The organism is Pseudomonas laurylsulfatiphila (genome assembly GCF_002934665.1).
In the GTDB taxonomy this organism is placed as follows: Bacteria; Pseudomonadota; Gammaproteobacteria; order Pseudomonadales; family Pseudomonadaceae; genus Aquipseudomonas; species Aquipseudomonas laurylsulfatiphila.
Genome location: NZ_NIRS01000009.1, coordinates 226,624 through 281,532 on the forward strand (window position 1 = coordinate 226,624; position 54,909 = coordinate 281,532).

58 protein-coding genes and 4 tRNA genes (2 of these 62 cut by a window edge) are annotated in these 54,909 nt (G+C 59.6%); 32 read left to right on the forward strand and 30 right to left on the reverse strand.

The window, feature by feature from the left end; translation table 11 throughout:
• Positions 1-1,090: the 5' portion of a hypothetical protein gene (locus tag CD175_RS29150; protein WP_104451394.1), read on the reverse strand. It extends 740 nt beyond the left edge of the window; 1,090 of the gene's 1,830 nt are visible here — the first part of the coding sequence; the start codon lies at positions 1,088-1,090; its stop codon lies off the left edge, out of view.
• Between the two features lie 170 nt (positions 1,091-1,260).
• On the opposite strand from CD175_RS29150, the gene CD175_RS29155 reads away from it, so the two are divergent.
• From CD175_RS29155 to CD175_RS29165, 3 genes are all read left to right on the forward strand, one after another.
• Complete coding sequence (locus CD175_RS29155) at positions 1,261-1,749, forward strand: TIGR00645 family protein (protein WP_007970904.1); 489 nt, start codon at positions 1,261-1,263, stop codon at positions 1,747-1,749.
• 215 nt (positions 1,750-1,964) lie between these two features.
• A complete protein-coding gene (locus tag CD175_RS29160) occupies positions 1,965-2,255 on the forward strand; it encodes a DUF6482 family protein (protein ID WP_104451395.1) in 291 nt (96 codons plus the stop codon).
• A 120-nt stretch (positions 2,256-2,375) separates the two neighbouring features.
• Positions 2,376-2,993 (forward strand): BamJ family beta-barrel-assembly machinery protein, encoded by a 618-nt coding sequence (locus CD175_RS29165; protein WP_104451396.1) that lies wholly within the window; start codon positions 2,376-2,378, stop codon positions 2,991-2,993.
• 127 nt (positions 2,994-3,120) lie between these two features.
• Here the strand turns inward: CD175_RS29165 and CD175_RS29175 are convergent, their stop codons facing one another.
• The 3 genes from CD175_RS29175 to CD175_RS29185 form a co-directional block, all read right to left on the reverse strand.
• Positions 3,121-3,378 (reverse strand): PA4570 family protein, encoded by a 258-nt coding sequence (locus CD175_RS29175; RefSeq protein WP_007970910.1) that lies wholly within the window; start codon positions 3,376-3,378, stop codon positions 3,121-3,123.
• Between the two features lie 201 nt (positions 3,379-3,579).
• Positions 3,580-3,921: a zinc ribbon domain-containing protein YjdM gene (locus CD175_RS29180; protein ID WP_104451398.1), complete on the reverse strand. Its 342-nt coding sequence runs from the start codon at positions 3,919-3,921 to the stop codon at positions 3,580-3,582.
• 161 nt (positions 3,922-4,082) lie between these two features.
• A complete protein-coding gene (locus tag CD175_RS29185; protein WP_007970914.1) occupies positions 4,083-5,051 on the reverse strand; it encodes a polyprenyl synthetase family protein in 969 nt (322 codons plus the stop codon).
• Between the two features lie 240 nt (positions 5,052-5,291).
• On the opposite strand from CD175_RS29185, the gene rplU reads away from it, so the two are divergent.
• The 5 genes from rplU (at position 5,292) to CD175_RS29210 (ending at position 9,047) form a co-directional block, all read left to right on the forward strand.
• The gene (rplU, locus tag CD175_RS29190) at positions 5,292-5,606 is read left to right on the forward strand and encodes a 50S ribosomal protein L21 (RefSeq protein WP_003176051.1); all 315 of its coding nucleotides are present in this window, start codon (positions 5,292-5,294) and stop codon (positions 5,604-5,606) included.
• A 35-nt stretch (positions 5,607-5,641) separates the two neighbouring features.
• Complete coding sequence (rpmA, locus tag CD175_RS29195; protein WP_003281574.1) at positions 5,642-5,899, forward strand: 50S ribosomal protein L27; 258 nt, start codon at positions 5,642-5,644, stop codon at positions 5,897-5,899.
• A 195-nt stretch (positions 5,900-6,094) separates the two neighbouring features.
• Positions 6,095-7,318, forward strand: coding sequence for an Obg family GTPase CgtA (cgtA, locus tag CD175_RS29200; RefSeq protein ID WP_008052064.1), 1,224 nt, complete (start codon positions 6,095-6,097; stop codon positions 7,316-7,318).
• 133 nt (positions 7,319-7,451) lie between these two features.
• Positions 7,452-8,570 (forward strand): glutamate 5-kinase, encoded by a 1,119-nt coding sequence (gene proB, locus CD175_RS29205; RefSeq protein WP_033047437.1) that lies wholly within the window; start codon positions 7,452-7,454, stop codon positions 8,568-8,570.
• Between the two features lie 12 nt (positions 8,571-8,582).
• Positions 8,583-9,047 carry a CreA family protein gene (locus CD175_RS29210; protein WP_007970921.1) on the forward strand — a complete coding sequence of 155 codons (465 nt, stop codon included), beginning with the start codon at positions 8,583-8,585 and terminating at the stop codon, positions 9,045-9,047.
• 184 nt (positions 9,048-9,231) lie between these two features.
• Here the strand turns inward: CD175_RS29210 and rpsT are convergent, their stop codons facing one another.
• Complete coding sequence (gene rpsT / locus CD175_RS29215) at positions 9,232-9,510, reverse strand: 30S ribosomal protein S20 (protein WP_007970922.1); 279 nt, start codon at positions 9,508-9,510, stop codon at positions 9,232-9,234.
• A 252-nt stretch (positions 9,511-9,762) separates the two neighbouring features.
• Here rpsT and murJ point away from each other — a divergent pair, with 252 nt between their 5' ends.
• From murJ to ispH, 6 genes are all read left to right on the forward strand, one after another.
• Positions 9,763-11,301 (forward strand): murein biosynthesis integral membrane protein MurJ, encoded by a 1,539-nt coding sequence (gene murJ, locus CD175_RS29225; RefSeq protein WP_104451399.1) that lies wholly within the window; start codon positions 9,763-9,765, stop codon positions 11,299-11,301.
• 129 nt (positions 11,302-11,430) lie between these two features.
• The gene (ribF, locus tag CD175_RS29230) at positions 11,431-12,369 is read left to right on the forward strand and encodes a bifunctional riboflavin kinase/FAD synthetase (protein WP_104451400.1); all 939 of its coding nucleotides are present in this window, start codon (positions 11,431-11,433) and stop codon (positions 12,367-12,369) included.
• A gap of 13 nt (positions 12,370-12,382) precedes the next feature.
• Positions 12,383-15,214, forward strand: coding sequence for an isoleucine--tRNA ligase (ileS, locus tag CD175_RS29235; RefSeq protein ID WP_104451401.1), 2,832 nt, complete (start codon positions 12,383-12,385; stop codon positions 15,212-15,214).
• Positions 15,207-15,719 (forward strand): signal peptidase II, encoded by a 513-nt coding sequence (lspA, locus tag CD175_RS29240; RefSeq protein ID WP_007970932.1) that lies wholly within the window; start codon positions 15,207-15,209, stop codon positions 15,717-15,719. The genes ileS and lspA overlap by 8 nt, the downstream gene beginning before the upstream one ends.
• A gap of 7 nt (positions 15,720-15,726) precedes the next feature.
• Positions 15,727-16,164 (forward strand): FKBP-type peptidyl-prolyl cis-trans isomerase, encoded by a 438-nt coding sequence (fkpB, locus tag CD175_RS29245; protein WP_172435717.1) that lies wholly within the window; start codon positions 15,727-15,729, stop codon positions 16,162-16,164.
• Positions 16,165-16,305: 141 nt separating this feature from the next.
• Positions 16,306-17,253 carry a 4-hydroxy-3-methylbut-2-enyl diphosphate reductase gene (ispH, locus tag CD175_RS29250; protein ID WP_015096888.1) on the forward strand — a complete coding sequence of 316 codons (948 nt, stop codon included), beginning with the start codon at positions 16,306-16,308 and terminating at the stop codon, positions 17,251-17,253.
• Here ispH and CD175_RS29255 read toward each other — a convergent pair.
• Positions 17,222-17,761 (reverse strand): GspH/FimT family pseudopilin, encoded by a 540-nt coding sequence (locus CD175_RS29255; protein WP_104451402.1) that lies wholly within the window; start codon positions 17,759-17,761, stop codon positions 17,222-17,224. The genes ispH and CD175_RS29255 overlap by 32 nt on opposite strands.
• Positions 17,762-17,885: 124 nt before the next feature.
• Between CD175_RS29255 and CD175_RS29260 the strand changes: the two genes are divergently transcribed.
• From CD175_RS29260 to thiO, 7 genes are read left to right on the forward strand one after another with little or no spacing between them, the layout of a single operon-like run.
• Positions 17,886-18,359, forward strand: coding sequence for a GspH/FimT family pseudopilin (locus tag CD175_RS29260; RefSeq protein WP_104451403.1), 474 nt, complete (start codon positions 17,886-17,888; stop codon positions 18,357-18,359).
• Positions 18,356-18,805, forward strand: a complete 450-nt coding sequence (gene pilV, locus CD175_RS29265) for a type IV pilus modification protein PilV (protein ID WP_104451404.1) — start codon at positions 18,356-18,358, stop codon at positions 18,803-18,805. The genes CD175_RS29260 and pilV overlap by 4 nt, the downstream gene beginning before the upstream one ends.
• Complete coding sequence (locus CD175_RS29270; RefSeq protein ID WP_104451405.1) at positions 18,802-19,509, forward strand: PilW family protein; 708 nt, start codon at positions 18,802-18,804, stop codon at positions 19,507-19,509. Before pilV ends, CD175_RS29270 begins: the two co-directional genes overlap by 4 nt.
• A 10-nt stretch (positions 19,510-19,519) precedes the next feature.
• On the forward strand, positions 19,520-19,999 hold the full coding sequence (locus CD175_RS29275; protein ID WP_104451446.1) for a pilus assembly PilX family protein: 480 nt from the start codon (positions 19,520-19,522) through the stop codon (positions 19,997-19,999).
• A gap of 58 nt (positions 20,000-20,057) precedes the next feature.
• A complete protein-coding gene (locus tag CD175_RS29280; protein ID WP_240629035.1) occupies positions 20,058-20,399 on the forward strand; it encodes a hypothetical protein in 342 nt (113 codons plus the stop codon).
• A 14-nt stretch (positions 20,400-20,413) separates the two neighbouring features.
• Entirely contained in the window at positions 20,414-20,815 is a 402-nt protein-coding gene (locus CD175_RS29285) for a type IV pilin protein (protein ID WP_104451407.1), read from the forward strand.
• A 56-nt stretch (positions 20,816-20,871) separates the two neighbouring features.
• A complete protein-coding gene (thiO, locus tag CD175_RS29290; RefSeq protein WP_104451408.1) occupies positions 20,872-21,972 on the forward strand; it encodes a glycine oxidase ThiO in 1,101 nt (366 codons plus the stop codon).
• A gap of 91 nt (positions 21,973-22,063) precedes the next feature.
• Here thiO and CD175_RS29295 read toward each other — a convergent pair whose 3' ends face one another.
• The 4 genes from CD175_RS29295 to CD175_RS29310 form a co-directional block, all read right to left on the reverse strand.
• Positions 22,064-23,401 (reverse strand): sigma-54-dependent transcriptional regulator, encoded by a 1,338-nt coding sequence (locus CD175_RS29295; RefSeq protein ID WP_104451409.1) that lies wholly within the window; start codon positions 23,399-23,401, stop codon positions 22,064-22,066.
• Complete coding sequence (locus tag CD175_RS29300) at positions 23,398-23,640, reverse strand: hypothetical protein (protein WP_104451410.1); 243 nt, start codon at positions 23,638-23,640, stop codon at positions 23,398-23,400. Before CD175_RS29300 ends, CD175_RS29295 begins: the two co-directional genes overlap by 4 nt.
• A 105-nt stretch (positions 23,641-23,745) precedes the next feature.
• Entirely contained in the window at positions 23,746-23,979 is a 234-nt protein-coding gene (locus tag CD175_RS29305; RefSeq protein ID WP_104451411.1) for a PP0621 family protein, read from the reverse strand.
• A 199-nt stretch (positions 23,980-24,178) separates the two neighbouring features.
• Positions 24,179-25,201: an outer membrane protein assembly factor BamD gene (locus CD175_RS29310; RefSeq protein ID WP_104451412.1), complete on the reverse strand. Its 1,023-nt coding sequence runs from the start codon at positions 25,199-25,201 to the stop codon at positions 24,179-24,181.
• A 151-nt stretch (positions 25,202-25,352) separates the two neighbouring features.
• Here CD175_RS29310 and rluD point away from each other — a divergent pair, with 151 nt between their 5' ends.
• The 7 genes from rluD (at position 25,353) to CD175_RS29345 (ending at position 30,447) form a co-directional block, all read left to right on the forward strand.
• Complete coding sequence (rluD, locus tag CD175_RS29315) at positions 25,353-26,315, forward strand: 23S rRNA pseudouridine(1911/1915/1917) synthase RluD (protein WP_007990414.1); 963 nt, start codon at positions 25,353-25,355, stop codon at positions 26,313-26,315.
• Entirely contained in the window at positions 26,312-27,037 is a 726-nt protein-coding gene (pgeF, locus tag CD175_RS29320) for a peptidoglycan editing factor PgeF (RefSeq protein WP_104451413.1), read from the forward strand. The genes rluD and pgeF overlap by 4 nt, the downstream gene beginning before the upstream one ends.
• A 130-nt stretch (positions 27,038-27,167) precedes the next feature.
• A complete protein-coding gene (clpB, locus tag CD175_RS29325) occupies positions 27,168-29,732 on the forward strand; it encodes an ATP-dependent chaperone ClpB (protein WP_104451414.1) in 2,565 nt (854 codons plus the stop codon).
• Between the two features lie 300 nt (positions 29,733-30,032).
• Positions 30,033-30,108: transfer RNA gene (locus CD175_RS29330), tRNA-Asn, on the forward strand.
• Positions 30,109-30,117: 9 nt separating this feature from the next.
• Positions 30,118-30,194 (forward strand) — tRNA-Pro (locus CD175_RS29335).
• A 5-nt stretch (positions 30,195-30,199) separates the two neighbouring features.
• A tRNA-Lys gene (locus tag CD175_RS29340) sits at positions 30,200-30,275 on the forward strand.
• A gap of 95 nt (positions 30,276-30,370) precedes the next feature.
• Positions 30,371-30,447 (forward strand) — tRNA-Pro (locus CD175_RS29345).
• Positions 30,448-30,620: 173 nt separating this feature from the next.
• On the opposite strand, the gene CD175_RS29355 is transcribed toward CD175_RS29345, so the two are convergent.
• The 4 genes from CD175_RS29355 to CD175_RS29370 are packed head-to-tail and all read right to left on the reverse strand — an operon-like array spanning position 30,621 to position 33,357.
• A complete protein-coding gene (locus tag CD175_RS29355) occupies positions 30,621-31,919 on the reverse strand; it encodes an NAD(P)/FAD-dependent oxidoreductase (RefSeq protein ID WP_007970529.1) in 1,299 nt (432 codons plus the stop codon).
• A 60-nt stretch (positions 31,920-31,979) separates the two neighbouring features.
• Positions 31,980-32,153 carry a DUF3094 domain-containing protein gene (locus CD175_RS29360; RefSeq protein ID WP_007970531.1) on the reverse strand — a complete coding sequence of 58 codons (174 nt, stop codon included), beginning with the start codon at positions 32,151-32,153 and terminating at the stop codon, positions 31,980-31,982.
• A 53-nt stretch (positions 32,154-32,206) separates the two neighbouring features.
• On the reverse strand, positions 32,207-32,734 hold the full coding sequence (locus tag CD175_RS29365; RefSeq protein ID WP_104451415.1) for an MOSC domain-containing protein: 528 nt from the start codon (positions 32,732-32,734) through the stop codon (positions 32,207-32,209).
• Positions 32,731-33,357 (reverse strand): DUF1780 domain-containing protein, encoded by a 627-nt coding sequence (locus tag CD175_RS29370; RefSeq protein ID WP_007970534.1) that lies wholly within the window; start codon positions 33,355-33,357, stop codon positions 32,731-32,733. The genes CD175_RS29365 and CD175_RS29370 overlap by 4 nt, the downstream gene beginning before the upstream one ends.
• Positions 33,358-33,487: 130 nt before the next feature.
• Between CD175_RS29370 and CD175_RS29375 the strand changes: the two genes are divergently transcribed.
• Positions 33,488-33,955 (forward strand): hypothetical protein, encoded by a 468-nt coding sequence (locus CD175_RS29375; protein ID WP_007970535.1) that lies wholly within the window; start codon positions 33,488-33,490, stop codon positions 33,953-33,955.
• The gene (locus CD175_RS29380; protein WP_104451416.1) at positions 33,952-34,641 is read left to right on the forward strand and encodes an energy-coupling factor ABC transporter permease; all 690 of its coding nucleotides are present in this window, start codon (positions 33,952-33,954) and stop codon (positions 34,639-34,641) included. Before CD175_RS29375 ends, CD175_RS29380 begins: the two co-directional genes overlap by 4 nt.
• Before the next feature lie 18 nt (positions 34,642-34,659).
• Here the strand turns inward: CD175_RS29380 and yacG are convergent, their stop codons facing one another.
• From yacG to CD175_RS29400, 4 genes are read right to left on the reverse strand one after another with little or no spacing between them, the layout of a single operon-like run.
• On the reverse strand, positions 34,660-34,860 hold the full coding sequence (gene yacG, locus CD175_RS29385; protein ID WP_007970539.1) for a DNA gyrase inhibitor YacG: 201 nt from the start codon (positions 34,858-34,860) through the stop codon (positions 34,660-34,662).
• Positions 34,857-35,480 (reverse strand): dephospho-CoA kinase, encoded by a 624-nt coding sequence (coaE, locus tag CD175_RS29390; RefSeq protein WP_104451417.1) that lies wholly within the window; start codon positions 35,478-35,480, stop codon positions 34,857-34,859. The genes yacG and coaE overlap by 4 nt, the downstream gene beginning before the upstream one ends.
• On the reverse strand, positions 35,477-36,349 hold the full coding sequence (locus CD175_RS29395) for a prepilin peptidase (protein ID WP_104451418.1): 873 nt from the start codon (positions 36,347-36,349) through the stop codon (positions 35,477-35,479). Before CD175_RS29395 ends, coaE begins: the two co-directional genes overlap by 4 nt.
• Position 36,350: 1 nt before the next feature.
• On the reverse strand, positions 36,351-37,568 hold the full coding sequence (locus CD175_RS29400; protein ID WP_104451419.1) for a type II secretion system F family protein: 1,218 nt from the start codon (positions 37,566-37,568) through the stop codon (positions 36,351-36,353).
• A gap of 227 nt (positions 37,569-37,795) precedes the next feature.
• Here CD175_RS29400 and CD175_RS29405 point away from each other — a divergent pair, with 227 nt between their 5' ends.
• Together CD175_RS29405 and CD175_RS29410 are read left to right on the forward strand one after the other, a co-directional pair.
• Positions 37,796-38,218, forward strand: coding sequence for a pilin (locus tag CD175_RS29405; RefSeq protein ID WP_104451420.1), 423 nt, complete (start codon positions 37,796-37,798; stop codon positions 38,216-38,218).
• Between the two features lie 301 nt (positions 38,219-38,519).
• On the forward strand, positions 38,520-38,876 hold the full coding sequence (locus tag CD175_RS29410) for a BON domain-containing protein (protein ID WP_104451421.1): 357 nt from the start codon (positions 38,520-38,522) through the stop codon (positions 38,874-38,876).
• Positions 38,877-39,162: 286 nt separating this feature from the next.
• Here the strand turns inward: CD175_RS29410 and CD175_RS29415 are convergent, their stop codons facing one another.
• The 12 genes from CD175_RS29415 to CD175_RS29480 all read right to left on the reverse strand — a co-directional run.
• Complete coding sequence (locus tag CD175_RS29415) at positions 39,163-39,456, reverse strand: DUF2845 domain-containing protein (RefSeq protein WP_104451422.1); 294 nt, start codon at positions 39,454-39,456, stop codon at positions 39,163-39,165.
• Entirely contained in the window at positions 39,456-42,413 is a 2,958-nt protein-coding gene (locus CD175_RS29420) for a DUF748 domain-containing protein (protein WP_104451423.1), read from the reverse strand. The genes CD175_RS29415 and CD175_RS29420 overlap by 1 nt, the downstream gene beginning before the upstream one ends.
• Before the next feature lie 93 nt (positions 42,414-42,506).
• Positions 42,507-43,523: a class I SAM-dependent rRNA methyltransferase gene (locus tag CD175_RS29425; RefSeq protein ID WP_104451424.1), complete on the reverse strand. Its 1,017-nt coding sequence runs from the start codon at positions 43,521-43,523 to the stop codon at positions 42,507-42,509.
• Positions 43,524-43,700: 177 nt separating this feature from the next.
• Entirely contained in the window at positions 43,701-44,573 is an 873-nt protein-coding gene (locus CD175_RS29435; RefSeq protein WP_104451426.1) for an oxygenase MpaB family protein, read from the reverse strand.
• A 108-nt stretch (positions 44,574-44,681) separates the two neighbouring features.
• A complete protein-coding gene (gene acs, locus CD175_RS29440; protein ID WP_104451427.1) occupies positions 44,682-46,619 on the reverse strand; it encodes an acetate--CoA ligase in 1,938 nt (645 codons plus the stop codon).
• A 169-nt stretch (positions 46,620-46,788) separates the two neighbouring features.
• Positions 46,789-48,453: a glucose-6-phosphate isomerase gene (gene pgi, locus CD175_RS29445; RefSeq protein WP_104451428.1), complete on the reverse strand. Its 1,665-nt coding sequence runs from the start codon at positions 48,451-48,453 to the stop codon at positions 46,789-46,791.
• A 229-nt stretch (positions 48,454-48,682) separates the two neighbouring features.
• A complete protein-coding gene (gene panD, locus CD175_RS29450) occupies positions 48,683-49,063 on the reverse strand; it encodes an aspartate 1-decarboxylase (protein ID WP_104451429.1) in 381 nt (126 codons plus the stop codon).
• Between the two features lie 185 nt (positions 49,064-49,248).
• Positions 49,249-50,109 (reverse strand): pantoate--beta-alanine ligase, encoded by an 861-nt coding sequence (gene panC, locus CD175_RS29455; protein WP_104451430.1) that lies wholly within the window; start codon positions 50,107-50,109, stop codon positions 49,249-49,251.
• Positions 50,106-50,906, reverse strand: coding sequence for a 3-methyl-2-oxobutanoate hydroxymethyltransferase (gene panB / locus CD175_RS29460; protein WP_095965623.1), 801 nt, complete (start codon positions 50,904-50,906; stop codon positions 50,106-50,108). Before panB ends, panC begins: the two co-directional genes overlap by 4 nt.
• A 387-nt stretch (positions 50,907-51,293) precedes the next feature.
• A complete protein-coding gene (gene folK, locus CD175_RS29465; protein ID WP_104451431.1) occupies positions 51,294-51,779 on the reverse strand; it encodes a 2-amino-4-hydroxy-6-hydroxymethyldihydropteridine diphosphokinase in 486 nt (161 codons plus the stop codon).
• A 3-nt stretch (positions 51,780-51,782) separates the two neighbouring features.
• Positions 51,783-53,183 carry a polynucleotide adenylyltransferase PcnB gene (locus CD175_RS29470; RefSeq protein ID WP_007971107.1) on the reverse strand — a complete coding sequence of 467 codons (1,401 nt, stop codon included), beginning with the start codon at positions 53,181-53,183 and terminating at the stop codon, positions 51,783-51,785.
• 867 nt (positions 53,184-54,050) lie between these two features.
• Positions 54,051-54,909, reverse strand: partial view of a sigma-54-dependent transcriptional regulator gene (locus tag CD175_RS29480; RefSeq protein WP_104451433.1) — the 3' portion only. Its footprint extends 581 nt past the window's final position; the window shows 859 of its 1,440 coding nt (coding positions 582-1,440); its start codon lies off the right edge, out of view — the gene reads right to left on this strand; its stop codon occupies positions 54,051-54,053.

Sequence of the window (54,909 nt, forward strand, 5' to 3'; positions counted from 1 at the left end):
CGAGGTCCTTGCGGGTGACCGTGGCGGCGGAAAAATCCAGCATGCTGACTTCGAGGGTTTCGATCGTCCCGTTGAAATACACCTTCGAATAGCGTCGGGCCTGCCGTTTCTCAAAGGTGCGTTGTTCTTCGTCGAGTTGCTTTTCCAGCGCCTCGCTCCAGCTCTTTTGTTGCTGCATCTTGGCCAGTTGCTGCCGATAGAAGGCAATTTGTGCCGCGGTTTCGTTGATCGAGCCTGCGCGCGTGATGTATTGCCCGGTGCTGTCCCTGGCCTGGACAATCAACGGGTTCAGTGGTGTTTCACTGACCTCAGGCGCCAGCGGCGCGCTGTTGTTGTATTCGATTTCCGCGTAGTTGTTCGTCAGTGTGAGCAGGGTGACGCTCAGGTTGTCATTGGTGCGGGTCTGGCCGATGTCCTTTTTCGTCAGGTCGAAACTGTAGAGCCGGCGGGGCGCGATGACTTCGACCTTACCCTGCAGGCTCACGGGCTGCGGCTGCTTTTTTTTGTCGATGTCGAGGCCTTCGATGAAGGGGTAGGCCACGGTCAGGTCGTCGGGGTTGGTCAGGTTGGAACTCGATGGGCTGAGTTGAATGCCGGGGTCGGTTTCCGACCATTCCGGCTGGAAAGCAATGACCCGTTTATTGCTCAGGGTGACGGACTGCCATTCAAGGCCGTGGGGAAACAAAAACGCGGCAGGCACGCTGAACGTGAAGGGAAATACCGGTTGCAGGTCGGTCAGGTAGTCGGAACTGGAGTCCTTTTGCAGCACGAACAACCCGTTGATGTAGGTGTCGACCAGGGCCTGCGGGGTCGGGTAGTGCTTGAGCATGGCAAGGGCGTCTTCGCCGTATTCGGTTTCCACCGGTTTGCTGTCGAGCTTGAGTTGCGCGCGCTCGAGCAGCAGCAGTGAACCGCCCAGCTCCGACACGGCGTCCTTGAGCTTCGGGTCCTGGATGGCGTCCAGCGACTTTTCGAACTGCGCGGTTTTTTCTTCGAGGCTGACCTGGCGTTTTTCATCGCTGGGTGAGCAGCCACTTAGCAGCAGTGCCAGGCAAATGCCGGCACTCGTCAAAGGCAATCGCACATCCATTTCCAGTCTTCCTGTCCAATATCACTGAGCGTTCAATGATTTGGACACTAGCAGAAAAACCTTGATACACAGGCGCAGGTGGCGGATTTTTCGACGTTTTCTGGCAGCTTCTGGATAGGGGCGGGCGACTGATATACTCGCCGCCATTTACAGTCCACATGTGAGATTCAATGGAACGCTTTATCGAAAATGCAATGTACGCCTCGCGCTGGCTGCTGGCGCCGATCTATTTCGGCTTGTCCCTCGGGCTGTTGGCGCTGGCACTGAAATTCTTCCAGGAAGTCTTCCACGTCATCCCGAACGTGTTCTCGATGGCCGAATCGGACTTGATCCTGGTGCTGCTGTCGTTGATCGACATGGCGCTGGTGGGCGGTTTGCTGGTGATGGTGATGATTTCCGGCTACGAGAACTTCGTCTCGCAACTGGACATCGACGACAGCAAGGAAAAGCTCAACTGGCTCGGCACCATGGACTCTTCGTCGCTGAAGATGAAGGTGGCCGCGTCGATCGTGGCGATCTCGTCCATTCACCTGCTGCGCATCTTCATGGACGCCAAGAACGTCGACCCCGAACATCTGCAGTGGTACGTGATCATCCACATGACCTTCGTGGTCTCGGCATTCGCCATGGGTTACCTGGATAAAGTCACCAAGCACTGATCCGGTCAGGCTCCCTTGTGGCGAGGGAGCTTGCTCCCGCTGGATTGCGAAGCGATCCCGCTTTTTTTAGGCTGCTGCGCTGCCCGGCGCGAGCAAGCTCGCTCGCCACAACCTCTCGCGATAACAGACAAACGGTCCGGCCGGTGGCTTGTGCTTTGATGCGCCGAAGCCTATCCCTGTAAGTATGTTGGCTCGCCATTGCGTGAGGTGCGTTCATGAACCTGCAAGAGTTGAATGCCTATGCCGTCGCCGGGAAGGTCGATGAGCTGAACCTGATCTCCATGGAGGGCGGCATCTATCTGCTTGAGGCGCGGATGCATGGCGCGGCGTATCCCTTGAGCGATACGCACGGGCACATGATGAGCCTGCGTTCGGTGGAGCATGCCCGTGATGTGCTGCGCTCCTTTCCCAAGCTGCACTTCAACCTTGTGCACACCGTCGTGCATGACGAGATGTGCGGGCTGGTTGCCGATGTGGAGGAAAACCTGAAGGTGCCGATCGCCTGACGTCCCTCATCAATGGCATGACATCTGTGCTAGTCTGCTGACCCTTTTGGTTCCGGGCGCTCCGGGACGCGCTGTGCACGCACGGCAAGTTCCAGGCCGTCCGCATAGCGGAGCAGTGTCATGTCCGAAGTAAATCTGTCCACCGACGAAACCCGCGTCAGCTACGGTATTGGCCGTCAGCTGGGCGATCAGCTGCGTGACAACCCGCCACCGGGTGTCAGCCTGGACGCGATCCTGGCGGGTCTGACCGACGCATTCGCCGGCAAGCCAAGCCGTGTGGGTCAGGAAGAAATGTCCGCCAGCTTCAAGGTCATCCGTGAAATCATGCAGGCCGAAGCTGCAGCCAAGGCTGAAGCGGCCGCTGGCGAAGGCCTGGCTTTCCTGGCTGAAAACGCCAAGCGTGAAGGCATCACCACTCTGGCTTCCGGCCTGCAGTTCGAAGTTCTGACTGCTGGCGAGGGCGCCAAGCCATCCCGTGAAGACACCGTGCGTACTCACTACCACGGCACCTTGATCGACGGCACTGTGTTCGACAGCTCCTACGAGCGCGGCGAGCCTGCAGAATTCCCGGTTGGCGGCGTGATCGCCGGCTGGACCGAAGCCCTGCAACTGATGAACGCCGGCAGCAAATGGCGCCTGTACGTGCCGAGCGAGCTGGCTTACGGCGCTCAAGGCGTTGGCGGCATCCCGCCGCACAGCGTACTGGTGTTCGACGTCGAGCTGCTTGACGTTCTGTAAGACCGATTACCTGTAGGAGCGAGCCTGCTCGCGATGGGCGTCAACGATTACGCGGGCATTCTGAATAAACGCGTGTCTTTGAGTTTTTCGCGAGCAAGCTCGCTCCTACAGAGTCTTGCGACGTTTCTCATAGTTCGATCTTGTGGTGCAGTTCACTGTGCGGGCGCAACGCCCGGGCATAGCAGAACAGAAACAGATTGCGCACCAGTTCCTTGAGCACCACCGGCTCGCTTGAGCTCAGGCCGCTGACGTCCAGGTCGCCCTGGTCCTGCAGCTCGTTCAAGGCTTCCTCTTCCAGCACGGCACAGACCTCCCCGGTTTCCCGATGCAGGATCCTGAGGTATGGGTGTGGGCGGTCCAGCCAGGCATCGATCAAATAAGTCATGGTTCTCATCTCCACTTAAGGTTTGATGAGAATAATTCTTATTCATCAAATAGCAAGGGCCTATTGGCGGTTTGCGCTTTTTTCCGGGTAAAGATTGCGTCAGGTCAAAAGGACTGGCGTCTGGCTATTACGTGGATTTACCGGGTGAAGCGGGGGAGGGGGTTCCATCCCGCGCGGGGCGTGGGATGGAGGACAGCAGGATCAGACTTTTCTGACGAACTCGGACTTGAGTTTCATCGGGCCGATGCCGTCAATCTTGCAGTCGATGTCGTGATCGCCATCGCACAGGCGGATGTTCTTGACCTTCGTACCGACCTTGACCACCAGGGAGGTACCCTTGACCTTGAGGTCCTTGATCACGGTGATGGTGTCGCCGTCCTGCAGGACATTGCCGACCGAATCCTTTTTCACTGAGTCATCGGACGCCGCTTCGGCTTCACCGCTGGCGGACCATTCGTGGGCGCACTCGGGGCAGATCAGTTGGGTGCCGTCTTCGTAGGTGTATTCGGAATTGCATTTTGGGCAGGGTGGCAGCGTGCTCACTAAGGCTCCTTGGATTCAGGATCGCTAAAAAGCGCACATTATATAGGGTTTTAGAGCCGGAAGGTGGGACTGTAGGAGCCGGCTTGCTGGCGATGCATGCAACCCGGTGTGTCAGGAACACCGTGGTGATGCAATCGCCAGCAAGCCGGCTCCTACGGGGGTCAGTGCGTGCGGGCTACCGCGAACTCACTCAGTTCAACCAGCGCATCGCGGTATTCGCTGGCGGGCAGCGCTTCGAGGCACTTGATCGCGCGGGCCACATAATCGCGGGCCAGTTGTGCGGTGTACTCCAGCGAACCCGAAGCTTCCACGGCTTCGCGGATGCTTTCCAGATCTTCGATTCCGCCTTTTTGGATCGCCTTGCGCACAAGGGCGGCCTGTTCCGGCGTACCTTCGCGCATGGTGTAGATCAGCGGCAGAGTCGGCTTGCCTTCGGCCAGATCGTCACCGACGTTCTTGCCCAGGGTCTCGGCGTCGCCTTTGTAGTCAAGCAGGTCGTCGACCAACTGGAAGGCCACCCCCAGGTGATCACCGAATGTACGCAGGGCTTCGGCCTGTTCCGGCGTGGCTTCGCACAGGGCGGCGGCACTGTGGGTCGAGGCTTCGAAGAGCATCGCGGTCTTGCCGCGGATGACTTCCATGTAGGTTTCTTCGGTGGTGCTGGCGTCACGCACCTTCGACAGCTGCAACACTTCGCCTTCGGCGATGATGCGCGTGGCTTGCGAAAGGATCTTCATCACTGGCATGGAACCCAGCTCGACCATCATTTCGAAGGAGCGCGAATACAGGAAATCACCGACCAGCACGCTTGGCGCGTTGCCCCACATGGCGTTGGCGGTCGAGCGGCCACGGCGCATGCCGGACATGTCGACCACGTCGTCATGCAGCAGGGTGGCGGTGTGCAGGAACTCGATGGTGGCGGCCAGCAGGCGCAGTTCGTCGCCTTCACGGCCCAGGGCCTTGCCACATAGCAGCACTAATAAGGGACGCAGGCGTTTACCGCCGGCCGAGGTGATGTAATCGCCGATTTTCGATACAAGCGGCACCCGCGAAGTCAGCTGCTTCTTGATGATGCCGTCGACGGCGCTAAAATCGTCCGCCACCGCGCGGTAGAAAGCTTGGGGTTGCATCAGCGACAGTCGCTCCAGAAGGGTTGCGCGGCATGCTAGGACCCACGCCAGCAGGTGTCAAGGCGCGATGGACGGCCCCTTGCAAGGCTGGCGTGGCTTGCGTACAATCGCGCACCCTGAACTTCCTGGGCAGCACCTGCCTTACGCAATTGCAAGCGGGCCTTCCAGCCCCATGCAGCCATGCCAGCCAATACCTCTTCTTATAAAGAGCTGGGTGAGCAGGATTATCGGAGAAATACCATGTCTTATGCAGTAATCGTTACTGGCGGCAAGCAGTACAAAGTCGCCCCAGGTGAATACCTGAAGATCGAAAAACTGGAAATCGCTACCGGCGAATCCGTTACCTTTGATCGCGTTCTGTTGGTTGCCAACGGTGACGACGTGAATATCGGCGCTCCAGTTGTTGCTGGCGCTACCGTTGTGGCTGAAGTGATCTCCCAAGGTCGTCACGATAAAGTCCGCATCATCAAGTTCCGTCGCCGTAAGCACCACATGAAGCGTATGGGCCACCGCCAGTGGTACACCGAGATCAAAATCACCGGTATTCAGGCTTAATTTCAGCCTAATTCCTCACTAGGAGAATTGAACTCATGGCACACAAAAAAGCTGGTGGTAGTACCCGTAACGGTCGCGACTCAGAAGCCAAACGCCTTGGCGTGAAGATGTATGGCGGCCAGGCTATCAAAGCAGGCAACATCATCGTGCGTCAGCGCGGTACCCAATTCCACGCTGGCTACGGCGTTGGCATGGGTAAAGATCACACCCTCTTCGCTAAAGTCGAAGGCGTGATCAAGTTCGAAGTAAAAGGCGCCTTCGGTCGTCGTTACGTGAGCGTAGTCGCAGCTTAATTGCGCGATCGCTGGAAAAGCCCTGTCTCGCGACGGGGCTTTTTCGTTTGTGGGGTGAGTCTCTTGCAAAGCTGTTTGTATGGGCTGTCGGCGTACGATGTAGGTGTCGTGGTTTGGGGTCGCTGCGCTCATTTTTGCAAGAGTCTTATGTCTTGATTGTTTTTCGGCTCGTCCGTATGGCGAGAGGCGTTTGTTATGAAGTTTGTTGATGAAGTATCGATTCGAGTAAAGGCTGGTGATGGCGGCAATGGCGCCATGAGTTTCCGTCGGGAAAAATTCATCGAAAACGGTGGTCCGAACGGTGGTGATGGTGGTGATGGCGGTTCCATCTACATGATGGCCGACGAAAACCTCAATACCCTGGTGGACTACCGTTACACTCGGCACTTCGATGCCGAGCGTGGCTCCAACGGCGGCAGCACCGACTGCACCGGCAAGAAGGGTGAAGACCTGATCCTGCGCGTTCCGGTCGGCACCACGGTGATCGACTCCGCAACTCAGGAAGTCATTGGCGACCTGACCAAGGCCGGTCAGAAATTGATGGTGGTGCAGGGCGGCTGGCACGGTCTGGGCAACACCCGTTTCAAGTCCAGTACCAACCGTGCGCCGCGCCAGACCACTCCGGGCAAGCCGGGTGAGCAGCGCGACCTGAAGCTGGAAATGAAAGTACTGGCTGATGTCGGTCTGCTGGGTTTGCCGAACGCCGGTAAAAGTACCTTTATCCGCTCGGTTTCGGCTGCCAAGCCGAAAGTTGCCGACTACCCGTTCACCACGCTGGTGCCGAACCTGGGTGTGGTCAGCGTCGATCGCTGGAAGAGCTTCGTCATTGCCGATATTCCGGGTTTGATCGAAGGCGCTTCCGAAGGTGCTGGTCTGGGCATTCGCTTCCTCAAGCACTTGGCGCGTACGCGTCTGTTGCTGCACCTCGTGGACATGGCGCCGCTGGATGATGCCAGCGCACCGGATGCGGCTGAAGTGATCGTCAACGAGCTGATCAAGTTCAGCCCGTCCCTGGCGGAGCGTGATCGCTGGCTGGTCCTGAACAAGTGTGACCAGATCCTTGATGAAGAGCACGATGCTCGTGTCAAGGAAATCGTTGATCGCCTTGAGTGGACTGGTCCGGTTTACGTGATCTCGGCCATCTCCAAGCTCGGTACCGAGCGTCTGTGCCACGACATCATGCGTTACATGGAAGATCGTGCTGATCGCCTGGCCAATGACCCGGCCTACAAGGAAGAGCTGGCCGATCTCGATCAGCGCATCGAAGACGAGGCCCGCGCGCAACTGCAGGCGCTGGATGACAAGCGTGCGCTGCGTCGCAGTGGCGTGAAGTCGGTCCACGACATTGGCGACGATGATTGGGACGAAGAAGATGTGGATGACGAAGACGGTCCGGAAATCATTTACGTGCGTGACTGATTCGTTGCGATAAACTTAAGCGCCGCTCAATCGAGCGGCGTTTTAGTATCTGTAAATCGTTGGTCGCGAATAGCCACGAATAACGTCACGGGCAGTGCCAGGTCGCGCTGTCCTCAAGCTAAGGTTGAAGATGATGCGGAGCAAGGTGACAGGTGCGCAGCGTTGGGTCGTGAAGATCGGCAGCGCTTTGCTGACGGCGGACGGCAAGGGCCTGGATCGCGCGGCAATGGGTGTCTGGGTTGAGCAGATGGTGGCCTTGCATGAGGCGGGTGTCGAGCTGGTGCTGGTGTCCTCCGGGGCGGTGGCGGCCGGTATGAGCCGCTTGGGCTGGACTTCGCGACCCAGTGCGATGCACGAGCTTCAGGCCGCTGCTGCAATCGGCCAGATGGGGCTGGTGCAGGCCTGGGAATCGAGCTTTGCCGAGCACGGCCGGCATACCGCGCAGATTCTCCTGACCCACGACGACCTGTCCGACCGCAAGCGCTACCTGAACGCCCGCAGTACCTTGCGCGCATTGGTCGAGCTCAAGGTCATTCCGGTCATCAACGAGAATGACACCGTGGTCACCGACGAAATCCGTTTCGGCGACAACGACACCCTGGCGGCGCTGGTGGCGAACCTGGTCGAGGCGGACTTGCTGGTGATCCTGACGGATCGTGATGGCATGTTCGACGCCGATCCGCGCAACAATCCGGATGCCCAGCTGATTTACGAGGCGCGTGCCGATGATCCGGCGCTCGATGCGGTGGCAGGTGGTACGGGCGGAGCGCTGGGACGTGGCGGCATGCAGACCAAGCTGCGCGCTGCGCGTCTGGCGGCCCGTTCCGGTGCTCACACCATCATCGTCGGTGGGCGGCTTGAGCGTGTGCTGGATCGTCTCAAGGCGGGTGAGCGCATCGGCACCCTGCTGTCGCCGGAGCGCGGCATGCTGGCGGCACGCAAGCAGTGGCTGGCCGGTCATCTGCAAACCCGTGGCACCCTGGTGCTGGATGCCGGCGCGGTGACCGCGTTGTCCCAGGGCAACAAGAGCTTGCTGCCGGTCGGGGTCAAATTGGTCCAGGGTAGCTTTCGTCGCGGCGAGATGGTGGTCTGCGTGGCGCCGGACGGTCGTGAGATCGCTCGCGGCCTGGCCAACTACAGTGCGCTGGAAGCGCAAAAAATCATCGGTCAGTCGTCCGAGGCGATTGTCGGTCTGCTGGGTTACATGGCGGAGCCGGAACTGGTTCACCGCGATAACCTGATCCTGGTCTGAAGGAATACCTGAATGCGCGTGGCAAAAGGATTGTTGGGATTGCTGTTGGCGATGCCGCTGCTGGTTTCGGCCGAGGAAATCGGTCAGGTGTCGACAGTGTTCAAGTTCGTCGGGCCAAATGATCGGATCGTGGTCGAGGCTTTTGATGATCCCAAGGTCGAGGGTGTGACCTGCTACCTGTCGCGCGCCAAGACGGGCGGGGTCAAGGGTGGTCTTGGATTGGCCGAGGATCGTGCCGAGGCGTCCATCGCTTGCCGGCAGGTCGGGCCGATCAGCTTCAAGGGTGAGCTCAAGGATGGCGACGAGGTATTCAAGGAGCGCACGTCCCTGGTGTTCAAGACCATGCAGGTGGTGCGCTTCCTCGACAAGAAGCGCAATACGCTGGTGTACCTGGTGTACAGCGATCGCTTGATCGAGGGCAGTCCGCAGAATGCGGTGACGGCGATTCCGATCTTGCCGTGGGCGCACGCCCAATAATCAGGCGCAAATCCAGGTGTGGGAGCGAGCCTGCTCGCGAAGGCGGTGTGACAGTCGGTGATGATGCTGAATGTGATGGCCTCTTCGCGAGCGGGCTCGCTCCCACAGTTTTTTGTGGTGGGTGCATCAAATCGCAGGCAATAAAAAACCGACCCTGAGGTCGGTTTTTTAATGAGCGTGTCGCTTAGGCAGCAGCGGCAACGTTCAGGGCCTTCACGTGGCCATTCAGGCGGCTCTTATGACGAGCGGCCTTGTTCTTGTGGATGATGCCTTTATCGGCCATGCGGTCGATAACTGGCACAGCCAGAACGTAAGCGGCTTGAGCTTTGGCAGCGTCTTTTGCGTCGATGGCCTTAACTACATTCTTGATGTAGGTACGAACCATGGAACGCAGGCTGGCGTTGTGGCTGCGACGCTTCTCAGCCTGTTTTGCACGTTTTTTGGCGGAAGGTGAGTTGGCCACCGTCGAGCTCCTCGAAAGACTTTTTAGGAAATAGCAAACAAAATAGGCCGCGAATCATGCCGATGAGTTGAAGTCTTGTCAAGGGCGCTTGAAACGTTCCGCTAAGTGGTAGGCGTGGTGCGACGGGATATTTCTTTCCGGCGTGTGACCTGTAAACTCGCGAGCTTTGGCTCTGTGCTGTTGCGGCGCGGAGTATCGCACAAGTAGGCGCGTAGTTCGCCTGCTGTTTATCGACAGGCACAAACTCTTTCCATGAATCTGCTCAAATCGTTGGCCGCCGTCAGCTCTATCACGATGCTTTCCCGGATTCTGGGATTTGTCCGAGACACCCTCATCGCGCGCGCATTTGGCGCAGGAATGGCGACTGACGCCTTCTTTATCGCCTTCAAATTGCCCAATCTGCTGCGGCGAATCTTTGCCGAAGGGGCGTTTTCCCAAGCGTTCGTGCCGATTCTTGCCGAATATAAAAGCCAGCAGGGTGAAGAGGCGACGCGTACCTTCATCGCCTACGTCTCGGGCCTGCTGACGCTGGTACTGGCGCTGGTCACGGCGTTGGGCATGATCGCCGCGCCGTGGGTCATCTGGGTCACCGCGCCGGGTTTCACCGACACGCCGGAAAAATTCGAACTGACCTCCAGCCTTTTGCGGGTGACCTTTCCCTACATCCTGCTGATTTCCCTGTCGTCGTTGGCTGGCGCGATCCTCAATACCTGGAACCGCTTTTCGGTGCCGGCCTTCGTGCCGACCCTGCTGAACGTCAGCATGATCATCTTTTCGGTGTTTTTGACGCCGTACTTCGATCCGCCCGTCATGGCGCTCGGCTGGGCGGTACTGGTCGGCGGGCTGGCGCAGTTGCTCTATCAGCTACCGCACCTGAAAAAGATCGGCATGCTCGTACTGCCGCGCCTGAACCTGCGTGACAGCGGTGTGTGGCGCGTCATGAAGCAAATGCTGCCGGCCATTCTCGGTGTCTCGGTGAGCCAGATTTCGTTGATCATCAACACGATCTTCGCGTCTTTCCTGGTGGCCGGTTCCGTGTCGTGGATGTATTACGCCGACCGTTTGATGGAGCTGCCGTCCGGGGTGTTGGGCGTGGCGCTGGGGACAATCCTGCTGCCGACCCTGGCCAAGACTTACGCCAGCAAGGATCGCCACGAATACTCGCGCATCCTCGATTGGGGCCTGCGTCTATGTTTCGTGCTGGTATTGCCTTGCGCCCTGGCGCTGGGGATTCTGGCCGAACCGCTGACGGTTTCCTTGTTCCAGTATGGTCAGTTCGATGCCCATGATGCGGCCATGACTCAGCGTGCTTTGATCGCCTATTCCGTCGGGTTGCTCGGGATTATCGTGATTAAAGTGCTGGCCCCGGGCTTTTATGCGCAACAAAACATCCGAACACCGGTGAAGATCGCAATTTTCACGCTGATCGTCACTCAGTTGTTTAACCTGTTGCTGATTGGTCCTCTGGCTCACGCGGGCCTGGCGCTCGCCATCAGCGCCGGCGCCTGCCTCAATGCGGGGCTGCTCTTCTATCAGCTGCGTAAACAGCAGATGTACCAGCCGCAACCGGGCTGGGCAAAGTTCGGCTTCAAGCTGGTGATTGCGGTGGCGGTGATGTCTGGCGTGTTGCTGGCAGGGATGCATTTCATGCCGGCCTGGGGTGAGGGGCAGATGCTTGAGCGTTTCCTGCGTCTGGGTGCTTTGGTAGTTGCCGGTGTGGTGGCCTATTTCGGCATGTTAGTGTTGATGGGCTTCCGTTTGCGCGACTTCAATCGCAAGACGCTTGGCTGAGGTTCCGGCCTCGATAAACACGGGCGAGCCGGCGGTTTTGTCGGCTCGATCACTTTGGGTTACGGTGTTGCCTGTCGTCGGCCGCCGGGTGTGGTTATAATCGACCACTTTATGAGCAAGAAGCGCGTTATGCAGCTGGTTCGAGGCCTCCACAATCTGCGCCCCCAGCATCGGGGCTGTGTCGCCACTATTGGCAACTTTGACGGTGTACACCGTGGCCACCAGGCTATCCTGGCGCGGCTGCGTGAGCGTGCGCTCGAGTTGGGCGTGCCCAGTTGCGTGGTGATTTTCGAGCCGCAACCGCGCGAGTTCTTCGCTCCGGAGACCGCACCGGCCCGTCTGGCCCGTCTGCGGGACAAGCTGCAATTGTTGGCCGCCGAAGGCGTCGACCGCGTTCTGTGCCTGGCTTTCAACCAACGCCTGAGCAAACTCAGCGCCAGCGAGTTCGTCGATACCATTCTGGTCGATGGCCTGGGTGTCCAGCACCTGGAGGTCGGTGATGACTTCCGTTTCGGTTGTGACCGCGCGGGAGATTTCGATTTCCTGCAACAGGCCGGAATCCTCCAGGGGTTTACCGTCGAAGCGGCGCAAACCGTCGAGCTGGATGGCATCCGGGTCAGCAGCACGCAGGTCCGCAATGCCCTGGCCGCCGCGGATTTCGCCCTGGCCGAACGCCTCCTCGGGCGGCCGTACCGGATCGCCGGTCGCGTATTGCATGGCCAGAAGCTTGCTCGGCAGTTGGGTACGCCCACGGCCAACATACAACTCAAGCGCCGTCGCGTACCGTTCACCGGGGTTTACCTGGTGGACGTCGAGATCGATGGCAAGACCTGGCCCGGCGTCGCCAATATCGGCGTGCGGCCCACGGTTCAAGGTGATGGCAAAGCCCACCTGGAAGTGCATCTTTTAGATTTTGCCGGCGATCTGTATGACCGGCGTTTAACGGTGGTTTTCCACCACAAGCTGCGTGAAGAGCAGCGTTTCGCCTCTCTGGAGGCACTGAAAACGGCGATCAGCGCGGATGTCGCCGCCGCCCGTGCACTAGCCGCACCTAGCGCCCATCGCTAATGAAGAGCCTTAAATGACCGACTATAAAGCCACGCTAAACCTTCCGGACACCGCCTTCCCAATGAAGGCCGGCCTGCCACAGCGCGAACCGCAGATCCTGCAGCGCTGGGACAGTATTGGCCTGTACGGAAAGTTGCGCGAGATTGGCAAGGATCGTCCGAAGTTCGTATTGCACGACGGCCCTCCGTACGCCAACGGCACGATTCACATCGGTCATGCGCTGAACAAGATTCTCAAGGACATGATCATCCGCTCGAAGACCCTGTCGGGCTTCGACGCGCCTTATGTCCCGGGCTGGGACTGCCACGGCCTGCCGATCGAGCATAAGGTCGAGGTGACCCACGGCAAGAACCTGGGCGCGGACAAGACCCGCGAACTGTGCCGAGCCTATGCCACCGAGCAGATCGAAGGGCAGAAATCCGAGTTCATCCGTCTGGGCGTGCTGGGCGACTTCGCCAACCCGTACAAGACCATGGACTTCAAGAACGAGGCCGGGGAAATCCGTGCCCTGGCTGAAATCGTCAAGGGCGGTTTCGTGTTCAAGGGCTTGAAGCCCGTGAACTGGTGCTTCGACTGCGGTTCGGCCCTGGCTGAAGCGGAAGTCGAGTACGAGAACAAAAAGTCCTCGACCATCGACGTGGCCTTCCCGATTGCTGACGAAGCCAAGCTGGCTGCCGCCTTCGGTCTGCCTGCCCTGGGCAAGCCAGCCTCGATCGTGATCTGGACCACCACCCCGTGGACCATCCCGGCCAACCAGGCGTTGAACGTCCACCCGGAATTCAACTATGCCCTGGTCGACGTCGGCGACAAGCTGCTGGTGCTGGCTGAAGAGTTGGTCGAGTCGTGCCTGGCGCGCTACTCGCTGGAAGGTTCGGTGATCGCTACCGTCGCTGGTTCGGCGCTGGAACTGATCAACTTCCGTCACCCGTTCTACGACCGCCTGTCGCCGGTGTACCTGGCCGACTACGTCGAGCTGGGCGCCGGTACTGGCGTGGTTCACTCCGCTCCGGCCTATGGCGTGGACGACTTCGTGACCTGCAAGAAGTACGGCATGGTCAACGACGACATTCTCAACCCGGTACAAAGCAACGGCGTGTACGTGCCTTCGCTGGAGTTCTTCGGCGGCCAGTTCATCTGGAAGGCCAACCCGGCCATCGTCGACAAATTGACCGAAGTCGGTGCGCTGCTGCACACCACCGTCATCGAACACAGCTACATGCACTGCTGGCGCCACAAGACCCCGCTGATCTACCGCGCCACCGCGCAGTGGTTCATCGGCATGGACAAGCAGCCGACCACCGGCGACACCCTGCGTCAGCGCTCGCTCAAAGCCATCGAAGACACCAGGTTCGTCCCGGCCTGGGGCCAGGCGCGCCTGCACTCGATGATCGCCAACCGTCCGGACTGGTGCATATCGCGTCAGCGTAACTGGGGCGTGCCGATCCCGTTCTTCCTGAACAAGGAAAGCGGCGAACTGCACCCACGCACCGTCGAGCTGATGGAAGAAGTTGCCAAGCGCGTCGAAGTCGAAGGCATCGAAGCCTGGTTCAAGCTGGACGCCGCCGAGCTGCTGGGCGCCGAAGCGCCGCAGTACGACAAGATCAGCGATACCCTGGACGTCTGGTTCGATTCGGGCACCACGCACTGGCACGTCCTGCGCGGTTCGCACCCGATGGGCCATGAAACCGGCCCGCGCGCCGACCTGTACCTGGAAGGATCGGACCAACACCGTGGCTGGTTCCACTCGTCGCTGCTGACCGGTTGCGCCATCGACAACCACGCGCCGTACCGCGAACTGCTGACCCACGGTTTCACTGTCGACGAGTCCGGCCGCAAGATGTCCAAGTCCCTGGGCAACGTGATCGCGCCGCAGAAAGTCAACGACACCCTGGGCGCCGACATCATGCGTCTGTGGGTAGCCTCGACCGATTACTCGGGTGAAATGGCGGTTTCCGAGCAGATCCTGCAGCGCAGTGCGGACGCCTACCGGCGTATCCGTAACACCGCGCGCTTCCTGCTGTCGAACCTGACCGGCTTCAACCCGGCCACCGACCTGCTGCCGGCCGAAGAAATGCTGGCGCTGGACCGTTGGGCCGTGGATCGCACCCTGCTGCTGCAACGCGAGCTGCAAGAGCACTACAGTGAATACCGCTTCTGGAACGTGTACTCGAAGATCCACAACTTCTGCGTGCAGGAGCTGGGTGGCTTCTATCTCGACATCATCAAGGATCGCCAGTACACCACTGGCGCCGACAGCAAGGCCCGCCGTTCGTGCCAGACCGCGCTGTTCCACATCTCCGAAGCGCTGGTGCGCTGGATCGCGCCGATCCTGGCGTTCACCGCCGACGAACTGTGGCAGTACCTGCCGGGCGAGCGTAACGAGTCCGTCATGCTCAACACCTGGTACGAAGGCCTGAGCGAACTGCCGGAAGGCTTCGAGCTGGGTCGCGCCTATTGGGATCGCATCATGGAAGTGAAGGTCGCGGTCAACAAAGAGATGGAAATCCAGCGTGCAGCCAAGGCTGTCGGTGGCAACCTGCAAGCCGAAGTGACGCTGTTCGCCGAAGACGCGCTGACTGCCGACCTGGTCAAGCTGAGCAACGAACTGCGTTTCGTGCTGATCACCTCAACTGCCAGCGTTGCACCGTTTGTGAAGGCACCAGAGGACGCGGTCGTTACTGAAGTCAGCGGCCTGAAGCTGAAGATCGTCAAGTCAGCCCACGCCAAATGCGCCCGTTGCTGGCACTGCCGCGAAGACGTCGGCGTGAATCCGGAGCATCCGGAAATCTGCGGTCGTTGCGTGGATAACATCAGCGGCGCTGGCGAGGTCCGTCACTATGCCTAATGCCGTTGGCCGTTTCGGACGGCTGAGCTGGCTCTGGTTGAGTTTGCTGGTACTGGTCATCGACCAGGCCAGCAAGTTCTACTTCGAAGGCAAGCTCCAGATGTACCAGCAGATCGTGATCATCCCCGATTACTTCAGCTGGACCCTGGCCTACAACACTGGCGCGGCGTTCAGCTTCCTGGCTGACAGCTCCGGCTGGCAGCGCTGGCTGTTCGCCTTGATCGCAGTCGTGGTCAGTGCGGTGCTGGTGGTGTGGCTCAAGCGTCTGGGGCGCAACGAGACCTGGCTGGCGGTTGCGTTGGCACTGGTGCTCGGCGGCGCGCTGGGCAATCTGTATGACCGCATTGCCCTGGGCCATGTGATCGATTTCATTCTGGTGCATTGGCAGAACCGCTGGTATTTCCCGGCGTTCAACTTTGCCGACAGTGCAATCACGGTAGGTGCTGTCATGTTGGCACTGGATATGTTCAAAAGTAAAAAGACCGGAGAAACCGTTCATGACTGAACAGGTATTGGCAGAGCAACGCATCGGCCAGAACACGGAAGTCACCTTGCATTTCGCATTGCGCCTGGAGAATGGCGACACGGTGGACAGCACCTTCGACAAGGCCCCTGCGACCTTCAAGGTCGGTGACGGCAACCTGTTGCCAGGTTTCGAAGCAGCTCTGTTCGGTTTCAAGGCCGGTGACAAGCGTACACTGAGCATCGAGCCGGAAAACGCGTTCGGCCAGCCGAACCCGCAAAACGTGCAGATCATTCCGCGCTCGCAGTTTGCAGACATGGAGCTGTCGCCGGGTTTGCTGGTGATCTTCAACGATGCGGCCAATACTGAACTGCCGGGCGTGGTGAAAGAGTTCGACGACGCGCAAGTGACCATCGACTTCAACCACCCGCTGGCGGGCAAGACGCTGACCTTTGACGTGGAAATCATTTCCGTCAAAGCGTTGTAATCGCTTTTCTGTAGGAGCCGGCTTGCCGGCGATGAGGCCTCGGAGCCTTGTGGTGAACCCAGTGGCCCCATCGCTGGCAAGCCAGCTCCTACAGTAAGTTGCAATGATCCAATTTCCTGCGCGCAAGACACGAGGCACAGCATGCAAATCAAACTCGCCAACCCCCGTGGCTTCTGCGCCGGTGTGGACCGGGCGATCGAAATCGTCAACCGCGCCCTGGAAGTCTTCGGGCCGCCGATCTATGTTCGCCACGAAGTGGTCCACAACAAATTTGTCGTCGAAGACCTGCGCTCCCGTGGTGCGATCTTCGTCGAAGAGCTGGATCAGGTGCCGGACGACGTCATTGTGATCTTCAGTGCGCACGGCGTTTCCCAGGCCGTGCGCAGCGAAGCGGCTGGCCGCGGGCTGAAAGTGTTCGATGCCACGTGCCCGCTGGTGACCAAAGTCCACATCGAAGTGGCGCGTTATAGCCGTGACGGCCGAGAGTGCATCCTCATCGGCCACGCCGGTCACCCGGAAGTCGAAGGCACCATGGGCCAGTACGATGCCAGCAACGGTGGCGCGATCTACCTGGTCGAAGACGAGAAAGATGTCGCGGCGTTGCAGGTGAACAACCCAGAAAAGCTCGCCTTCGTGACCCAGACCACCTTGTCGATGGACGATACCAGTCGCGTTATCGACGCTCTGCGTTCGCGCTTCCCGGCCATCGGCGGACCGCGCAAGGACGACATTTGCTACGCCACGCAAAACCGTCAGGACGCGGTCAAGCAACTGGCCGACGAGTGCGATGTGGTGCTGGTGGTCGGCAGCCCGAACAGTTCCAACTCCAATCGCTTGCGCGAACTGGCAGAGCGCATGTCCACTCCGGCCTACCTGATCGACGGTGCCGAAGACCTGCAAAAGAGCTGGTTCGACGGCGTCGAGCGTATCGGCATCACCGCTGGCGCATCCGCCCCGGAAGTCCTGGTGCGCGGCGTGATCCAGCAGTTGCAGGCCTGGGGTGCCACTGGTGCCGATGAACTGGCCGGTCGCGAGGAGAACATCACGTTCTCGATGCCTAAAGAACTGCGCGTTCGCTCGTTGCTCTGAATCTAGTCCTTTTTTCGCATAACGCCTCCTCAGCCTTGTCGTTGCGCAGGCTGACGCGACCGGTCCGTGCCAACACCACTTGGTGTTGGCTTACCGGCTCGCGAACGGCGCAAATGTGTAACGTTCCTCCAATCAGTGCTTCGCCCTGACCTCTGAATCGGATTGAGCTTTCGACCGAACCGTTCCCCGCAATCGACACGCGTGCGCTGCTCTGGCGTTCGGCCAACAATGGATTGTCGCTGTCCATCTCCCCCTTGCCGCTGATATCCAGGATCATCCGCCAGCCTTGGCTCCAGTCGCCATTGATGCCGTGAATCACCACGGCCTGGTTGCGGACGATGGCTTCGCTCCGAGCGGTGCGAATACCACTGAAAAGAGCCTGCGCCGCTTGCTGTCTTTGGTTCGACTCGACCAGCGTTGCGAACGCCGGAGTAACCAGAAGCAGAACAATTCCTGTAATTGCCAGTCCCATGAACAGTTCGATCAGGCTGAAGCCGTGTTGCCGCATGATATTTCCCTCCGTGGCGTGCTGTGGCTCGCGCAATCCGTGCGCGAGAAATGGCGACGCACAGCATCGTTCGAACGTTGTGCTGCGCAACAGCAGGTATAGCCGAAGGAAACAGAAGGGCCCGATGGAGCATCGTACAAAAGGTTTCACGCTGATCGAGTTGCTGATCGCGCTCGCGATTCTTCTGATCCTGCTGACTATGGCCGTCCCGGCGTTTACCCGCTCGACTCAAACAACCAGGGCTGATACCGAAATCGCGGACCTGCGGCGAGCGTTGAATGTTGCCCGGCTCGAGGCCATCGATCGGGGCAATACCACGCGGGTGCGGCCGACAGCCGGCGGGGATGCCTGGAGTGGGGAGCTGGCGATTTACGACGGTACTGGCGCTTTGGCCAATGTATTGCGGTTTGTTCCGGCGATGAGCAACGGCGCAACTCTGGCGCTAACCTCTGGCGTCACTGCCATCGATTTCAACAGTCTGGGCGGATTGTCATCGCCGTCCTCGGAGGTGGTGATCAGCTATGGGCGGGGAGCACAAAGCAGGACGCTGACAGTGTGTTTGAACGGACGAATTCTATTGGGTGGACGTTGCGGATGAAGGCAGGGATGCAAAGCTCGCAGGAGGGCATGACGCTGGTCGAAGTCCTGGTGGCGTTAGTCATTCTGGGAGTGGGGTTGCTGGGCGCAGCGGCGTTTCAGCTCAATGCGCTGAAGTACACGGACAGCGCGCGCATGACCAGTCAGGCCAGTTTTATCGCCTACGACATGCTGGACCGCATTCGTGCCAATGCCGTTGCGGACTACACCATTGCGCCTCCGGCTTCGGGCAATCCGGACGTTGCCCGGGATCAGGACCTCTTTGACTTCAACGCCAACATTGTCAGCTCACTCGGCGCCACCGCGACCGGCAGTGTCACCGTCAACCAGCAGGTGTACACCATCACGATCAACTGGGACGACTCACGGGCCGCGAATACCGCCGACTCGCGGCGCAGCTTCGTCCTGACCAGCCGCACAGCCGTCGATCCGGGGGCGACCCCATGACTCGTTGCAGCAAAGGCTTCGGCCTGGTCGAGTTGCTGATCGCCCTGGCATTGAGCCTGATCGTGGTGCTCGGCGTGGTGCAGGTTTTCATCGCGGCCAAGAACACCTATCTCAGCCAGAATGCGGCAGCGAACATGCAGGAGGATGCACGTTTCGTACTGAGCAAAATGATTAAGGAAATCCGCATGGTCGGGATGTTCGGTTGTCTGGAAACGATCATTGACTCAAGTCGACAACGTGATTTCCATGCCAGTCAGCAAACGCCGATCCTTTGGGACAACGGCGGCCGCCAGTTGACGCTGGTGATGTCGGATGTCGGCAGCAATGGCGACAAGCCGGACTGGACCGTGCTTTCTGATTGTAGAGCCCATTCGACGGCCTACAGTGAAGGTCGGACGCCAGCGGCAGGGCAGCAGGCATTTCCCATCCGGCGGCTGACTTACAGGTTCAGCAACAACCAGTTGCTCATGAAGGGCGGGGCCGCAGCACCCCAGGTACTGGTGGACAACGTCGGCGCTTTCGACGTGAGCTTCGGCTTGGCCAGTACGGCCACTGATCTGGCTGCATCCCGCTACAGCAGCAACCCGCCGGACCCCGCACTGATTCGTAGTGTTCGCCTGAGCCTGACCCTTATCGATCCGAGCCGCCGGGTGAGTGATCAAACCTTCAACGTGGTTGCCGCACTGCGCAACCGCTTGCCATGAGGGAATGCCATTGAATCGTTCTCCCATGACGTATTACACCCAGCGCGGCATGGCGCTGTTGGTCAGTCTGGTGTTCTTGCTCTTGCTGACGCTGATCGGTCTCTCCTCGATGCAGAACGCGACCCTGCAGGAAAAAATGGCCGGTAGCGTCGCCATGCGCAACCAGTCATTTCAGACTGCCGAAGCCGCATTACGGGTGGGCGAGAGTGGAGTGCAACGGGACAGTTATGCGTCACCTGTTTGCAGCGGCATCGTTCAATGTGCACCACCGTCCGAGTCCTCGACTATTACTGCAGCCGGTTTCAACGCCACTTCCGGAGTGACCTGGATTGCATCGGGCAAGGGCTTTTATGGCGTGCAAAACATCGGTGTCAGCAAGAATGCGGTGAATGTGCCAATCAATACCCAGGCGACCTTGTATCGGGTAACGGCAGTCGGCATCGCGGGGCATTCGCGCAGTGTGGTGGAGAGTATCTATGCGAAGTACTGAGCGACCTGCCAGGTTATGGTCACACCTGCTCGGCGTCGTTGTCGCGCTTGACCTGTCGATGTCGGCGCATGCAGCCACGCCAGCGGATTCGCCAGCGCTGAACCGGCCAACCTGTCTGGCGAATGGCAACTGGTACGGTTTCTATCATGGCAATCAGGGCTTGAAAGCCGTCTGCCTGAAGCTGCCCGAAGCGATCAGCGTTAAGATGCTCGACAGCAACGCCGATGGCGTGGTCGACAACCTCGACACGCTGTCCGATGGTGTGATCTTTGTCGGAGAGCATTCGACCCAGGATACCGGCAACAATGGCGGGATCGTAAACGATTCCACTGGCGACGATGCGCCGGGGATGGAAAAATCCGGCGGCAGCCGTCGCATCATGTGGCGACAAATACAGTAAGTGAGAGTTGAGGCATGCGTAGTTCCAACCGCGGTTTTACCCTGATCGAAATCATGATCGTGATTGCGATCATCGGGATTGTCATGACCATTGCCGCCCCGAGTTTCACCGAGTACCTGAACAAGGGCCGTCGCGCGGAAGTGGCTGGTCTGCTTTCGGAGCAGGCGCAGCTCCTGGAGCGTTTCTACTCGCAGAAAAATGTCTACACCGATGCGACAGGCCTCAGCGCCGGCAATGACTACTACAGCATCACTCCAGCCCTGACCGACCAGACCTTTCTGCTGACGGCGGTACGCAAGGCTGACTCAAGCATGGCCACTGACAAATGCGGTGATCTGACCATCACCAACACCGGTGTGCTCGGTATGGTCAATGCGAAGTCCGGCCTGACCAGCAAAGACTGCTGGGGGCGCTGAGTTTCCTTTTCGGGTGCCTTTTGCACCCTCTGTCTATTTAACGATTGGATCAGAACATGACCAGGCAACAGCAAGTGGTGATTGTCGGCGGTGGGGTGATTGGCTTGCTGACGGCCTTCAATCTCGCCTCCGAAGTGCAAAGCGTTGTGCTGCTGGATCGCTCGAACGTCGGTCAGGAATCGTCCTGGGCCGGTGGCGGCATCGTTTCGCCACTTTACCCGTGGCGCTACAGCCCGGCGGTCACTGCGTTGGCTCACTGGTCCCAGGACTTTTATCCACAACTGGGCGAGCGCTTGTTCGCCGCCACCGGTGTTGATCCTGAAGTGCATACCACCGGTCTGTATTGGCTGGATCTGGATGACGAGGCTGAAGCACTGGCCTGGGCTGCCCGGGAACATCGTCCGTTGAGTGCCGTTGATATCTCGGCGGCACACGACGCGGTGCCAGTGCTGGGCAGCGGTTTTTCCCGGGCGATCTATATGGCCGACGTCGCCAATGTGCGTAACCCGCGTCTGGTGAAGTCGCTCAAGGCTGCGTTGCTGGCGCTGCCGAACGTGACAATCCATGAGCAGTGCGAAGTCAGCGGGTTTGTTCGTGACGGCAGCAAAGTGGTTGGCGTGCAGACCGCCACCGGTGTTGTTCTCGGCGATCAAGTCGTTCTGACGGCGGGAGCCTGGAGCGGTGAATTGCTCAAGTGTCTTGATCTGACGCTGCCGGTCGAGCCGGTGAAAGGGCAGATGATTCTCTACAAGTGCGCGGCGGATTTCCTGCCAAGCATGGTCCTGGCCAAGGGCCGTTATGCGATTCCCCGGCGCGACGGACACATACTGATCGGCAGTACGCTGGAGCATGAAGGTTTTGACAAGACGCCGACCGGGGCGGCACTGGAAAGCCTGAAGGCGTCGGCGGTGGAATTGATCCCGGCACTGGCCGATGCCGAAGTGGTGGGGCACTGGGCTGGATTGCGCCCGGGATCACCCGAGGGCATTCCCTATATCGGCCCGGTGCCGGGGTTTGAGGGGCTCTGGCTCAACTGTGGGCATTACCGTAACGGACTGGTGTTGGCGCCGGCGTCATGTCAGTTGTTTGCCGATGTGATGCTGGGTCGTACGCCGATTATCGATCCGACGCCTTATGCGCCTGCTGGAAGACTTTGAACAAAACACAAAAGATCGCAGCCTGCGGCAGCTCCTACAGGAGGTACGCTCCCAGGTAGCCGCTGCCGCAGGCTGCGATCTTTTTAAAGCCTCAATCCAGCCCTAACTTCTTGAGCCTGTAACGCATCGACCTGAATGACAGATTCAACCGCTGCGCCGCCGCCGTGCGGTTCCAGCGGGTTTCCTCCAGGGCCTGGAGCAGCAGTTGGCGTTCGACGTTTTCCAGATAGGTGTCCAGATTGTCTATCCGGGTCAGGTCCGGCATTCCACCTTCAGCTGCGCAATTGCCTTCAGCCAGGCGCAGGTCACCGGCTTCGATCTGATTGTCCTCGCACAAGGTGTGAGCCCGTTCGAGCATATTTTCCAGCTCCCGCACATTGCCCGGGAAGCGATAGCTTTTCAGCGCATCGAGGGCTTGGGAGTGGAGTCTGGCTGCCTGTTGAGCCGTATCGGCGGCCAGGCGCTTGAGTATGTGGCTGGCCAGCATCTCGATGTCATCACGACGTTCGCGCAGGGGCGGCACCCGGAGTTCGATCACATTCAAACGGTAGTAAAGATCATGCCGAAATCGCCCAGCGGCGACTTCGGCGCCAAGGTCTTTGTGTGTGGCACAGAGAATGCGCACATCCACCGCCACTTCCTGTTGCCCACCGACGCTGCGTATGGCTTTCTCCTGAATGGCGCGTAGCAGTTTGACCTGCATTGCCAGCGGCAGGTCGGCCACTTCGTCGAGGAGCAGGGTGCCGCCGTGAGCGGTCTGGAACAGACCGGGTTTGTCTTCGATAGCGCCGCTGAAGCTGCCTTTGCGATGGCCGAAAAACTCGCTCTCCAACAGTTCCGAGGGAATTGCCGCACAGTTGATCGCAATGAACGGCTGCTTGGCGCGGGGGCTTTGATCATGGATCAGGCGCGCGACCAATTCCTTGCCACTGCCGGATTCTCCGCTGATGTATACCGTCGCATGACTGTTGGCCAGTTTGGTGATGTGTTTACGCAGGTTGCGCATGGGTAATGAGTCGCCCAGCAAGCGGCGATCGATGTCGACCCCGCGGGCAGGAAGCAGCAGGGCGCTGGTGACCAGTTCACGCAGGCGCGTAAGGTCCACCGGTTTGGTGAGGAAGTCGAATGCTCCGGCCTTGAGCACATTGATAGCGGTTTCGAGACTGGCATAGGCGGTGATCATCGCCACCTGGACGTGAGGGTGACGTTGCTGGATGTGCTGTACCAATTCCAGGCCGGTGCCATCCGGCAATTGCATGTCGGTCAGGCAGAGATCGAATGTTTCGCTTTTCAGCAGCGATTGCGCTTCGCCGACATTACGGGCGTTGAACGTCTCCAGTTTCATCCTTCCCAGGGTGATTTCCAGGAGTTCGCGTATGTCTGGTTCGTCATCGACGATCAAGACTTTTTGTCGTGGTCTCGTGTTCAAACTAGGTTCCGTCCGTGAGCAAAGGTCATGCAAAAGCAGCCGCTTTCCTGGCGTGCCTTGAAGTCTAGGCGGGACGGAATGCTTTCGCCCGGCTGGCCGGACAGATAAAGCCCCGGGCCCTTGATATACGGGGCGGGGTCTTCGTGATGGAGTATTTCCAGTGATTTCAGGTCAAGCCACGGCGGCGACATCGGCGCGCGGCGATGCAGGTGCAGGACGTTTTCGATTACCCGGTTCATTCGCAGAGAGTGGTCTTGAATAGTCTGCGTCAGACGTCACTCGATGCCTTTCAGTTCCTTGGGGGGCAGCGATAGTCCTCGATCGGCCGCCAATTCGGGAGCGTGTCAGCGGCCGCTGGAGTCCTTGTCCTGCTCGAGATGAGCCTGACTGCAATACCACCGTTGGTCGAGACTCAGCGCGTGGTCACGGGGCAGGTGAACGCCGCAATGGGCGCAGCGGACCATGGGCGCCGCTTCCCGTTCGGCAGGGGACCTGGGGGTGGAAGCCTGACCTTTGAATTTGCGCCAGAACCATACGGCAGCGGCAATCAGGGCAATCCAGAACAATAAACGAAGCATGGTGAGCTGCTTTTTGACTAGTGATTAGCTAGTTTAGCCAAGGACATGGCCAGCGCACAGCCTAATAGCTTATGTAGGAGCGAGCTTGCTCGCGATGGTCTAAGGACGACGCGTTTATTCAGACAAAGCGCGTTAACGTTGACGTCCATCGCGAGCAAGCTCGCTCCTACAAGTCTCCCTTTTTGCACAGCCCGAGGTGTCAGTCGAACACGCCGAAGGTCATGTAGCTGAACCACGAGCGGTCGCTGTTGTTGCCTTCCGCTTCGTGATTTTCTTCTTCGATCGCTTCGCCATTGCCATCTTTAGGCTTGAGTTCGGACGGAATCGCATCCTTGGCGTCCTGGAACTGCTTCTGTACGTCCTGGTTGGCTCGGGTTTCGCCCGGTGGCAGCGGCGGACGGGATTCGATCAGGCCCAGGGTCGCCTTGCTCAGCCACGAACGGTTGTCGGCTTCGGCCACGGTCGGCACGAACTGGCCGTCTACCAGCGTCGGGTGGTTCGGGTAGTTGAGCTTCAGGGTTTCCAGGCTGGTGGCAGCCAGTTCGTCCAGGTGCAGGCGCTGATAGGCCTCGGTCATCACCGCCAGGCCGTCGCCGACCGAAGGGGTTTCCTGGAAGTTTTCCACCACGTAACGACCGCGGTTTGCCGCTGCGACATAGGCCTGACGGGTCAGGTAGTAGTCGGCCACGTGAATTTCGTAGGCCGCCAGCAGGTTGCGCAGGTAAATCATGCGCTGCTTGGCATCCGGCGCGTAACGGCTGTTCGGGAAGCGGCTGGTCAGTTGGGCGAACTCGTTATAGGAGTCGCGGGCGGCGCCCGGGTCACGCTTGGTCATGTCCAGCGGCAGGAAACGCGCCAGCAGGCCAACGTCCTGGTCGAAAGAAGTCAGGCCCTTGAGGTAGTAGGCATAATCGACGTTCGGATGCTGTGGGTGCAGACGAATGAAGCGCTCAGCCGCGGACTTGGCCGCTTCTGGCTCGGTGTTCTTGTAGTTGGCGTAGATGAGTTCGAGTTGCGCCTGGTCGGCATAGCGACCGAACGGATAACGCGACTCCAGAGCCTTCAGCTTGGCGATGGCCGAGGTGTAGCTACTGTTGTCCAGGTCATTTTGAGCCTGTTGGTACAGCTCGACTTCACTGAGGTTTTCGTCTACGACTTCCTTCGATGAGCAAGCAGCGGTCAATGCGAGGATGGCGATCAGCAGCAGGTGTTTCACTTGCATGGCGGCTTGCGTCCCTATGACGGCCGCTGTCTTGGGCGTGGCCGTCCTGTTATGATGAGCGCCCCGTTGAAAAGCCTCGGGGCAAAAGACGCCGTATTTAACCACAAGCGCGCAGCCGAAACCAAAGGCTGTGCCGACGCCTAGTCTGAGCATGTCCGATAAAATTGAACTTCGCGCAGAGGTGCCGTCCGAATTGGGTGGCCAACGCCTCGATCAAGTCGCCGCACAATTATTCGCTGAGCACTCGCGCTCGCGCCTTTCCGCCTGGATCAAAGACGGCCGCCTGACTGTGGATGGGGCGGTTATCCGCCCGCGAGACATCGTCCATGGCGGCGCCATCCTTGAATTGACTGCCGAGCAGGAAGCTCAGGGCGAATGGGTCGCTCAAGACATAGCCCTGGACATCGTCTACGAAGACGACGACATCCTGGTGATCAACAAGCCTGCGGGCCTGGTGGTGCACCCGGCTGCCGGTCATGCCGACGGCACCTTGCTCAACGCCTTGCTGCACCACGTGCCGGACATCATCAATGTGCCCCGCGCCGGTATCGTGCATCGCCTGGACAAGGACACCACCGGTCTGATGGTGGTGGCCAAGACCATTCAGGCGCAGACGCAGTTGGTGACGCAGTTGCAGAGCCGCAGCGTCAGCCGGATCTACGAGTGCATCGTGATCGGTGTGGTGACAGCCGGTGGCAAGATCAACGCGCCGATCGGTCGTCACGGCCAGCAACGCCAGCGCATGGCCGTGATGGAAGGTGGCAAGCAAGCCGTCAGCCATTACCGCGTGCTCGAGCGCTTCCGCTCCCACACTCACGTGCGGGTGAAGCTGGAAACCGGTCGTACGCACCAGATTCGCGTGCACATGGCGCACATCAACTACCCGTTGGTCGGAGATCCCGCCTATGGCGGTCGTTTCCGTATTCCGCCGGCCGCCAACCCGACCATGGTCGAGTCGCTGAAGAACTTCCCGCGTCAGGCGCTGCATGCGCGTTTCCTGGAACTGGATCATCCGACCACCGGTAAGCGCATGAGCTGGGAATCACCGTTGCCGGAAGACTTCGTCTGGCTGCTGACGCTGCTCAAGCAAGACCGCGAGGCGTTCATCGGATGAGTGACTGGCTGATTCCTGACTGGCCTGCGCCGGCCGGGGTCAAAGCCTGTGTGACCACCCGTGCGGGCGGCGTCAGTGTGGCGCCGTTCGACAGCCTCAACCTCGGCGATCACGTCGACGACAACCCTGAAGCGGTTGCCGAGAATCGCCGTCGTCTCACCGAACATTTCTCCATTCAACCGGCCTGGCTGCAGCAGGTCCACGGCATTGTCGTGGCTCATGCCGATCCGGGCCGGGTGGACACGGCTGATGCCAGCTGGACATCAACGCCGGGTGTCGCCTGCGCAGCGATGACTGCGGACTGCCTGCCCGCGCTGTTTTGCGACCGCGCTGGCACCCGCGTCGCGGCAGCCCATGCCGGTTGGCGCGGGTTGGCGGCGGGTGTGCTGGAAGCCACGCTCGACAGCCTGGCGGTACCGCCTGCCGAGGTCTTGGTCTGGCTCGGTCCGGCCATCGGCCCGCAGGCCTTTGAGGTCGGCCCGGAAGTGCGCGAAACCTTCGTTCAGCAGTTGCCGCAAGCGGCAGAGGCCTTTGTACCGAGCCAAAACCCCGGCAAGTTCATGGCCGACATCTATATGCTGGCACGTCTGCGTCTCGCGGCTCGCGGTGTCACGGCTGTCTATGGGGGCGGTTTCTGCACCGTGACCGACTCACGCTTCTTTTCTTACCGCCGTGCGCCTCGCACTGGTCGGTTTGCCTCCCTAGTTTGGCTCGAACGCTAGACTTGTCTGATCTGCATCAACGTCACGACGCTTGAAACTCCCAGAATCGACCGCATCTATTGTGGTATCTGGCAGGTTTCTTCATTCAGGATGTTTTATAGGTCCGGCCTGCTCAAAAGGAAGGTGACCCATGCGTATAGACCGTTTAACCAGCAAATTGCAGTTAGCGTTGTCCGATGCCCAATCCCTGGCTGTCGGCCACGATCATCCGGCCATTGAACCGGCGCACTTGATGCAAGCCTTGCTCGAGCAGCAGGGCGGCTCGATCAAGCCGCTGTTGATGCAGGTGGGCTTCGACGTCAACAGCCTGCGTAAAGAGCTGACCAAAGAGCTCGACCAGCTACCGAAAATCCAGAACCCGACCGGCGATGTGAATATGTCGCAGGATCTGGCGCGCCTGCTCAACCAGGCCGATCGTCTGGCGCAGCAGAAGGGCGACCAGTTCATCTCCAGCGAGCTGGTGCTGCTCGCCGCCATGGACGAGAACAGCAAGCTCGGCAAGCTGTTGCTCGGCCAGGGTGTGAGCAAGAAAGCCCTGGAAAACGCGATCAACAACCTGCGTGGTGGCGAGGCCGTCAACGACCCGAACCACGAGGAAGCACGCCAGGCCCTGGACAAGTACACCGTCGACCTGACCAAGCGCGCAGAAGATGGCAAGCTCGATCCGGTGATCGGCCGTGACGATGAAATTCGCCGGACCATTCAGGTTCTGCAACGTCGTACCAAGAACAACCCAGTGCTGATCGGTGAGCCTGGCGTGGGTAAAACCGCCATCGCCGAAGGCCTGGCCCAGCGCATCATCAACGGTGAAGTGCCGGATGGCCTCAAGGGCAAACGTCTGTTGTCCCTGGACATGGGGGCGCTGATTGCCGGTGCCAAGTATCGTGGTGAGTTCGAAGAACGCCTGAAATCCCTGCTCAATGAACTGTCGAAGCAGGAAGGGCAGATCATCCTGTTCATCGACGAACTGCACACCATGGTCGGCGCCGGTAAAGGCGAAGGCTCGATGGATGCGGGCAACATGCTCAAGCCGGCCCTGGCCCGCGGTGAGCTGCACTGCGTGGGCGCCACCACGCTGAACGAATACCGCCAATACATAGAGAAGGACGCCGCTCTCGAGCGACGTTTCCAGAAAGTGCTGGTGGACGAGCCAAGTGAAGAAGACACCATCGCCATCCTGCGTGGCCTCAAAGAGCGTTATGAGGTTCACCACAAGGTGGCCATCACTGACGGCGCGATCATTGCGGCGGCCAAGCTCAGCCATCGCTACATCACTGACCGGCAGTTGCCGGACAAGGCCATCGACCTGATCGACGAAGCCGCCAGCCGCATCCGCATGGAGATCGACTCCAAGCCTGAAGTGCTGGACCGTCTGGAGCGTCGCCTGATTCAGCTGAAGGTGGAATCCCAGGCGCTGAAGAAAGAAAGCGACGACGCGGCGAAGAAGCGTCTGGAAAAATTGCAGGAGGAAATCGCTCGTCACGAGCGTGAGTACTCGGATCTCGAAGAAATCTGGAACTCGGAGAAAGCCGAAGTCCAGGGTTCTGCGCAGATCCAGCAGAAAATCGAGCAGTCCCGTCAGGAACTGGAAGCGGCCCGCCGCAAAGGCGACCTGAACCGCATGGCCGAGTTGCAGTACGGGGTGATCCCGGATCTGGAGCGCAGCCTGCAAATGGTCGACCAGCATGGCAAAAGCGAGAACCAGTTGCTGCGCAGCAAGGTGACTGAAGAAGAGATCGCCGAAGTCGTGTCGAAGTGGACCGGTATTCCGGTGTCGAAAATGCTCGAAGGCGAGCGCGACAAGCTGATGAAGATGGAAAGCCTGTTGCACCAGCGTGTGATCGGCCAGGATGAAGCGGTGGTGGCCGTTTCCAACGCGGTGCGGCGTTCCCGTGCCGGGTTGTCCGACCCGAATCGCCCGAGCGGCTCGTTCATGTTCCTCGGCCCGACCGGTGTCGGTAAAACCGAGCTGTGCAAGGCGCTGGCCGAATTCCTTTTCGATACCGAAGAGGCGATGGTGCGGATCGATATGTCCGAGTTCATGGAGAAACATTCCGTGGCTCGCCTGATCGGTGCGCCACCGGGCTACGTGGGGTATGAAGAGGGCGGTTACCTGACCGAGGCCGTACGTCGCAAGCCGTATTCGGTGATCCTCATGGACGAAGTCGAGAAGGCGCACCCGGATGTGTTCAACATCTTGCTGCAAGTGCTCGAAGACGGCCGTCTGACCGACAGCCATGGCCGCACGGTGGATTTCAAGAACACTGTGATTGTCATGACCTCCAACCTGGGGTCGGTGCAGATCCAGGAACTGGTCGGTGACCGTGAGGCGCAGCGTGCAGCGGTGATGGATGCGATTTCCAGCCACTTCCGGCCGGAGTTCATCAACCGGGTCGACGAAGTGGTGATCTTCGAGCCGTTGGCGCGGGATCAGATCGCCGGCATTACCGAGATCCAGTTGGGTCGTCTGCGTAGCCGCCTGACCGAGCGCGAGCTGAAGCTTGAACTCAGCCCCGAGGCCATGGACAAGCTGATCGCGGTCGGTTACGACCCGGTGTACGGCGCACGGCCGCTCAAGCGTGCTATCCAGCGCTGGATCGAGAACCCGCTGGCGCAGCTGATTCTGTCCGGTCGATTCATGCCGGGCGATACCGCTCACGGTGTGGTGGAAAACGACGAAATCGTCTTTGTCTGATCCATAACGGCAACAAAATCGAAAAGGCCTCGCATAACGAGGCCTTTTTTTCGTTAGGCTGTTGAACTCAAAGGAAAAGGCTTGTAAAGTGCGCCCCGCAGTCAGTCACCCGCCAGGGTTTCCGCTCCCCAAGCAGGAATCCAAAATAAGTTGCAAATCATTAACTTGAAAGCAATTTAGGGGGTTGACAGAGGTGCTGAAGATTGTAGAATAGCGCGCCTCAGACACACGAACGCAGCGATGCGAACGGGTCGAAGAGAACGCAGTAAAGTTTCAAAGTTGTAAATTGAAATGTGTAGTTCCGTGATAGCTCAGTCGGTAGAGCAAATGACTGTTAATCATTGGGTCCCAGGTTCGAGTCCTGGTCACGGAGCCAATTTCAAACCGGGGTATAGCGCAGTCCGGTAGCGCGCCTGCTTTGGGAGCAGGATGTCAGGAGTTCGAATCCCCTTACCCCGACCATATTTGGGTCGTTAGCTCAGTTGGTAGAGCAGTTGGCTTTTAACCAATTGGTCGTAGGTTCGAATCCCACACGACCCACCATTTTTGAAACCAGTTAGCGCTGGAATCGAATCTTAAGATCAGACGCCAAAAGCTCTGTTCGCAGAAGGCGCCTTTCGAAGGTGCCTTTTTTTTACCGGGGTATAGCGCAGTCCGGTAGCGCGCCTGCTTTGGGAGCAGGATGTCAGGAGTTCGAATCCCCTTACCCCGACCATACTAAAAATCCTCGTATCGAAAGATACGGGGATTTTTTTTGTCTGCGAGAAACCCGTAACACCGCAAAACCAATGTGGGAGCGAGCCTGCTCGCGAAAGCGGTGTGCCAGTCAACATTGATGCTGACTGACTCGACCTCTTCGCGAGCAGGCTCGCTCCCACAGGTTTTATATCAGTGAAGCTTCAGGCGTGGCTCGGTGCCGCGCCCGATCTTGCTGCCCAACATCAGCATCGCCGTGCGGAACGGGCCGTACAGCGCCATCTGGTGCATGCGGTACAGCGACACGTAGAACATCCGCGCCAGCCAGCCTTCGAGCATTACGCTGCCGGTGAGGTTGCCCATCAGGTTACCCACAGCCGAAAAACGCGACAGTGAGATCAGCGAGCCGTAGTCGGTGTACTTGTACTCCGGCAGGGGCTTGCCTTCGATGCGCAGTTTCAGCGATTTGGCCAGCAACGAAGCCTGTTGGTGAGCGGCCTGGGCGCGTGGTGGCACATTGCGGTCGCTGCCCGGTTGCGGGCAGGCGGCGCAGTCGCCGAAGGCGAAGATGTTCTCGTCGCGGGTGGTTTGCAGGGTCGGCAGCACCTGCAGCTGATTGATGCGGTTGGTTTCCAGGCCATCGATGTCCTTGAGGAAACCCGGCGCGCGAATCCCCGCGGCCCAGACTTTCAGGCTGGCCTTGATTTCGTTGCCGTCGGCGGTGATCAGGCTGTCGGCCGTCACTTCGCTGACCGCGGCATTGGTCATGACGTTGACCCCGAGTTTCTCCAGGGTTTTATGCACAGGTCCGCCAATCCGCTCCGGCAGCGCCGGCAGCACCCGTGGACCGGCTTCGATCAGGGTGATGTGCATGTTTTCCGGTTTGATCCGGTCCAGGCCATAGGCCGCGAGCTCATGGGCGGCGTTGTGCAGTTCGGCGGCCAGCTCGACCCCGGTGGCACCGGCGCCGACGATGGCCACGCTGATTTGTTCGACCGCGTCGGTCTGACCCGCGTGTGCGCGCAAATAGTGATTGAGCAGTTGCTGGTGGAAACGCTCGGCCTGTTTGCGGGTGTCGAGGAACAGGCAGTGTTGCGCTGCGCCCTGGGTGCCGAAATCGTTGGTGGTGCTGCCGACGGAGATCACCAGCGAGTCGTAAGGCACTTCGCGGGCCGGCACCAGTTCCAGGCCGGCTTCGTCATAGGTGGCGGCCAGCTGGATTTTTTTATTCGCGCGATCGAGCCCGCTCATGCGCCCCAGCTGGAACTCGAAGTGGTTCCATTTGGCCTGGGCGACATAGTTGAGTTCGTCTTCGGAAGAGTTCAGGGACCCGGCCGCCACTTCGTGCAACAAGGGTTTCCAGATGTGGGTCAGGTTCGCGTCGACCAGCATCACGCTGGCCGTACCGCGCTTGCCCAGAGTCTTACCCAGACGGGTAGCCAACTCCAGACCGCCGGCGCCGCCGCCGACAATGACAATACGATGGGACATGGGGATAACTCGCAAGGCTAAAAGAAATCGGTACGGTCAACCGCGCGAGCGCAAGGCAGCTCATAGCGTCAGGTAACTGATAAGTCGGCTCAACAGGCCCAGACCAATGGTCACTGCCAATACCAGTACAAGGAGCATCCACGGCCGGAAAGGCCGGCGCTCGACTTGGTGCTGGGACAACTGCAGGTACTCTTCGACATGCTTTTGGTCGTCGGGGTTCAGGCGGCTGGTCATATCGGGCCTCGTCAAAGGTAGACGTTGCTGAATGTGTAGAAGCTACAGTGTTTTTACCCTGGGTTGAACGCAGCATAGCCGCTGTCTGGTACGGGTTCGACGCTGACGATATCGTCCAGGCGAATGATTCCACTTTGTAACACCCGGGCAGTGATTCCGCCATGTCCGCGCACGGCCTGAAAGGTGCCGATGCCCAGGTTGCTTTCAAGGCGCGCGCAGGGTTGGCACCAGCCGGTGGTTTCGAACGTTGCCTGGCCAATCCGGAAGCGGCGGCCCTTGAGGCTGAATAGATTGATGCCACTGATAACGAGATTACGCCGCAGATCTTCAGGCCGGACCGGATGATCCTGTGCACGCCCCATCAGCGAACTGATCACCGCCAGATGTTCCCACTGAATCAGCGTGACCTGCCGCGCATTGCGCACGCCGGGGCGGGCGTGGTCGCCAGTCAGGCCGGCCTCCAGGCGCGCTTCCACGGCATCGAGTTCAAGCATCGTCGAGCGTGATTGCGGGCGCACGCCGATCCAGCGTACACGACCTTGTTGCGGCACCTCGGCGATCAGCGCCTGCAGCGGGCTCACAGGCTGATCCCGACGTCAAAGACAATGCTGCGCCCCAGGTTACTGCGCAAGAAGTCCGGTGCATCCGGGTGGGCGAACAGCACGCGGGCGAATGTCGGCCCAACCAAGGACAGCGAACGCCAGCCCTGGCGCAGGTACTCGGTCGGCGGTGGGAAATGGCTGTTGAGGTCCAGTACTTCGCGTTTGAGGCTGGCGAAGGCAATGATGTCCAGTTCACCCAGATCCATGCCGCGCTCTTTGTAGTTGTGTGCTTTTTTGCGCAAGGTCGGCGCCAATCGCAGCAAGAACTCGTTGGCGGGGATGCGTCGTGGCTTGGCCTCGCGGCGTACGAGCTGGCTCAGGGAAAACGCGCTGCGTCGGCGCTGCAGTTCGTCGCGCCATTCATCGTTGAGGCGTCGGCCCTCGTCGAGCACGAAGAACACCTCGAAACTGGCATCGCGAAACAAGACGTCCGGCGGCTCCCCGGCGGGGGCAAATTCGTCGGCGCGATAGGGAATGTTCAATCCTTGCAACAGGCGCTGGCACACCCAACGCTCACGCTCCCATTTGCGGGCATTGGACAGAAATGCGTTGGCTTGCTCGGCCGCGATGGTCAGCAGGCGTAAATAATCTGAGTCATCCATAGGCCCAAGCTTAGCGTTCAATTGCGACAAGCAGAAAGCGTTAAGCATCAATCAGCATCGCTGGGCACACGGAACGGGCGGTGTAGACTGATAGCCATTACGCGCCTGCGATAGAACAAGGGGGGGCAAGGTGAAATATTGGTCGCTATTAGTACTCAGTCTGCTGCCGCTGTGGGCCAATGCGCTGGAGGTCGGCGAGCGGCTGGCACCATGGACATTGCTTGACCAGTTCGATCAGGCCTTCACCCTCGACAGTCGCACTCAGACGCTGCTGGTGGCGCGCAGCATGGAGGCGGCGAAACTGGTCGATGCGGCGCTGCAAGGTCAGCCCAAAGGCTATCTGGAGGCCCGGCACGCGGTCTTTCTCGCGGACATCCAGCGAATGCCACGCCTGATCGCGAAAATGTTCGCAGTGCCGGCCATGCGCGATTACTCCTATCGGGTGATGCTGGATCGTGAAGGTCGTGTCGCACCGCGTTACCCCGGCGCTGTGGATAAAGTGTTGTGGTTACAGCTCAAGGATGGTCGATTGATGGACCAGCACGAATACGCCACGGCTGCGCAATTGCGTGAAGCGCTGGAGACGTCTGGTCCATGATAGGCGCTGAGCTGCTGTCACCGCAGAGCCTGACAGTCGGCTGGATGATCTATGTGCTGGTGCTGCTTTGGGCGATGTGGCGTGCGCCCTGGGTTGAACTGTTCACCGACAGCCGTCGCCAGCATTTATTGTTCGGCACGGTGTTCGCGTTGTTCATGCTGTGGCTGGTGCGGCGGGATTTCGATACCGGCGTGTCGTACCACTTCATTGGAATGACGGCGGTGACATTGCTGCTGGACTGGCCGCTGGCGATCGTTGGCGGGCTGGTCGCGCAGTTGGGGCTGGTGTTGCTCGGGCGTCAGGATCTGGTTGCGGTCGGGGTCAACGGTGCGTTGTTGATTGCACTGCCGGTGCTGGTCACCGAGTGCTGCGCGATCCTGGTGGAGCGGGCGCAGCCACGGAATCCCTTTGTGTATATCTTCGTTTCCGGATTCTTTGCCGCCGCGCTGTCGGCGTTGCTGTGTCTGCTGCTGGCGCTTTGGTTGCTATGGTTCGACGAGCGTTTTGCCATGCCGTACTGGCTGGAAGATTTTGTCGGATATCTATGGCTGATCATTTTTCCCGAAGCGTTTATCAACGGCATGATCGTCAGTGCGCTGGTCGTGTTTTGTCCGGAGTGGCTTGAGACGTTCAACCGCACCCGCTACCTCTCGGCCCCCTGGAAGGACGACGATCCCAAGCCCTGAAATCGTCGACCCGGTGGATCAGTGGCGCGGGTCGAAGTCACCGCTGAACATCTCGTCCTCGGCATCGGGAGCCACTGGAATCTTGTGTTCTTCGGACGCCCAGGCGCCCAGGTCGATCAGTTTGCAGCGATCGGAGCAGAATGGCCGGAATTTGCTCTCGGCGGTCCATTCCACGGGGGCGCCACAGGTTGGGCATTCGACGGTTGTTGGTTGGCTCATGACTGGCCTCCACGCAAAGTAAGATAAAAGTGATGCAGGCGTTCGACCTCGCTATGTAGCCAGGCAAGGTCGCGGTCGTTGACCACGACGTCGTCGGCATGGCTCACGCGATCCTGGCGGCTGGACTGGGCCTTGAGGATCGCCTGGACTTGCTGCTCGCTGGTCTGGTCACGTTGCAGGGTGCGTTCGATCTGCAATTGTTCCGGGGCATCGATCACCAGCACCCGTTGGGTCATGGCGTACTGGCCGGACTCGATCAGCAGCGGCGATACCAGAATCGCATAAGGTGATTTTGCCAGCGCCAGGTGATGAGCGATTTCCTCGCCGATCAGTGGATGCAGGAGGGCCTCCAGCCAGCGGCGCTCTTCAGGCACTTCGAAGATCAATTTGCGTAGCGCAGCGCGGTCCAGTTGTCCGTCGGTATGCAACACGCCGGGGCCGAAGTGTTCGGCGATTTGTGCCAGTGCCGGGCGTCCGGGTTCAACGACCCAGCGAGCGGCATGATCGGCGTCGACCACATGCACGCCCAGATCGATAAAGTGTTGGGCGGCCGCGCTTTTACCGCTGCCGATGCCGCCGGTCAGGCCGAGAATCCAGGGTTTTTCCACAGGGGTATTCATTTCAAACCGACATACTGCCAATAGAGATCGGTTATTTGACCACCCCAGAGCAAGGCAATCCAGCCGGCAATGGCCAGATAGGGACCGAAAGGGATAGGCGTCGAGGTTTTTGCATGGCGCAAGCGCAGGGTGATCAGCCCGATGATTGCTCCCACCAGCGAGGACAGGAGGACGGTCAGCGGCAAAATCTGCCAGCCACCCCAGGCGCCCAGCATCGCCAGCAGTTTGAAATCACCGTGACCCATGCCGTCCTTGCCGGTGATCAGTTTGAACAGCCAGAACACCGACCACAGCAGGCCGTAGCCGGCTATTGCCCCCCACAGTGCCTCGTGCAGCGACACGAACAGGCCGAAACTGTTAACGACCAACCCCAGCCACATCAATGGCAGCACCAGCACGTCCGGCAATATCTGATGCTCGGCGTCGATCAGGCTCATCGCCAGCAATCCCCAGCTCAGGACCAGTACCAGGCCGGCCGGCCAACCGAAGCCGAAGTGCCAGGCAACAAACGCCGATAACAACCCGCAGGCCAATTCGGTCAATGGATAGCGCGGGCTGATCGCCGCCGCACAGGCTGAACAGCGGCCGCGCAAAAACACATAACTGAGCAGCGGGATGTTTTCCCAGGCACGGATTCGGTGATGGCAATGCGGGCACTGGGAGTGGGGCAGCAACAGGTTGTAGGTCGGCAGCGGCGTTTCGCCAGGCAGCCCGAGAATGTCATGGGCCTGCTCACGCCAGTCCCGTTCGAGCATTTTCGGCAGGCGCCAGATCACGACATTGAGGAAGCTGCCGACCAGCAGGCCGGTGATGCCTGCGAGAAGGACAAAGGCCAGCGGAGAGTGAATCAGGATTTCATTCAAGGGCATGTCAGATCGCTGAGCCAAGTTGGAAGATGGGCAGGTACATGGCAACTACCAGTCCACCGACGATAACACCCAGCACCACCATGATGAACGGCTCCATCAGGCTGGTGAGGTTATCGACCATGTTATCGACGCTGTCTTCGTAGAATCCCGCGACTTTGTCGAGCATGGCGTCCAGGGTGCCTGACTCTTCGCCGATGGCCGTCATCTGTATCGCCATGTTCGGAAAGACGCCGGAGGTACGCATGGCGAAATTCAATTGCATGCCGGTCGAAACGTCTTGCCGGATGCGCAACACGGCGCGCTTAAACACGCTATTGCCGGTCGCGCCGGCCACTGATTGCAGGGCCTCCATCAGCGGCACGCCGGCAGCGAAAGTGGTCGACAGCGTGCGGGCGAACCGGGCCACGGCGGACTTGTGCATCAGGGTGCCCACCAGCGGCAGTTTCAGCAGCCAGGTGTCCATCCGGTCACGCAAGGCCGGGGACTTCCCGAGGGCGTGGCGCACGCCGAAGGCCATCGTGAACAGCGCGCCAAGGACCACCCACCACCAGGCCTGCATGAATTGCGACAGGCCTATGACCATCACGGTGAAGGCCGGCAGTTCGGCGCCGAAGCCTTTGAACACCGACTCGAACTGCGGCACGACATTGACCAGCAGAATCCCGGTGACAATCGCCGCGACAAACACCACCACCAGCGGGTAGGTCATGGCTTTTCGGATCCTGGCCTTGAGGGATTCGCTTTTTTCCTTGTAGGTCGCGACCCGCTCCAGAAGGGTGTCGAGGGCACCGGCCTGCTCGCCGGCATCCACCAGGTTGCAATACAGTTCATCGAAATACCGGGGCTTCTTGCGCAGGGCGGCGGCGAAGCTGCTGCCTGCCGCAACTTCCTGTTTCAGTTCGTCCACCAGCGTGCGCATGGCCGGATTGTCGAAGCCCTCGCCGATGATGTCGAAGGACTGCAACAACGGCACGCCGGCCTTCATCATCGTCGCCATTTGCCGGGTGAACAAGGCAATGTCCTGGGCCTTGATACGTTTGCCCATGCTGAAAACCGCTGGTTTTTTTTTGCGAACCTTGCCCGGACTGATGCCTTGCTTGCGCAGTTTCGCCTTGATCAGCGCCGGGTTTTGAGCGCTGAGTTCGCCGGTCACTTTTGTGCCTTTGCGGTCGATGCCTTCCCATGCATACACGCTGATTTTCGCTGCCTTGACCGCCATGTTCAGTCCTGGGTATTCCGATTGAGTTGCTCTTATAGCCTAGTCAAAGGATGGGGCCAAACCCGCCAGGGTGAGGTGACAAAAAGCGTCAGATAGTGCTGATCCTGGCGATGCGTAAGGGCCTTGCGACTACCACACCCCCTGCCAACAGGGGCTTCCGGCCTTGGCACAGGCTGTGCTGCCATGGGGCAGGTCATGAGCCTTCGACTCATGCATGGAGCTTGTACATGAACAATCAGAAAGGTTTTACCCTGATCGAGTTGCTCGTCGTGGTGGCGATCATCGGGATCCTGGCAACACTGGGCCTGCCGATGTATTCCAAGTACCAGGCCCGGGCCAAGGTCACGGCGGCGCTGGCCGAGCTGACTGCGATGAAAGTGCCGTTCGAGGATGTGGTCAATCAGGGGGAAACTCCGACAATTGCCAACGTGGCGCCCGCCGGTGCGGCATCGACCACCCATTGCACCCTGTCTGTGACGGCTACAACGCCGGAGGGAGCGGGATCAATCGTTTGTACGTTGCACAATGCCCCGGGGGTGGTCCAGGGCAAAACCGTCACCCTGACACGGGACGAAACCAAAGGCTGGTCGTGTGAAAGCAGCGTCTCTAAGGACTACCTGCCTAAAGGGTGTTCCGGTTCTGCGGCATGAGTTGTTGAATCAATTCCCCGCTTTTGCGGGGTTTTTCCTGTTTGTCGACTGGTCGTCAAAAGCCGCTCATAAAGCTCAGAAATTTCAGCATCTTAGGAACTTTCCATAAACCCGCAACTTGCATGCAGTGTTTGTGCATCTCGTGCATTTTGCATGATTCCGAAAATTGGCTGATTTTATAACTTATTGATTTATAAAGTTTTATTCTCTGTTTCAAAGTTGGCACAGCGTTCGCAATATCCCTGGTAACCCTGCCGACAAGACACCCGGCAGACTTTTCAGAAAAACAGGAGTTACTCGTATGAAGAAGTTCGCTATCGCTGCCGCTACTGCTACCGCGCTGACCCTTACCATGGCAAACGCGGCATTCGCCCAGACCACTCAAGCCACCCAGGCTCCAATGACCCTGGCGGCGGGTGAAATGACCAAGGCTACAGAAGCTACTTCCGATACCTGGATCACCACCAAAGTCAAAGCTGACCTGATGACCGAAAAAGGCATTCCAGGTAGCGACATCAAGGTTGAAACCAACAAAGGCGTGGTATCGCTGTCGTCGACCACCGCCGTGACCGATTCGCAAAAAGAAATGGCTGTGGCCATCACCAAGAAAATCAAAGGCGTCAAGGCGGTCTCCGCTGACGGCCTGAAAGCCGATTAAGGCAAGACTTCTCGCCTGGACCGGGAGAGGGCGCGACAGACGAGCCGAGTCATACATCTGTTGCAACCTGAGTGTTCATGCGAAGGGCCAAACGGATGTTGGCCACCACAGGCCCCGCGCACTTTTGCCGGGGCCTGTTTTATGTGTAGTGCTGGAAATTAATTTGTAGGAGCGAGCCTGCTCGCGATGACGGTCTTTCAGGCGACATCGATGTCGACTGTTTTGCCGCCATCGCGAGCAGGCTCGCTCCCACTTTGAAGAGTGTTCACATGAATTGGGGGTGGCTTCAGTTTCCGCGTTTGCTGGTGATCTGCTTCAGCCGATTGCCTTCGAACCGCAAGTATTGATACATGCCGCCATTCGGTCCGTAGGTCCATTCCTCGACCTGAAACTCCTCGCGTCGGTCTGCACTGCGCTTGTAACCCAGCAGGTCGCGACTCACCGGTTCACCGCATTTCTGCAAGACCTCACTCGAGCGATCACCGACGCTGATCAATTGGCTGCCACAGCGCAGGGTATCGGCCGCCCAGGCCTGGCTGGCGGATAGCGCCAGGACCAGGCCTGCCAGCCGCCGCATCATCACTCGGCATCCAGATGCATCGGTGTCACCACGCGGCCGTCACTTTCCGCTTCGCCCAGATTGGCGTCGATGAAGTACACCCGCTCATCTTCCAGTTTGGCCTTGTCGACCAGGTAATCCTTGATGCTGCTGGCGCGCTCCTGGCCCAGTTGACGCAGCAGTACGTCACTGGAGCTCCAGAACTTGATCACCTCGGCGCGCATTTTCGCGGTGCGCTCTTCCTTGCCCAGGTCCTTCCATTCGGCAGGGGGCTGGGTTTTAAGGCGGGTGCGGTAGATACCTTCGAGCAACGGACCTTTTTCCCCGTCCGGCACTTCCAGCAACGAAGCCTGGGCCGGGACCTTGTCACCGCGGCGCTGGAGCATTTTGTAGTAGTTGTACTGGTATTCCCGTTCCAGGCGTTGTTCGGCAATCAGCGGGCCATCGCTGCTCTTGGCGGCAGTGCCTTCGATTTCCAGGCGCAGGGCCGGGCGTTCCTTGAGCGCATTGGACAGTTTGTCCAGGGCGCCTTCAGCGTCCTTGCCCAATTCGCTGGAACCCGCCGCGAATGAAACGCTGCCCAAGTCTTCCGAACCGCCACCGTTGACCAGCCCGCCAATGAGTTTGAACGGTGCCGCAGCGGCTTTGACGATCAGGTTGCGCAGGGTCTGCCAGACAATCGGCATGATGCTGAACTGAGGGTTGTTCAGATCGCCGGTGACCGGCAGCTCGATGGAGATCTTGCCGTCGACGTCCTTGAGCAAGGCAATGGCCAGTTTCAGCGGCAGGCTCACGGCATCCGGGCTGTCGACTTTTTCACCCAGCTGCAGTTGCTCGACCACCACTTTGTTTTCGGCTTTGAGCTGCCCCTTGGTGATCTGGTAATGCAGGTCGAGATTGAGCCGGCCCTTGCGGATACGGTAGCCGGCGAACTTGCCGGAGTAGGGGGTCAGCGTGGTCAGTTCCACGCGTTTGAAGCTGGTGGCGATGTCGAGGCTGGCCATCGGGTCGAACGGATTGACCGAGCCCTTGATGGTCACCGGCGCGTAGCGGTCGACCTTGCCCTTGACGTCGACACTGGCCGGTTTCGGCTGGCGGCTGTCGATGGTGCCGATCTGCCCGTTGAGTTGCTGGATGGCGGTGGCGAAGTTCGGGGTCAGGCTGAAGTCGGCGAAGTTGGCCGAACCGTCATTGATGAAAATGCCGCCGATGTGGATGCCCAGCGGTTTTTCGTTGCTTGTCGGTTTGCTCGCTGCCGGTTTTGCCCCGGAGTCCGCCGGTTGCGGAATCAGCAGATCGTCGATGTTGGTGGTGCGATCATCGTTGATCATGAAACGCGCATAGGGCTGGAACAGGTTGACCTTGTCGATCGACAGGCTGTCCCCATGCTGATAGTTCAGGCCTTCGACCACGACCTGTTGCCACTTGAGGAAGTCGCGGGTTTTCAGGGTGTCCAGGGTATGCAACTGATCGACCTGGGCGCGACCGGTCACGTTGAAGGCCAGGGGCTCGGTGCTTTTGAGGTTGACCGCCAGATCGCTGCCGAGCATGCCGCTGCGCAGTTCCAGGCGAATGAATGGCGTGATGTAGGACTGGGCAACCCGCAGGTCGATGTCCCTGGTCTGCACCTTCAGCCTGGCGCTGACCGGGGCCAGGTTGACCTCGCCGTCGGCCATGATCTTGCCTTGCTTGCCCACGCCGGTATCGAGCTTGAGGGTAAAGGGCGAGCCGTTGAGGCTGTCGAAGTTTTGCAGGTCGAGGTTCAGCGGAGCCAGGTCCAGGGCGACGGCAGGCTGTGCCTTGCGGTCAGCCAGATGCACCTTGTAGTCGCGCAGTTGCACATCCTTGATCAGCACCTGCCAGGGTTTGTCGGGTGCGCCCGGTTCAGGTTTCGGTGAGTCTGCCGCCGCCGGAGTGCTGGCCGGTTCTGCATCCGCCTTGGCTTTGGCGGTGGATTTTGACGGTTGGCTGGCGAACAGTTTCTGCCAGTCGAGTTGGCCGTCCGGTTCCAGCGCGGCCCAGGTTTCCAGTTTGTGGCTGCGGATCTTGCCGACCACCACCTGCTGCCTGGCCAGGTCCACCGTGGTTTCGCTCACGTCCAGACGCTCAAGCTTTACCAGCGGCCGGCCATCCGGCGCCTTGATCGCGAAGGGGGCGACAGTGAGCGCGACATTGCTCAACAGCAGCTCGGTTTGCTTGGACAGACTGAGTTTGTAGTCGGTGCTGATGCTCATGATGCCGCTTTCGAGATCCAGTGGAACGGCATCGCGCACATAGGGCCAAAAGGCTTTCATCTTGCCATCAGTGATTTTCAGCTTACCTTCGGAGGCGATCGGGATCAGGCTGAAGTTGCCCGTCCAGTCGATCTGTCCGCCATTGGGGCCGACGGCCACCAGGGTCATGTCGGCACTGTCATCGGGCAGGGTGCTGAGGTTCTTCAGCTCGAAATCGAGGGAGTCGTAGAGAAACTCGATGGGCTCGCTGGGCCGGGCGTCTTCAAAGTGCACGGCGCCGCCGGCCAGCTTGATCCGCTCGATGCGCAGCGGAAACGGCTTGGCATCCGGGTCGGTCGGCGTGGATTCGCTTTCTGGCAGTTTGAACAACCCAAGCAGATTGAGTTTGCCGTCCTTGCCGAACAGGATTTCGGTCTTGGGCTTGTCCAGTTCGACATCGGACAGGTGCACCGCCTTGGTCCACAGGCTGTCGAGTTGCAGATTGGCGTACAAACGTTCGAAAGCGACCTGCTCCTTGCCGGGCTCGCCGATGTTCAAGCCCCAGAGGGTCAGTTCAAGGCTGAACGGATTGAACTCGATCCGCTGGATCGTGGCAGGGGTGGTGGCGTAGTTGGCCAGTTGCTGGTTGGCAATGCGCAACGCCACACCCGGTAAAATCAGAAAACCCAGCAAGCTGTAGAGAGCCAGAGCAGTCAACAAGGCGCCGATGGCGCGAATCAATCCTTTGTACATGTGCGGCTTCATCTGTCTGAATCGGAGTGCCTTGGAGTATGGCACGCGTTTCCGGTTCCGAAGTGATTGACCTGTCGAGGAAGTTTCAGATTTCTCCCACAGCTGTCAGAGCTGCAGAATCAGGGTTTTCAGCGGTGGTTGCTGATCCATCGACGGGAAATCGGCGCCTGGTTTCATCACGCTCCACTCACGCACCGGCCGCCCGGCCTTCTCTGCGCAACGCAACACCTGCTCGCGCCAATCGTCCATGCTGACTTTCGCCAGGTTGTTGCAGCAGATCAGCACGCCGTTGTCGGCGGTGGTCAACAAGGCCGGCTTGAGCAGGCTCTGATAGTCGCGCAGCAGATCGACTGTGCCGAATGCGCTCTTGGCCCAGGCCGGAGGGTCCAGGAGCACCAGATCGTACTGGCGCTGTTCCAGGCGCTGATAGCTCGGCAGTTTTTGCCCGCGGCGCTGGCTGATCGGCAGGCCGGCCAGTTGGCGAATGGCCGGGAAGTAGTCGGACTGGATAAATTCCATGGGCGGCAACTGCGGGTTGAGTTGGCCGTTCTCCCGACCAACCGCCAGGTTGCCTTCGGCGAAGTCCAGGTTGCACACCTCGCGCGCGCCGCCGGCGGCGGCACTGAGGCCGACGCCACAGGTGTAGGCGAACAGGTTCAGTACGCTTTTGTTCTTGCTGTGATCCTTGACCCAGCCACGGGTGTTGCGCAGGTCGAGGAACAGCAGCGGGTCTTGTCCGGCATGGCGACCACGCACCCTATAGTTCAGGCCCCATTCGTGGCCGACCAGGTCTTGCAGGGCGGCTTCGTCGGCGCGGTAGACGATGTCTTCGCGATCGATGCGCGAATTACCGCGGGAGCGGTCGTTGTAGACCAGCAGGGTTTCAAAACCCAGGTATTGATTGATCGCTTCGTGCAGTTGCAGCAGCGCCTCGCGCTCCAGCGGCTGGTGGAAACTTTGCACCAGCAATTGCGGGCCGTAGCGGTCGATGGTCAGGCCACCGGCACCTTCCTGGCTGCCGTGGAACAGGCGATAGCAGTCGGTGCCCTGCTGGTGCAGTTCGGCGAGCAGGTCCTGGCGTTGATCGAGGGCGGCGCGCAGCGCCTGATTCAAGGAAGACATGCTGGGCGCCTTGCAGGAGAGAATTGGGCGCGGGAGTTTAACAGTTTGGAGCTGGACCGAGGTGCTCCCTTCGCGAGCAGGCTCGCTCCCACACTGGATTCGTGTCGTACACGGGATCTGCGACCAACAAAAGTCCCCTGTGGGAGCGAGCCTGCTCGCGATGCTTTTCGGCTGTATCTAACTCATCAACCCCATCCGTCGCTTGGCCCGATGCACCGATCCATTACGCACCGCCCAGCGCAGCATTGGCGCGCTGCGATTGACGCTGGCGCGGATCAGCTTGCGTTGCAGCGGGTTCTGGCTGACGCCGAGCATGTCACTGGCCCAGTCCGGCAGCAGATCGATCCCTGCCTGCATCATCAGGCCGCCGAACGGCCTGGCCAAACGACTGGGAGAGGGCGCGTTCAACAACAGGCGCAGCACCTCGCGGCTGCGCTCGTCGCACAGCAGTTGCGGGCGGATGCGCTCAAGGTAGTCGGCAATTGCCTGCCGCGAACGGGGCACATCCCGGGCACCGAGACGCTCGGCGACCAAGGCGATCTCTGCGTAATAGCGATCCTGATCGACAGGGGACAGATGCGGGTTGCGATAGCGCAAATGCGCGGCGAGGAAGTTGCTGACCTCGGCGACGTGCACCCAGGTCAGCAGATCGGGATCGCTGGCGGCATAGGGGCGTCCATCCGGCGCCGTGCCGGTCACCTGCAAGTGAATGGTGCGAACCTTCTCGATCAACCAGTCGGCGTCCTGCCGCGAACCGAAGGTGGTGCCGGAGATGAACTGCCCGGTGCGGCGCAAGCGACCGAGCATGTCCTCCCGAAAATTCGAATGGTCCCAGACCCCGGCCAATGCCAGCGGGTGCAGGGCCTGCAGCATCAGGGCGCTGATGCCACCGATCAGCATGCTGCTGAAATCGCCATGGACCTGCCAGCTCACCGAGTCCGGTCCGAACAGCCCGGGGTCGCCCTTGGGGTTTTCCAGGTCGAGCTTGCCCAGGGACAAACCGGTCAGGCTCATGATCTGGGTTTCGATGCGGGTGCGGATGAATTCCATGGTGTCCCGGTTATTTCCTGTAGGAGCTGCCGCAGGCTGCGATCTTTTGACTTTGCTCTGTTGGATCAAAAGATCGCAGCCTGCGGCAGCTCCTACAAAGAGCGAGCATTATTGATGCAGGCGTTTATCGATCAGGCCCTGCACCACGCTCGGGTCGGCCAGGGTCGAAGTATCGCCCAGGCTATCGAGTTCGTTGCAGGCGATCTTGCGCAGAATGCGCCGCATGATCTTGCCTGAGCGGGTTTTCGGCAAGGCCGGCGCCCACTGGATCAAGTCCGGTTTGGCGAAATTGCCGATTTCCTTGCCGACCAGAGCCAGCAATTCCTGCTTCAGTTCATCGTTGGTTTCGACGCCGTTCATGGGCGTGACGAAGACATAGATGCCCTGGCCCTTGATGTCGTGGGGGTAACCGACCGCAGCGGCCTCGGCGATGCTGTCGTGCAGCACCAGGGCGCTTTCCACTTCGGCGGTGCCGATACGGTGGCCGGACACGTTGATCACATCGTCGATTCGCCCGGTGATCCAGTAGTCACCATCTTCATCGCGCCGCGCGCCATCGCCGGTGAAGTAGTACCCGGGATACGGCTTGAAATAGGTGTCGACCATGCGCTGTGGGTCGCCATAGATGCTACGGATCTGCGCCGGCCAGCTGGATTTTATGGCCAGTACGCCGCTGCCGGCGCCTTTGATTTCCTTGCCTTGCTCGTCGAGCAGCACCGGCTGCACACCGAACATCGGTTGTGTGGCGCAACCGGGCTTGATTCGTTGGGCGCTGACCAAAGGGCTGATCATGATGCCGCCGGTTTCGGTCTGCCACCAGGTATCGACGATCGGGCAACGCTCTTCGCCCACCTCATGGAAGTACCACTCCCACGCTTCCGGGTTGATCGGTTCGCCGACCGTACCGAGTAGCCTGACGCTGGCGCGGGAGGTTCCCTTCAACGCGGCGGGCCCTTCGCGCATCAACGAGCGCAGGGCTGTCGGGGCGGTGTAGAAAATGTTCACCTTGTGCTTGTCGATCACCTGCCAGAAGCGCGAGGTCGTCGGGTAGCTCGGCACGCCCTCGAAGATCAGCGTGGTCGCGCCGTTGGCCAGCGGACCGTAGACGATGTAGCTGTGGCCAGTGACCCAGCCGACATCGGCGGTGCACCAGAAGACTTCGCCATCGCGGTAATCGAGCACGTACTTGAAGGTCATCGCCGCTTGCAGCAGGTAGCCGCCGGTGGTGTGCAGTACGCCTTTGGGTTTACCGGTGCTGCCGGAGGTGTAGAGGATGAACAGCGGGGATTCGGCGTCCATCGGCTCGGGCGGGCAATCGGCGCTGGCTTCGTGCAGGGCCTGCTGGTACTTGATGTCCCGTCCTTCGACCCAGTTAACCTGTACATTTCTGCGCTCGACCACCAGCACGGTGCTCACGTTCGGGCAGCTTTGCAGCGCTTTGTCGACGTTCTGCTTGAGTGGCACGGGCCGTCCGCCGCGCACGCCTTCGTCGGCGGTGATCACGGTGCGGCAGTCGGCGTCGAGAATGCGGTCGCGCAACGAGTCCGGGGAGAAGCCGCCGAACACCACCGAGTGCACCGCGCCGATGCGGGTACAGGCAAGCATGGCGTAGGCCGCCTCGGGAATCATCGGCATGTAGATGCACACGCGGTCGCCTTTTTTCACGCCACGGCTTTTCAGCACGTTGGCCAGGCGGCAGACGTTTTCATGCAGTTGTTTGTAGGTGATCGATGTCGAGTCGGCAGGGTCGTCGCCTTCCCAGATGATGGCGACCTGATCGCCACGTTTCTCCAGGTGCCGATCGATGCAGTTGTAGCTGACATTCAATTGCGCACCGGTAAACCAGCTGGCCTCACCGGTCTTCAGGTTGTAGCGCTGGACGGTTTCCCAGGGCGCGCTCCAGTCGAGAAAACGCGTGGCCTGTTCGGCCCAGAAGGTGCTGGGGTGTTCAATGGATTCGCGGTACAGGCGCTGATAGTCGTCTTGACTCAATTGTGCAGCCCGGCGGACGGCATCGGCTTTGGGGAACTTGCTGATATCGAACATGACGGTTCCTTATTCTTGTTTTGCGACAAGAGGGGAGCTGCGCGACCCTCGTAGGAGCTGGCTTGCCAGCGAGGCGGTATGTCAGTCGACAATAATGTTGACTGATACACCGCGATCGTTGGCAAGCCAGCTCCTACAAGATTAGTACCGTCGTAGGTTTGGCGTTAAATCACCCGCGGTGACGACCGCGGAAGTAGTTGATCAAGCCTTGAGTGGACGGGTCTTCAGCCGCTGTTTCCTCGCTACCGACCAGGCGGTTGTAGACACCTTTGCCCAGCTCTTTGCCCAACTCCACGCCCCACTGGTCGAAGGCATTGATGCCCCAGATCACGCTTTGCACGAAGACTTTGTGTTCGTACATTGCCACCAGTGCGCCGAGGCGACGCGGGCTGATGCGCTCGACCACCAGGGTGTTGCTCGGACGATTGCCGGGGATCACCTTGTGCGGCGCGAGTTTGTGTATCTCGGCTTCGCTCATGCCTTTGTCGCGCAGCTCGGTTTCGGCTTCGGTCAGAGTCTTGCCGAGCATCAGCGCCTGGCTTTGCGACAGGCAGTTGGCGTACAGCCACTGGTGGTGGTCGGACACCGGATTGAAGCTGACGATCGGCACGATGAAGTCGGCCGGAATCAGTTGGGTGCCCTGGTGCAGCAGCTGGTGGTAGGCGTGCTGACCGTTGCAGCCGACGCCGCCCCAGATCACCGGCCCGGTGTCGGTGGACACGGGCTTGCCGTCCTGGCGCACGCTCTTGCCGTTGGATTCCATGTCCAGCTGTTGCAGGTGCTTGGTGATGTTACGCAGGTAGTGATCGTACGGCAGGATCGCGTGGCTTTGCGCACCCCAGAAGTTGCCGTACCACACGCCGAGCAGGGCCAGCAGCACCGGCATGTTCTGTTCGAACGGTGCGCTCTGGAAGTGCTGGTCCATGGTGTAGGCACCGGACAGCAGTTCCTTGAAGTTGGACATGCCGATGGCCAGGGCAATCGGCAAACCGATGGCCGACCACAGCGAGTAACGGCCGCCGACCCAGTCCCACATCGGGAAGATGTTTTCTTCGCGAATGCCGAACGCTACGGCGGCGGCGTTGTTGCTCGAGACCGCGATGAAATGGCGATACAGCTCGGCTTCCGAACCACCCTGGGCCAGATACCAGGCACGGGCGGCCTGGGCGTTCTTCAGGGTTTCGAGGGTGTTGAAGGATTTCGACGAAACGATGAACAGCGTGGTCTCGGCGCGCAGCTTCATGGTCAGTTCGTGGAACTCGCTGCCGTCGATGTTCGCCAGGTAATGGCAACGCACGCCTTTCTGGGCGTAGGACAGCAAGGCTTCGGACACCAGTTCCGGGCCGAGGAAGGAACCACCGATGCCGATGTTCACCACGTCGGTGATCGGCTTCTCGGTGTAACCGCGCCACAGGCCATCGTGGATACGGCCGACGAGGTCGGTGATCTGGTTCAGCACCTTGTGCACTTCCGGCATCACGTTGACGCCATTGACCGACAGCTTGTCGCCGACCGGGCGGCGAAGCGCGGTGTGCAGGGCTGGACGGCCTTCGGAAGCATTGACGATTTCGCCATCGAACAGCGATTTGATCGCGCCCTTGAGGTCGACTTCGTTGGCCAGGCCAACCAGCAGATTGCGGGTCTCGACGTTGATCAGGTTCTTCGAGTAGTCGAGAAACAGACCGCAGCTGCTGAGGGTGAATTGAGTAAAGCGCTGCGGGTCGGCGTTGAAGGCCTCCCGCATGCTGAAATCCTGCATGGCTTGGCGGTGGTCATTCAGCGCTTGCCAGGCGGGCAGAGCGGTCACGTCGTGAGGGGTGCGGTAATACGCCATCGCTGCTGGTTTCCTTTTTACTTGAACGGCTTTTTGAACACTAAAAAGCCCGGAGCGCTGCGGGTGGGCGTCCGGTCAACTGCGTCGACACGATTTTGTGGCGCAGGGCGAATACAGTAACTCTCGCGCTGCGATCTGTCTTGACTTTGTCTGACCCGTTCCCGGTACTTTTTTGTACAACGAACAGGGAACGGTCCGACAAACGGAAGGGATATGCGCTTCGGCTCGATCAGGCGACCTGAACCGGAATGGCGTTGCTGGTGTGGCTCAGCTCATTTCCCGGCGCCATGTAGAGCATGCTTGGCTTGAAATTGAGCAGTTCGGCTTCGCTGTAATGAGCGTAAGCGCAGATGATCACGCGATCACCGACCTTGGCCTTGTGCGCCGCGGCGCCATTGACCGAGATCATGCGCGAACCTTCTTCGCCACGGATGGCGTAGGTGGTGAAGCGCTCGCCGTTGTCGACGTTGTAGATCTGGATCTGTTCGTACTCGCGGATGCCGGACAGGTCCAGCCATTCACCGTCGATGGCGCAGGAGCCTTCGTAATCGAGTACAGCGTGGGTGACTTCGGCGCGATGCAGCTTGGCTTTGAGCATGATGGCGTGCATGAATGTTTCCCAGGTCGGCGGGCAAGTTGCCCGAAGGGTTTGTGGGCGTCAGTAAGGTCTGTATGGGCGCAGCAGAACCCCTGTGGGAGCGAGCCTGCTCGCGATAGCGGTGGATCAGGCAAAACTGTTGTGACTGAACATCCGCTATCGCGAGCAGGCTCGCTCCCACAGGATTATTGTGTTGGTCAGACGGGCGCGTCGAGGTTCAGGTGCAGGTTGTCGATCAACCGCGTCGTACCGAGGAACGCCGCCACCAGAATCACCAGGTCACGATCCTGCGCCGTCGCAGGGCGCAGGGTCAGGGCATGGCGAATTTCCAGATAGTCAGGACGCAGGCCAGCCGTTTCGAGCTGTTTGATCTGCGTGCCGATCAGTGCCGGGTAATCGCGTTCGCCCTGTTTGATCGCCTCGCTGATCGCATTCAGCGTGCGGTAGACCACCGGTGCCACTGCGCGTTGCTCTTCGTTGAGGAAACCGTTGCGCGACGACAGCGCCAGACCATCGGCCGCCCGTACGGTCGGCTCACCGATGATCTGGATCGGCATGTTCAGGTCATGTACCAGCGCGCGAATCACCGCCAGTTGCTGGAAGTCTTTCTCGCCAAAGATCGCCAGGTCCGGCTGAACCATGTTGAACAGCTTGCTGACCACCGTCGCCACGCCCTCGAAATGCCCAGGCCGGCTTGCGCCGCACAGGCCTTCGGACAACTGCGGGACACTGACGCGGGTCTGGCCGGCCATGCCGTCGGGATACATCTCCTCGACGGTTGGTGCGAACAGCAGATGGCAACCGGCCTGGAGCAGTTTTTCCTGGTCGGCGTTGAGAGTGCGCGGGTATTTGTCGAGGTCTTCGCCAGCACCGAATTGCAGCGGGTTGACGAAAACACTCGCCACCACGAAGTCCGCCCGTTGAGAGGCCTTGGTCACCAGCGCAACGTGGCCGCTGTGCAGGTTGCCCATGGTCGGCACAAAGGCAATGCGTTTACCTTCGCTACGGGCGCGGGCCACGGCGGCCCGCAGTTCGCGTACGGTCTTTACGGTGTTCATGCAGAGAATCCGTGTTCGATACCAGGGAAAGTCGCCGCCTTGACTTCAGTCACGTAGGCATTCAATGCAGCTTCAATGCTGGTCTGGCCAGTCATGAAGTTCTTTACGAATTTTGGCACGCGGCCGGTAATGGACAGCCCCAGCATGTCGTGCAGAACCAGCACCTGGCCATCGGTGCGATTGCCGGCGCCAATCCCGATCACCGGAATCTTCACCGCCTGGGTGATTTCTTCTGCCAGTTCGCTCGGGACGCACTCGAGCAGCAGCATGGCCGCGCCAGCCTGTTCCAGGGCGATCGCGTCGGCTCGCATCTGCCGCGCCTGGTTTTCATTGCGACCCTGGACCTTGTAGCCGCCAAGGATGTTCACCGACTGCGGCGTCAGGCCCATGTGCGCGCAGACAGGGATGCCGCGCTCGGCCAGCAGGCGAATCGAGTCGGCCAGCCACAATGCGCCTTCAACCTTGACCATGTGCGCGCCGGCCTGCATCAACAGGGCGCTGTTGGTCATGGCTTGTTCGGTGGTGGCGTAGGCCATGAAAGGCAGGTCGGCGAGGATCAGGGCATCGCTGTTACCGCGTTTGACGGCAGCCACGTGGTAAGCCATTTCTGCGGTGGTGACAGGCAAGGTGCTGTCGTGGCCCTGCAAAACCATGCCGAGGGAGTCGCCCACCAGCAGCACTTCGACGCCGGCCTGGTTGCAGGCGTGGGCGAAGGTTGCGTCGTAGCAGGTCAGCATGGTGATCTTTTCACCTTTTTGCTTCAGACCTTGCAGGGTGGTCAGGGTGATGGCTGGCATGAAAAGTTCCTCATTCAGGCGCTGTGGAAACTACTGCGAGTAACGCGCGTGATTCTTCGTTGAACACAGGCGCACGCTCTTTCGTCGTGCTTTTAAGGCCTGGATTGCGCCCTTGAACGCCGTGTTGGCGGCAGCGGGACGCCTATAGTCGTGAGGAGAACGAGGGAAGTCAATTGCGTGTGTTACCGCATTGTTACGGGTGGGGTGTTACCGGCGTAACTGATGCGATTCAGCAGGTTTGTTCGATTCGGCGGTCAGCCGCACTTTTGTGTTCGCCACAAACCAATGTGGGAGCGAGCCTGCTCGCGATGGCGGTGTGTCAGTCCATATCCATGTTGAATGTACTACCGCTATCGCGAGCAGGCTCGCTCCCACAGGGGATTTGGGTCAGTTCGGGGGAAGGCGTTCCAGCCCGACGAACGGGCAGGCGGCCAGCAATTCGCGGAGGTTACGGCCATCAGCCAGGCGCAAATCCACAGGTGCCAATTCCGCCAGCGGATACAGCACGAAGGCCCGTTCCTGCATGTGGTAGTGGGGAACCTTGAGACGCGGTTCGTCGATCAGGCGATCACCGAACAGCAATATATCGAGGTCCAGCGTACGCGGTCCCCAGCGTTCAAGGCGCTCGCGACCCTGGCCGTTTTCGATGGCCTGCAAGGCATCCAGCAGTTCCAGTGGCGCCAGCGTACTGTCGAGCGCGGCCACCGCATTGGTGTAGCGCGGTTGTCCGGGAAGCAGCGAGTCGCTTTGATAAAACGCAGAAACCCCAACCAGTCGGGATCGCGGCAAGTACGCCAGCGCCTCGGCAGCGCTGCGCAATTGTTCGGCAGGGTCAGCCAGATTGCTGCCCATGCCGATGTAGATGCGTTCCATGGATTACTCGCCCGTGGTGCTCGAAGCACCGGCGGCGCGCTTGCGCTTGGAACCACCGCTGCGGCGACGCTTGCGCGGGGCGCCGGTGCCTTCTTCCTTGCCGCTGAGATCGCGGATCATGTCGCGGCGCTCGCTTTCATTGGCGTCCTGATAGTCGGTCCACCATTCGCCGAGGCCGTCAGTCTGCTCGCCTGCACTCTCGCGCAACAGCAGGAAGTCATAGCCGGCGCGGAAGCGCGGATTGTCCAGCAACAGATCAGCACGCTTGCCGCTGCGGCGCGGCAGGCGTTCCTGCATGTCCCAGATCTCGCGGATCGGCATGGTGAAGCGTTTCGGAATCGCGATTCGCTGGCACTGTTCGGCAATCAGCTCATGCGCCGCTTCCTGCATCGCCGGAATTGGCGGCATGCCACGCTCCTGCAGGCGCAGGACGCGCGCAGGCAGGGCAGGCCAGAGCAGGGCCGCAAACAGGAACGCCGGGGTGACCGGCTTGTTCTGCTTGATCCGCAGGTCGGTATTGATCAGGGCTTCGCTGATCAGGGTGTGGGTGTAGGTCGGGTTGTATTCCAGTGCTTCGGCGCTGGCCGGGAACAGTGGATCGAACAACTGCAAGTCGACCAGCATTTCAAACGTATCCGCGGCGTGGCCAGAGAGGAACAGCTTGAGCACTTCTTCGAACAGGCGAGCCGACGGGATCTCGCGCAGCATCGGCGCCAGGTCGCGGATCGGCAGGGCACTGTGTTTTTCGATACCGAAGTTCAGCTTGGCGGCGAAACGCACGGCCCGCAGCATGCGTACCGGGTCCTCCTGGTAGCGTTGCTTCGGATCGCCGATCAGGCGGATCAGGTGATTGCGGATATCGTGTACGCCGTTGGCGTAGTCGAGGATGCGCTCGCTGACCGGATCGTAATACAGGGCATTGATGGTGAAGTCGCGACGTTGCGCGTCTTCTTCCAGGGTGCCATAGACGTTATCGCGGAGGATGCGCCCGCTTTCGTTGCGCGAAGACTGGTTGCTGTCTTCCTCGTCTTCGTTTTGCGGGTGATTGGCGCGGAAGGTCGCGACTTCGATGATTTCGCGGCCAAAGTGGATGTGCACCAATTTGAACCGACGCCCGATGATTCGCGCGTTACGGAATTCGGCCCGTACCTGCTCGGGGGTGGCGCTGGTGGCAACGTCGAAATCTTTCGGTGTAATGCCCAGCAACATGTCGCGCACGCAGCCGCCCACCAGGTAAGCCTGATAACCGGCGCTCTGCAGGCGTTCCACGATATTCACCGCGTAGCGGCTGAATTGCGCCTTTTGCAGCGAGTGTTGGCCGCTGTTGAGCACTTCAGGCGTGCTGCGAATGTGTTGCGTAGGACGCTTGGGAGAACGGAATGACTGGAACAGCTTCTTCAGCATGGGATGCACTGTTTGAAGGAATATTCGGCCATAACAGAAGAATGACCGCATGATGGGCGGGGATTCTAGCATTTAGTCGGGGGATGGTGTAGGACACAGCAGATATGAGCTGTAGGTCCGTAGGAGCGAGCTTGCTCGCGATGGACGTGAACGATGACGCGTTCAGCCAGCTACCCAACTGCGCCTTCAGGTTATTCGCGAGCAAGCTCGCTCCTACAGGTACAGGTACAGGTACAGGTACAGGTACAGGTACAGGTACAGGTACAGGTACAGGAAGTGGGTGTGGGGCTTGAATCGTAGAAACTACAAGGGGAGCCGAAGCTCCCCAAGAAGTAGTTGCATGCTCTATTTTTATTTTTGGTTTCGGGCTTTTTGTTTTTGTTAAGTGCCCTTGCCATGAAGCTTTCCTTCATGACCCTCCCAATCGGGAGCCAAGAGCAAACGGATTGCTTTGGTCGCTGAATTGCAGTGATCTTTCGATCCAACCAGTACAGGCTCTGTCTTAGGACAGTTTTTGTTGTTCTCGGCCTGGTCGTGGGGCAAGCCCCAAATACAACGCCTCTCCAAAAGAATCAGTTAGCTGCGCCTCTCGCCGTCTTGTTTTTATTGTGCGTGAGTCGATTCGTCTTATTTTTATTGTCTTGTGCATTGCTTGTTATTGTTCTTGTACCAAACATATAGCAGGGTGCGTGCCAACTTTTGCGAAACCCAATAAAACAAGGGGTTAGGCCGGCTGCCAGGCATTTCGAAGGCGAAAAAAAGCCGGGGCTTCGTTACCGTAAGCCCCGGCTTCTGTTACGTGAAAAAGCTGAGGTAACAGTTTTTTTCACAATGTCACGTGTTACCCGCACATGAGACAGGTGGGGTTCAGCTTTCGCTGGCCACCCCGGTCTTGCGCCGTGGGATGCCCAGGCGCTGACGGCGCTCCCACAGGCATTTGCGGCTGACCCCGAGTTTGCGGGCCAGCTCGGTTTCGGTCATGTGGTCCTGATGTTCGAGGACGAAATGCTGGAAGTAGTCTTCCAGAGAGAGGTCTTCGGTCGGCTCGTGATTGTTGTTGCTGGCGTTGCCGTTGCCCTGTTGGGGCGGCAGGCCAATGAATTCGTCATCTTCCAGGTCGCCCAGTTCGATGTCGATGCCCAGCAACTCGGCAGAGATTTCCGGGCTTTCGCACAGGATAACCGCGCGCTCGACGGCGTTTTCCAGTTCGCGAACGTTGCCCGGCCAGGAGTAGTGACGAATGGCTTGCTCGGCATCCGCGGCGAACTTCAGGTCGGTTCGGTTGATTCGCGCACTTTGCCGTGCCAGGAAGGCGTTGGCGATTTCGTTGACGTCCGCACCGCGTTCGCGCAGGGCTGGCAGCTTCAGCGCAATAACGTGGAGGCGGTAATACAAGTCTTCGCGGAACTGGCCGATCTTCGCCAGGCTCTTGAGGTCGCGGTGGGTCGCGGCGATCAGGCGCACATCGACTTTTTGCGACTGCACCGAACCTACGCGACGAATTTCGCCTTCCTGCAATACGCGCAGCAGGCGAGCCTGGGCTTCCAGCGGCAGTTCGCCAATTTCGTCGAGGAACAAGGTGCCGCCGTCCGCCGCTTCCACCAGGCCGGCGCGCCCTGCGCTGGCGCCGGTGAATGCGCCTTTTTCGTGGCCGAACAGTTCGGACTCGATCAGGCTTTCCGGAATGGCTGCGCAGTTCACCGAAATCATCGGTGCCTTGGCGCGT

Coding starts and splice junctions, on each gene's coding strand:
- murJ (WP_104451399.1), top strand. CDS start 9,763: ATGAATCTGCTCAAATCGTTGGCCGCCGTCAGCTCTATCACGATGCTT.
- pilV (WP_104451404.1), top strand. CDS start 18,356: ATGAAGGCAGGGATGCAAAGCTCGCAGGAGGGCATGACGCTGGTCGAA.
- pgeF (WP_104451413.1), top strand. CDS start 26,312: ATGAGTGACTGGCTGATTCCTGACTGGCCTGCGCCGGCCGGGGTCAAA.
- CD175_RS29280 (WP_240629035.1), top strand. CDS start 20,058: ATGTCGGCGCATGCAGCCACGCCAGCGGATTCGCCAGCGCTGAACCGG.
- clpB (WP_104451414.1), top strand. CDS start 27,168: ATGCGTATAGACCGTTTAACCAGCAAATTGCAGTTAGCGTTGTCCGAT.
- lspA (WP_007970932.1), top strand. CDS start 15,207: ATGCCTAATGCCGTTGGCCGTTTCGGACGGCTGAGCTGGCTCTGGTTG.
- rplU (WP_003176051.1), top strand. CDS start 5,292: ATGTCTTATGCAGTAATCGTTACTGGCGGCAAGCAGTACAAAGTCGCC.
- CD175_RS29300 (WP_104451410.1), bottom strand. CDS start 23,640: ATGAACCGGGTAATCGAAAACGTCCTGCACCTGCATCGCCGCGCGCCG.
- rpmA (WP_003281574.1), top strand. CDS start 5,642: ATGGCACACAAAAAAGCTGGTGGTAGTACCCGTAACGGTCGCGACTCA.
- panC (WP_104451430.1), bottom strand. CDS start 50,109: ATGAACACCGTAAAGACCGTACGCGAACTGCGGGCCGCCGTGGCCCGC.
- ileS (WP_104451401.1), top strand. CDS start 12,383: ATGACCGACTATAAAGCCACGCTAAACCTTCCGGACACCGCCTTCCCA.
- CD175_RS29260 (WP_104451403.1), top strand. CDS start 17,886: ATGGAGCATCGTACAAAAGGTTTCACGCTGATCGAGTTGCTGATCGCG.
- CD175_RS29270 (WP_104451405.1), top strand. CDS start 18,802: ATGACTCGTTGCAGCAAAGGCTTCGGCCTGGTCGAGTTGCTGATCGCC.
- CD175_RS29380 (WP_104451416.1), top strand. CDS start 33,952: ATGATAGGCGCTGAGCTGCTGTCACCGCAGAGCCTGACAGTCGGCTGG.
- ispH (WP_015096888.1), top strand. CDS start 16,306: ATGCAAATCAAACTCGCCAACCCCCGTGGCTTCTGCGCCGGTGTGGAC.
- CD175_RS29210 (WP_007970921.1), top strand. CDS start 8,583: ATGCGCGTGGCAAAAGGATTGTTGGGATTGCTGTTGGCGATGCCGCTG.
- ribF (WP_104451400.1), top strand. CDS start 11,431: ATGCAGCTGGTTCGAGGCCTCCACAATCTGCGCCCCCAGCATCGGGGC.
- CD175_RS29415 (WP_104451422.1), bottom strand. CDS start 39,456: ATGATGCGGCGGCTGGCAGGCCTGGTCCTGGCGCTATCCGCCAGCCAG.
- CD175_RS29285 (WP_104451407.1), top strand. CDS start 20,414: ATGCGTAGTTCCAACCGCGGTTTTACCCTGATCGAAATCATGATCGTG.
- CD175_RS29400 (WP_104451419.1), bottom strand. CDS start 37,568: ATGGCGGTCAAGGCAGCGAAAATCAGCGTGTATGCATGGGAAGGCATC.
- CD175_RS29175 (WP_007970910.1), bottom strand. CDS start 3,378: ATGACTTATTTGATCGATGCCTGGCTGGACCGCCCACACCCATACCTC.
- CD175_RS29305 (WP_104451411.1), bottom strand. CDS start 23,979: ATGCTTCGTTTATTGTTCTGGATTGCCCTGATTGCCGCTGCCGTATGG.
- CD175_RS29310 (WP_104451412.1), bottom strand. CDS start 25,201: ATGCAAGTGAAACACCTGCTGCTGATCGCCATCCTCGCATTGACCGCT.
- CD175_RS29425 (WP_104451424.1), bottom strand. CDS start 43,523: ATGTCTTCCTTGAATCAGGCGCTGCGCGCCGCCCTCGATCAACGCCAG.
- CD175_RS29410 (WP_104451421.1), top strand. CDS start 38,520: ATGAAGAAGTTCGCTATCGCTGCCGCTACTGCTACCGCGCTGACCCTT.
- CD175_RS29435 (WP_104451426.1), bottom strand. CDS start 44,573: ATGGAATTCATCCGCACCCGCATCGAAACCCAGATCATGAGCCTGACC.
- yacG (WP_007970539.1), bottom strand. CDS start 34,860: ATGAGCCAACCAACAACCGTCGAATGCCCAACCTGTGGCGCCCCCGTG.
- cgtA (WP_008052064.1), top strand. CDS start 6,095: ATGAAGTTTGTTGATGAAGTATCGATTCGAGTAAAGGCTGGTGATGGC.
- CD175_RS29420 (WP_104451423.1), bottom strand. CDS start 42,413: ATGAAGCCGCACATGTACAAAGGATTGATTCGCGCCATCGGCGCCTTG.
- CD175_RS29395 (WP_104451418.1), bottom strand. CDS start 36,349: ATGCCCTTGAATGAAATCCTGATTCACTCTCCGCTGGCCTTTGTCCTT.
- CD175_RS29360 (WP_007970531.1), bottom strand. CDS start 32,153: ATGACCAGCCGCCTGAACCCCGACGACCAAAAGCATGTCGAAGAGTAC.
- CD175_RS29370 (WP_007970534.1), bottom strand. CDS start 33,357: ATGGATGACTCAGATTATTTACGCCTGCTGACCATCGCGGCCGAGCAA.
- CD175_RS29255 (WP_104451402.1), bottom strand. CDS start 17,761: ATGCGGCAACACGGCTTCAGCCTGATCGAACTGTTCATGGGACTGGCA.
- panB (WP_095965623.1), bottom strand. CDS start 50,906: ATGCCAGCCATCACCCTGACCACCCTGCAAGGTCTGAAGCAAAAAGGT.
- CD175_RS29405 (WP_104451420.1), top strand. CDS start 37,796: ATGAACAATCAGAAAGGTTTTACCCTGATCGAGTTGCTCGTCGTGGTG.
- acs (WP_104451427.1), bottom strand. CDS start 46,619: ATGTTCGATATCAGCAAGTTCCCCAAAGCCGATGCCGTCCGCCGGGCT.
- rluD (WP_007990414.1), top strand. CDS start 25,353: ATGTCCGATAAAATTGAACTTCGCGCAGAGGTGCCGTCCGAATTGGGT.
- CD175_RS29355 (WP_007970529.1), bottom strand. CDS start 31,919: ATGTCCCATCGTATTGTCATTGTCGGCGGCGGCGCCGGCGGTCTGGAG.
- pgi (WP_104451428.1), bottom strand. CDS start 48,453: ATGGCGTATTACCGCACCCCTCACGACGTGACCGCTCTGCCCGCCTGG.
- thiO (WP_104451408.1), top strand. CDS start 20,872: ATGACCAGGCAACAGCAAGTGGTGATTGTCGGCGGTGGGGTGATTGGC.
- folK (WP_104451431.1), bottom strand. CDS start 51,779: ATGGAACGCATCTACATCGGCATGGGCAGCAATCTGGCTGACCCTGCC.
- CD175_RS29165 (WP_104451396.1), top strand. CDS start 2,376: ATGTCCGAAGTAAATCTGTCCACCGACGAAACCCGCGTCAGCTACGGT.
- CD175_RS29185 (WP_007970914.1), bottom strand. CDS start 5,051: ATGCAACCCCAAGCTTTCTACCGCGCGGTGGCGGACGATTTTAGCGCC.
- CD175_RS29160 (WP_104451395.1), top strand. CDS start 1,965: ATGAACCTGCAAGAGTTGAATGCCTATGCCGTCGCCGGGAAGGTCGAT.
- coaE (WP_104451417.1), bottom strand. CDS start 35,480: ATGAATACCCCTGTGGAAAAACCCTGGATTCTCGGCCTGACCGGCGGC.
- CD175_RS29155 (WP_007970904.1), top strand. CDS start 1,261: ATGGAACGCTTTATCGAAAATGCAATGTACGCCTCGCGCTGGCTGCTG.
- proB (WP_033047437.1), top strand. CDS start 7,452: ATGCGGAGCAAGGTGACAGGTGCGCAGCGTTGGGTCGTGAAGATCGGC.
- panD (WP_104451429.1), bottom strand. CDS start 49,063: ATGCACGCCATCATGCTCAAAGCCAAGCTGCATCGCGCCGAAGTCACC.
- CD175_RS29470 (WP_007971107.1), bottom strand. CDS start 53,183: ATGCTGAAGAAGCTGTTCCAGTCATTCCGTTCTCCCAAGCGTCCTACG.